The organism is Rhodopseudomonas sp. WA056 (assembly GCF_010906995.1).
Lineage (GTDB): Bacteria > Pseudomonadota > Alphaproteobacteria > Rhizobiales > Xanthobacteraceae > Rhodopseudomonas > Rhodopseudomonas palustris_G.
Map to the genome: position 1 here is coordinate 1 of NZ_QPFS01000014.1, position 57,603 is coordinate 57,603.

Consider the following 57,603-nt stretch of genomic DNA (forward strand, 5'->3'; position numbering starts at 1 on the left):
GTCGGGTCGGGGGCTATCATGCGGCGTTCGAGGCCGGCGAGGACTACGATTTCTGGCTGCGCCTCGCCGATATCGGCGAGGTGGCGATCCTGCCGGAGCCGCTGATCCGGTATCGCGAGCATGGCGGCAGCGTCACCCGGACAAGACAACTGCGCCAGATCTACTCCGCCCGGCTCGCCAAGCTCGCCGCGGCGGAGCGGCGGGCCGGGCGGCCCGACCCGTCGGCCGCACTCTCCGCCCCGCCCGATTGGCACGACCCGTCCCCCGGTCCGTTCGAGCGCGAGAGTTCGCTGCTGTTCCGAGTGCTGGAACTGGCCGATCCTGCCGTTGCAGCCAAGACCTCCGCCGCGGCGATCGATCTCGACGCCATCACCTCACAACTTGCGGGTCTGACCGCCGGTGAACGCAAATTCGCACGAGCCGCGCTGCTCAACCTGCTGCGCCGGCACCACGATGCGCCCGAGATTTCGCGCGCGAAGCTGTACTGGTTGCTGCTCAGGCTCGGCCCCTTGAAGGCGGCCAAGTTACTGATCGCGAAATAATTGGCGAACGCCTTCGGGCGCAATCGGACTACGTCGCGGCCCGACCCGGCTGCACGAAACGTCTGGCCAGCGCGTGATAGATCCCCTCCTCGGCGATCAGCCGCGAGGTCGCGTAGGCGACCAGAGCGGTGGCCATCAGCGGAATCACCATCGCGTGGTTGTCGGTCATCTCGATCACGATGACGAAGGCGGTGATCGGAGCCTGCACCACGCCGGAAAAATAGGCCACCATCCCGAGCAGCATGATCGCCGCGATCGGCGTCGCCGGAAACAATGCCGCGACGTTGCTGCCGAGCCCGGCGCCGACGGCGAGCGAGGGCGAGAAGATGCCGCCGGGCAAGCCGCTGACCGAGGAGAGCGTGGTCGCGAAGAACTTCAGCACCCCGAAATCCTCCGGCAGCGCCGTGCCGCTCTCCAGCGCCGACTTCACCTGGGTGTAGCCGGTGCCGTAGATCGTGTCGCCGGACACGAGACCGCAGATCGCGACCGCAAACCCGCAGACCAGGGCCACGATCAGCGGCCAGCGATTGAACACGGCGGATGCGCCGGCTGCGACGACGAGGCGGATGAACAGACCGCCGGCCGCCCCGCCGACGATCCCGCAGGCCGGAATCGCCAGCCAGTCGAGGCCACCGCGCAATCCCATCGCGCTGGTGCCGAAATACGTGTAGTTGCCGAGCAGCGCGATCGACGTCAGGCCGGCAGCCACCACCGCCGCAATGATCAGCGTGCTCGACCGCGTTTCGAACGAGCGGCTCATTTCCTCGATGCCGAAGATGATTCCGGCCAGCGGCGTGTTGAAAGCCGCGGCGACGCCTGCCGACGCGCCGGCCAGGATCAGGCCGGGCTGGCGGCGCGGCGAGAAGCGGCCGAGCGCGAACATGATCGAGGCGCCGATCTGCACCGTCGGCCCCTCGCGGCCGACCGAGGCGCCGACCAGCAGACCGAACAGCGTCAGCAGAAATTTGCCGATCGCGATCCGCAGTGACACCAGCCTGGCTCGCGCCGTCTGATCGGTGAGGCGGCGCGCGGCGATCGCCTGCGGAATGCCGCTGCCCTGCGCGTTCTGGAAGAAGCGATTGGTGAGGTACACCGACAGCAGAAAGCCGAGCGGCGTCACCAGCAGCGGCAGGTAGCGCGAGTGGCCGAGCAGGCCAGCGAACAGCAGTTGCGCCCAGTCGGCGAGCTGCGCCAGCGCCGCCGCCGCAGCGCCCACCACGACGCCGCCGAGCAGAAAGATCGCCCGCCGCCGCGACCGCGTCGACGCGATGATCAGGATGCGCTTGTGGCGGTGGGACAGAGCAAACTTCATCGCCGTGATCAGCAGCTCAGGCAGGCTTGAATGAGACGTCTTTCTTGACGCGCATCGCTCGAGCGAGTCCAGCGCGAACCGGCGTCACTTTGACGTGACCTGCGCGGGCACGCCCCAAATACAAAAGAGCGCGCCTGAACGGACGCGCTCTTTCGAAAATCGAACAAGCCGGCGTTCTCAGTTCACGCCGAGCTTCTTCTGCAGATTGGTCGACGAGGTCGTGTACTGGAACACGACACGCTTGTCCGGGTAGACGTACTTGACGGCCTTCTGCGCCATCAGCGCACCTTCGTGGAAGCCCGACAGGATCAGCTTCAGCTTGCCCGGATAGGTGTTGATGTCGCCGATCGCGAAGATGCCGGGGACGTTGGTTTCGAACGTGCCGGTGTCGACCGGGATCAGGTTGTTCTCGAGCTCGAGGCCCCAGTTCGCCACCGGGCCGAGCTTCATGGTGAGACCGAAGAACGGCAGCATCGCGTCGCACGTGATCTGCGACACCGAGTTGTCGTTGAGCTTCACGGTCGCACCGGTGAGCTGCCCGTTGTCGCCCTGCAGCTCGGTGATCTGGCCGATCTTGAGATCGAGCTTGCCGCTGGCGACGAGCTGGCGCATCTGCTCGACCGAATGCGGCGCGCCGCGGAATTCGTCGCGGCGGTGCACCAGCGTCATGCTCTTGGCGATCGGGTTGAGGTTCAGCGTCCAGTCGAGCGCGCTATCGCCGCCGCCGACGATCAGGATGTCCTTGCCGCGGAAGTCTTCCATCTTGCGCACTGCGTAGTGCACCGACTTGCCCTCGTAGGCTTCGACACCGGGCACCGGCGGACGCTTCGGCAGGAACGAGCCGCCGCCGGCCGCCACCACCAGCACGGTGCATTCGAACACGGTGCCGGCGTTGGTGGTGACGCGGAACCCGGGGGCGCCGATCTTCTCGACGTTCTCCACCATCTCGCTGAGATGGAAGGTCGGGTTGAACGGCTTGATCTGCTCCATCAGCGCTTCGGTGAGTCCGTGGCCGGTGATCATCGGTACGCCGGGAATGTCGTAGATCGGCTTCTCCGGATACAGCTCGGCGCACTGACCGCCGACCTTGTCGAGGATGTCGACGAGGTGAGTCTTGACGTCCAGCAGGCCCAGCTCGAACACGGCGAATAGTCCGCACGGACCCGCGCCAACAATCAGCACGTCGGTTTTGATCGTTTCGGTCATCTTGGTTTCTTTGTCGGTTGAAGATGTTCGGACGCGGGCGGTCCGGTCGCGGCCTGTCTAACCAAGCCCGGCGGGGGAGAAAAGCCATAAAAGACTATTGGTATCTTGTTCTAGCGCAAGATTTGCGTTCAATGGTTCTAAAAAGCCCGGAGAATGGCCCTTGACCGCACGATCTCGTGACCACGCGCTGCCGCAGCTCGCCGACTTCCCGTTCCGCCTCGCGGACAACGTCCGCTTCGCCGACCTCGATCCGAACAACCACGTCAACAACGCGGTTTACGCCAGTTATTTCGAGACCGGCCGGGTCACGCTGATGAAGGATCCGAACCACGGACTGATCCCGCCCGGACTATCCTGGGTGCTGGTCCGGCTCGACATTCACTTCCGCAGCGAACTGCACTGGCCGGGCAAGATCGAGCTCGGGCTCGGCCTGGTCAAACTGGGGCGCACCTCGACGCATTTCGATCAGGTGGTGTTCTCAGAAGGCGTCTGCGTCGCCTCGGCGCGCGCCGTCACCGTGCTGGTCGACGAGACCAGCCGCAAGCCGGCGCCGCTGACCGAACAGATCATCGCCAATCTGGCGCCGTGGTGGCGCCGCGGCATCGAACACGACTGATACTCGAGCGGTCCTACCTCGAATCGGATCGGGACCGCGCTTCGGCGTGCTCACAACGAAGACGCCGATCAATAAGAGAGCCGCCGCGCAGCAGTCCGCGCGACGGCTCTCTTATAGCAGATAGCTGAATTCAGGCCTGGCGTTCGGGCGTGGTGACGATCAGCCCGTCGAGCTCGTTCGAAACCTTGATCTGGCACGACAGCCGAGAATTCGGGCGGACATCGTAGCCGAAATCGAGCATGTCCTCTTCCATCGGGGACGGGCCGCCGACCTTCTCGCGCCAGGCTTCGTCGACATAGACGTGGCAGGTCGCGCAGGCGCAGGCGCCGCCGCATTCTGCCTCGACGCCGGGAATGGCGTTGCGGATCGCCGCTTCCATCACCGTCGCGCCTTCCTCGACTTCGACAGTGCGGGTTTCACCGGTGTGATCAACGAAGTGAATCTTGGCCATGATTGCTCGTCGGACGCTTTGCTCGTTTTATGAATTATGGACTGACGCGCCAGTCCTATAGCGTCTCGGCCGGCGTTCCGCCAGCCGTCGCGCCTTTCAAAAGCCGGGGCGGGACGGCTTGACGCGGTCGTCGATCGCGGCGCGGGCGTGGTCGACCGCAGCTTCCAGCACGGCGAGCGGTTCCGCGGCGTCCTCGCCGCGGCGCAGTGCATCTTCGACACCGGCGGCGGCGTCCGCCACTGCGAACGCGCCGATCGAGCGGGCCGAGCCTTTCAACGTGTGGGCGAGTGCCGCGGCATCGGCCGGCCACGACGCCAGCAGCGCCATCAGGCTGGCGGCCTGGGCGGTGAACAGCAACAGCACTTCACGCTCGAGCGCGGCGTCGCCGAGCGTCATCTTTTGGAGATGCGCGTCGTCGATCGGCTCGAAATCCGGAACCAGCGGCGGCGATGGCATCCATTCGATCCGTTCGACCTGTAGTGGCACGTCTCACCTCGGGACAGAATTGCGGTTTTCCACATCTGGGCAATCCAGGCCGGGAAGCGAACCACGAGTCTGGTTAACGCATTCTTGCCGGTGCAGGTGCACCGTTTTGGGACAACGTCGCGAATTTGCCGCTCTGATGTCGCTAAAATGCCACCGTTACCGTTCGGCCAGGTAGGATTTTTCCGTTCTCCGAAGGGCTTAGCCCCCGATGCCGTTAACGATGATTAAGAAAGTCTTAATCCGAACCATTTCATTCGCGGCATCCAGCCAATAGGATGTTTCAGGAAGTGGCGGACAAAAGCGCGGTGGGAATGGGGTTCAACTTCGCCGTGCTGGGGGAGCACCGAGGGGCCTGTCTGCGGTCTCCACTGAACCGACGTCCCCGGATGCGTAACAAGGGCGTAAATCAAGATGGCGAACAATCCCAAGAAGATCAAAGATCCGACCGAAGTCGCGCTGTCGGCGATTCAGGAAGCCCTGAATATCCCCGATGCGCCGCCGGCCGGTGACGATCAGGGCGACCGGCCCAAGGAAAGTGTGCCAGTTTCGGACACCGAGCCCAGCTTCTCCGATCTGCCCGAGCTGGCCGCCGAGCCTCGGATCGCGCCGCCGGCGCCGAGCTTCGAGCCGGCCGCCGAACGCAATTTCGCCAGCCGCCCCGCCAACGACGACCGCGAAACCATCGGCCAATTGCTGCAGTCGCTGCAGAAGGGCCGCACCACCCGCAACGTCTACACGATCGCGTCGATTTTCGCCGGCGTCTGGGTGTTCGGCGGCATCGTGCTGACCATCAGCTTCCTGCCCTCGCTGCAGGCCGTGATCGGCCAGGGCAGCGGCGGCGTGCTGGCGCTGGCCGGCCTGCTCGCGCTGTTTTTCGCCCCGGTGATGCTGTTCTATTTCCTCGCCAGCCTCGCCTGGCGCGGCCAGGAACTGCGGATGATCGCCCAGTCGATGGCGCAGGTCGCGATCCGGTTTTCCGAACCCGAAATCGCCGCCAGCGACTCGGTGGTGACCGTCGGTCAGGCGATCCGCCGCGAGGTCGCCGCGATGGGCGACGGCGTCGAGCGCGCGATCGCGCGTGCCAGCGAACTCGAAGCCCTGGTCGCCAACGAGGTGTCGGCGCTGGAGCGCGCCTATTCGGACAACGAAGTGCGCATTCGCGCGCTGCTGCAGGACATCGCCCATCAGCGCGACAATCTGGTCGGCCAGGCCGAGCAGGTCCGCAGCGCGATTTCCGGCGTGCAGATCGACCTGCGCCACGACATCGCGCTGATTTCGGACGCGATCGCCAGCCGCGTCGACGAAGTCGCCAAGAGCATCACCAGCGCGCTGGAAGAGCGCGGCGCCCACATCACCAGCGCGCTCGGCCACGCCGGCGACAATATGATTCTTGCGCTTGGCGAGCGCGGCGGCGAACTGCTCGACCGCCTCGAGGAGGCCAGCGCCGAGACCACCCGCGCGGTGCTCGACGCCAGCGAGCGGCTGACCACCAGCCTCAACTTCAAGACCGGCCACGTCCACGCCGAGTTCGTCGAACTCGCCGATCGCGTCCACGACATGATGAACGAGCGGCTCGACCGCATCACCACCGACTTCGAGCAGCGTTCGTCGACCATCATCGACGGCATCTCGGAGCGCACCGAGCAGGTGCAGGATTCTCTGAAGAACTCCGGCGACTCGCTGCTGCTCGAACTCGAGCTGCGCAGCACCGATCTGGTCAGCAAGATCGACGACGCCGGCCATCGCCTCGCCGACCAGATCCTGACCAGCGGCGACAAGGCGAGCGAAGCGCTCGACGTCACCGTCAACACCCTGGTCTCCAAGGTGGTCAGCCAGACCGAAGCCACCCACGACACGCTCAGCATCCAGATCAGCGCGTTCGACGATCTGGTGAAGCAGCAGGGCACCGAGCTCGCCGAGAAGTTCGCGCGCGACAGCGGCACGCTCGGCGCGCTGATCACCCGTCACATCTCCGAATTCGACCGCACCGTGAAGACGTTCGGCGGCGAGATCGTCGAGCGGATGGGCCAGCGCACCCAGGACATCAACGACACCCTGAAGACCTACGTCGACAATTTCGACCAGCGCGTCGCCACCGGCTCCGGCGAGATCACCGCGCGGCTGGACGATCGCCTGCACCAGTTCGAAACCCTGTTCGACACCCGCGTCGGCAGCCTCGACGGCGCGATCGACAACCGCCTCAAGGCGCTCGACGACACCGTCGGCAATCACCTCAACTCGCTCGAACGCATCCTCGACACCCGCACCGAAGCGGTCTCCGGCAACATCGACGGCCGGATCGAGAAGCTCGCCTCGACGCTGTCGACCGGCGCCGCCAATGCGGTGGAGGCGATCGACTCGCGGATCGTGCAGCTCAGCACCACATTGTCGACCGGTACGTCGAGCGCCGCCGAGATCATCGACGGCCGGATCGCGACGCTGACCACCACGCTGTCGACTGGCGCGGCCAACGCCGCCGAACTGATCGACGACCGCATCACCACGCTCACCACGACGCTGTCGACCGGTGCGGTGCAGGCGATCGAGGCGATCGACTCGCGGCTGACCCACCTCACCCACTCGCTCACCGACGGCACCGCCCAGGCGATCGACGCGATCGATCACCGCATCGGCGCGGTCACCGAGACCATCGACAGCCGCACCGCCAATCTCAGCGCCACCGTCAGCGCGCGCTTCCAGGAGATCCACGACGGCCTCGAAAACCGCGTCACCGCGGTGATCAACGACGTCGACCTCCGGGTGTCGCAGTTCGAGGATCTGCTCGGCTCGCGGATCGAAGCCGTCGCCGGCCGGTTCGAGAGCAGCGGACGCGAGGCCAGCGAGCTGTTGATGGCCCGCGCCGAAGAGCTGTCGCTCGGCATCAAGACCAACGTCGCCGACGCCGAACGCACGCTCACCAGCCTGGTGGTCAGCACCGGCGACACCATCCGCAGCAGCACCCAGTCGGCCCGCGAATCCATGCTGTCGGTGTCGACCGACGTCGGCGCCCAGTTGCAGGTCACTTCGGCGGAGATCGAGCGTGCCCTCACCTCGGTCGGTACCACCGCCGCCGCGACCGTGGTGTCGAGCGCGACCGAGGCCCAGGCCAAGCTGACCATGGTGTCGACCGAAGCCGCGATGCAGTTCCGCTCGCTGTCCGACGATATCGAACGCACCCTGTCGGCGGCCGGCACCGCGACCGCCGCGACCGTGCTGGCCGGCGCCCGCGAGGCCCAGACCACGCTGGTCGCGACCTCGACCGATGTCACCAACCAGGTGAAGTCGCTGACGTCCGACATCGAGCGCACCCTGAGCGAGGTCGGCGGCAACGCCGCGGCGTCGCTACTCGGCAGTGCCCGCGAGGCGCAGAGCACGCTTACCACCACGTCGACCGACGTCGTTGCCCAGGTGAAGTCACTCGCCTCTGAGATCGAGCGCAGCCTGACGGAGGCCGGCGGCTCCACCGCGGCATCGGTGCTGGTCAGCGCCCGCGAGGCGCAATCCGCCCTCACCACCACCTCCACCGAAGTCGCCAATCAGGTGAAGTCGCTGGCCATCGACATCGAGCGCACCCTCACCGGTGCCGGCGACACCACCTCGGCCTCGGTGCTGGCGAGCGCCCGCGAGGCCCACGCCACCCTGGTGTCGGCATCGTCCGAGGTCACCGGCCAGATCCGTTCGCTGTCGACCGACATCGAACGCACGCTTTACGCGGCCGGCAACGCCACCGCCGAAGCCGTGCTCAGCGGTGCGCGCGCCGCGCAGTCGACCCTGGTCTCGGCTTCGGAAGAGACCTCCGACAAGGTCAAGTCGCTCAGTGCGGAGGTTCAGCGCACGCTGCTCGAAGCCGGCACCACGACCGCCGATGCGATCGTCGCCGGTGCCCGCGAGGCACAGTCCACGCTGGTCGCCGCGTCGTCGGAAACCACCAGCCAGGTGACGACGCTGACCGCAGACGTCGAACGCCGGCTGTCCGCCTCCGGCGCCAGCACGATCGAGACCATCGTGGCCGGTGCGCGTGAAGCGCAGAACACCCTGGTGGCGACCTCGACCGAGGCCGCCAACCAGGTCAAGTCGCTGGCCAGCGACGTCGAGCGCACGCTCACGGCTGCCGGCAGCGCGACCGCCGGTGCCCTGCTCGCCAGTGCGCGCGAAGTCCAAACCACCTTGGTTTCGACCGCGACCGAATCCGCCGACCAGGTCCGCTCGATCGCCGCCGATGTCGAGCGCACCCTCGTCGCCACCGGCCGCAGCACCGCGGACTCCATCCTGGCCGGCGCCCGCGAGGCCCAGACCACGCTCGCGGCCGCATCGGGCGAAGCCGCCAACCACGTCAAGTCGCTGGCGGTCGACGTCGAGCGCACGCTGACCGGCGTCGGCGCCGCGACTGCATCGACCATCCTCGACAGCGCCCGCCAGGTGCAGGCCGCGCTGACCTCGAGCACGGTCGACGCCGCCGGCCAGATCAAGGCGATCTCCGCCGAGATCGAGCAAACGCTGTCGAACGTCACCAGCAACACCACCGACCACATCCAGGCCAGCGCGTCCGCCGCCCAGGCCACGCTGGTGGCGATGTCCAACGAGGTCAGCGCCAAGATCAAGTCGACCTCGGCCGACGTCGAACGGTCTGTGTTCGCCGCCAGCGGCAGCTTCGGATCGACGATTTCGGCCAAGAGCGAGGAGATCGTCGGTTACGTGCAGCAGCAGGCCGAACGGCTGTCGCAGATCATCGACGGCAAGCGCGGCGTGCTGGTCGAAGCCATCACCGGCAAGACCAGCCAGCTCACCGTCGAGATCGACCGCGTCACCGCCGATGCGCTGAACGCCATCGAGGTCCGCGGCAAGACCTTCTCGAACTCGATCCTGACCAACGGCACCGAAGTCGCCCGCTCGATCACCGGCGCCGGCGATCTGGCCACGAGCGCGATCAACAAATCGCTCAAGGATCTCGACCTCGCGTCGCGGTCGGCGATCGAACAGTCGCGCCAGGTCTCGGTCACCGCCGTCACCGAGATGCAGGAGACCAGCAAGATCCTGCGCACCGACACGGTGGCGCTGTTCGAGCGGCTGCGTGAAGGCAACATCCTGTTGCAGGAAGTGCTGACCGGTGCCCACGAGAACCTCAACTCGCTGGAACGCGCGCTGGTCACCCGGGTCGCCGACTTCGTCACCACCATGAACGAGGTCAACGCCCGCAGCGGTGCCGCGACTCAGACGCTGGAAGACCAGCTCACCGGCTTCCACGCTAAGACCGCCAAGGCGCTGGAAGATCTCGGCGCGCTGTCGGCGCAGTTCGAGGCTCACGGCCACGCTTTGGCCGAGGCGGCCGACCTGCTCGAGCACAGCAACCGTGCGGCGTCGAGCTCGGTGACCGATCGCAGGGAGGCACTGGAATCGCTGGTGACCACCCTCGATCTGCGCACCACCGATCTCGACCAGCGGCTCGGCCGGTTCACCAGCCTGCTGGATGAATCGCTCGCCGCCGCCGAGGAGCGCGCCCGCGACATCGCGCGGATCGTCGCCGAAACCGCCGGCGCCGGCTCGGCCAGCATCTCGCAGCAGTTCGAAGCGGTGCGCAACGCCGCCGAGCACGAGCGCCGCCTCACCGTCGAGGCGATGCATCAGGTGTATCAGCAGGGCACGCAGGAAGCCGACGCGCTGTTCAAGCAATCGGCCGATCGCTTCACCTCGATCGTCCAGGGCATCAAGCAGATGGCCGCCGAGATGCACCACGAGCTCGAATCCACCCGCGAGGAGCTGCGCCGCGGCGTGCTCGAAATCCCGCAGGAGGCGGCCGAGAGCACCGCGCAGATGCGCAAGGTGATCGTCGACCAGATCGAAGCGCTGGCCGAACTCAACCGCATCGTCGCCCGCCACGGCCGCGGCATGGATGTGGTGACGCCGACCCGCGCCGCCGCCACCAACCGCGAGGCGGAGCCGGTGCTGGCCGCCGCCAGCAGCGGACGCGCCGAAACGATCGCCGCCCGCCCGGCTTCACGAGGCCGCGACTCCAGCGCCGCGACGCTGCCGCCGCCGGACCTCGGCCTGCCGGCCGGGCCGCGCCGCACCGAAGCGCCGCCGGTCGCGCCCGGCAACGCCGACCAGGGCCGTGACGGCTGGCTGTCAGAGCTGCTCAACCGCGCCGACACCAGCGCCGAGCGCGAACCGCCGCGCGGCCGCGCCGCCCAGCAATCCCAGGCTGCGATGAGCGGCAATCCGCTGGAATCGCTGTCGCTCGACATCGGCCGGCTGATGGACCGCAACCTCGCGCTGGAAATGTGGGAGCGCTATCAGCGCGGTGAGGCGAAGTCCTTCACCAAGCGGCTGTACACGCCGGCCGGTCAGAAGGCGTTCGACGAGGTCGCCCGCAAGTATCGCAGCGAGCGCAGCTTCAAGCAGACCGTCGACCGCTACATCGCCGAGTTCGAGCGCCTGCTCGACGAGGTCGCCCGCGACGACAACGCCCCGCAGGCGCTGCGCGGCCACCTCGCCTCCGAGACCGGTCTGGTCTACACGCTGCTGGCTCACGCGGCGGGGCGGCTGGGATAAGACAGCGCCTGCCCGCGGCTCGGGCAGCGGGGTCAGCTATCAACGAGCAGAGCGGGGGCCGGTGGTCCCCGCTTTTCGTTTGGCGTTGTGGAAGCGGTGTAGCACCGCTATCTCACGTCGAGACGCTCCCCAGTTTCTGGCCCGCATCAAGTCTGGGACACACCATGCCTTCCGAACCCCGCTCACCTCGCCTCGCCGTTCTGATCGATGCCGACAACGCATCCGCCAAGATCGCCGACGGGCTGTTCGAAGAGATTGCGAAGATCGGTGAAGCCAGCGTTCGCCGGATCTACGGCGACTTCTCCACCCAGCGCTCGAAGGGCTGGGCCGATATTCTGGCGAAACACGCCATCATTCCGCAGCAACAGTTCGCCTACACGACGGGGAAGAACGCATCCGACATCACGCTGGTGATCGATGCGATGGACCTGCTTCACAGCGGCCGTTTCGATGGCTTCTGCCTGGTTTCGTCCGACAGCGACTTCACCCGTCTCGCCTCCCGGATTCGCGAGCAAGGCGTCGACGTGTTCGGCTTCGGCGAACAGAAAACCCCGGAGAGTTTCCGGCAGGCGTGCCGGCGCTTCGTCTACACCGAGAACTTGATCGCCGGAGCGGCCGACAGCAAGGGCACGGCGTCGGCTGCGAAACCGCTTCAGCCGCCGAGCGCAGCCACGCCGATCATCGAACGGGTGATCAAGCAGATGGAAAGCGAAGACGGCTGGGTGTCGCTCGGTGAAGTCGGCAAGCGCCTGTCCAATCTGGCGTCCGACTTCGATCCGAGAACCTTCGGCTTCCGCAAGCTGAGCGACCTGGTGCGAAAGACCAACGCGTTCGAGCTGGAGCAGCAGAACGGCCACTCGATGCGGATTCGCCTGAAACCGATCGACGCACCGGCCGCCAAGACGACGTCCCGGCGGAGGCGCTCCGCAAGACCGAACCCGCCCACGGGCGGCGCCGAGTCCTGACCGGCCGGCGGCGCATGGTTCGAGACGGCGCTACGCGCAACCTCACCGGGAGGTCGAGCCTGTTGTCAGCATTCTCGGAATGCGGAGTCCTGATCCCACCGAGAAACGAGCCTGTGTGCCCTGATGCGGGCATCGACATCAGGGACGTGCGTGCGGCCCGATCGATGATACCGGTGTCCGCTGCGCTTGCTACTGCGCCCGTCGCCGCGGCGGACGCGGTTGTTCGGCGCGGGCGTCCGGTGGGGCCTGTTGCGCGGTGTTGCTCGGACCGAACAGCACCCGGGTCGGATTGCGGTCGAAATTGTTCACCGCGCGGCTGATGTCGGCCAGCGTGCGGCGGCCGTCGAGGATCAGCGTGGCCGAGCGCTTGTCGAGGTTGTCGGCGAGTTCGCGGAACGACTTCACGGCCTGGAACAGCTCGCCGCCGTCCTTGCCCCCGGCCAGCGCGTCGATGCCCTGCATCACGCTGTCGGTCTTGGCGATCACGCTGTCGACCCGCGACACGATACTGTCGATCTTGTCGGAGCTGCGCGCCAGTCCCGACGTGAAGGTCTGCAAATTCTCCAGCGAGGTCTTCACCGATTCCTGATTGTCTGCGACCAGGCGGTTGACGTTGCGCAGCGTCGCCTTGATCGACTCGGAGATGTCCTGAAGCAGTTCGGGATCGGCGGTGAGCACCGGAGTGCCGTCGTCGTCGAGCGGCACCGGCGGGGCGGTTTCCGAGCCGCCCTTCAACGAAATCGCGGCGACGCCGGTCAGGCCCTGGAATTCCAGACCGACCTGGGTGTCCTTGCGGATCGGCGCGGTGTTCTCGACCATCGCCAGCGCCACCACCCGGCGCGGATTGTCGAGCTTCACCGACACCACCTCGCCGACCCGGACGCCGTTGAAGTTGACGCTGCCGCCGTTGCGCAGGCCCGAAGCCGCCCCCTCGAACACCACCCGCAGCGGGCTGCGCGCCTTGGTGGTGTGCAGGCTCTGAAACCACAGCACGAACCCGAGCGCCGCGGCGATCACCGCGAGGGTGAACGTCCCGATCAGGAAGTAATTCGCACGCGTTTCCATTCGCCTCTACTCCACACCAGTTCGCGGCGCCGCCGGCTCGCGGGCCGCCGCGTCGCGCAGCAGGCTTTGAGCGCAGATTGCGGAAGCAAAACGACGCACCCACGGTGCGACGATCGAAATTTCCAGGCGCAGCCCGATCATGGCGAACCGACCACCGCACGGGCACGCTTGCCGTGGAAATAAGAACGCAGCCACGGATGCTGCGAGGCCTGCATGTCGGCGATGGTCCCGGCCGCGATCACCTTGCCGTCCCCCAGCACCGCGATGCGGTCGCAGGCGGTATGCAGGCTGTCGAGGTCGTGGGTTACCATGAAAACCGTCAGGCCCAAAGTGCGCTGCAGCGTCCGCACCAGCTCGTCGAAGTCGCCGGCCCCGATCGGGTCGAGGCCCGAGGTCGGCTCGTCGAGAAATACCAGCTCCGGATCGAGCGCGAGCGCACGCGCCAGCGCCACGCGCTTGATCATGCCGCCGGACAGTTCCGACGGATAGCGGTCGATCACCTCCGGCTTCAGTCCGACCATCACCAGCTTGGCGATGGTGATTTCGTCGAGCAGCCGCTGCGACAGCTTGAGATATTCCCGCACCGGGAACTGGATATTCTGCCGCACGGTGAGCGACGAAAACAACGCGCCCTGCTGGAACAGGATGCCCCAGCGCCGCTCGACGCCGCGGCGCTCGGCCTTGCCGGCCTTGTCGAGGTCGATGCCGAACACCTCGATGCTGCCGCTGAGCTTCGGCACCAGGCCGATGATGGTGCGGGTCAGCACCGACTTGCCGGCGCCGGACGGGCCGACGAAGCCGAGGATCTCGCCGCGGCGCACGTCGAGATCGAGGCCGTTCAGCACCTTGGTGGCGCCGAACTGCACGGTGACGTCGCGCACCCGGATGATCGAATCGGCCGCTGCCGTCATCGTCAGATTCCAATTCCCGCAAAGAAGATCGCGAACACCCCGTCCATCACGATCACGAAGAAGATGCTCTTCACGACCGAGGCGGTGGTGTGGCGGCCGAGCGACTCGGCGCTGCCCTGCACCGCCAGCCCCTCGACGCAGGCGACGATGCCGATCACCGCCGCCATCACCGGCGCCTTGATCATGCCGACGGTGAAATGATCGATCGAGATCGCGTCGCGCAGCCGCAGCAGGAACGCCTCCGGATCGACGCCGCCGTACAGCCAGGCGACCAGGCCGCCGCCATACAGCGCCGCCATCGCGCCGAGGAAGGTGAGGATCGGCACCGCCAGCACCAGCGCGATCAGCCGCGGCACGATCAGCACGTCGATCGGATCGAACCCCATGGTGCGCAGCGCGTCGATCTCCTCACGCATCTTCATCGAGCCGAGTTCAGCCGTATAGGCGCTCCCCGACCGGCCGGCCACCATGATCGCCACCAGCAGCACGCCGAGTTCGCGCAGCACCAGGACGCCGAGCATGTCGACCACGAAGACATCGGCGCCGAACTTGCGGAAATGGAAGATGCCCTGCTGCGCCACGATGCAGCCGATCAGGAAGGTGATCAGCAGGATGATCGGCACCGCGTTCCAGCACACCTGTTCGAGGTGGTGGACGGTCGAGGTCAGCCGGAACGAGGTCGGCCGGATCACGATCCGGCCCAGCCCGGCCAGAACCGCTCCCATCATGCTGATCAGCGCGACGATGTCGTCGAAGAACGCATACATGGTGCGACCGAGGCGCTCGATCGGCGCGCGCAGCGCCCCGCCTCGCTTCGGCGCGGGCCCGCTTTCGCTGACCTGCCGGACTTCGTCGACCAGGCTGGCATAGTTGGCTGACAGCCCGGCAATCCGTGCCTCGGCGCCGGCCTGGCCGAGATTGCGCCGCAGCCGTTCGATCAGCCAGGCGCCGAAGGTGTCGAGCCGCGCGATGCCGGAGACGTCGATGAAGACGTCCGGCTTGCTGCCGCCGAGCTGTTCCGCTTCAGTGACCAGCCGCTCCAGTACCGGCGCGAACCGCGCCGTCCACGATCCCGAGGCGCACAGCGCCAGCCCTTCGGCACGCGCGATCCGTTCGAGCGACGGTCCGCCCTCCAACGCTATCTGCTGTGTCATTTTGAGCCAATCCGGGTTCGACCGTCACCTTGCGGGACAAGCGCTTTACCAGCCATACTTGTCAGCTCCGGGCAACCCTCGGTTTGAGCTGACAAGGCCTGCAAATGAACTCCCTGATAGCGCCCGAACTGACCGGGCGCATCGAACGCTGGCCGATCGCCGGCGCTTTCAACATCAGCCGTGGAGCCAAGACCGAAGCGATCGTCGTGGTGGCCGAACTGCGCTGCGGCGACCATGTCGGCCGCGGCGAATGCGTGCCCTATGCGCGCTATGGTGAGACGCCGGAGGGCGCGCTCGCCGCGCTGGAAGCGATGCGCGGGCCGCTCGCCGATGGCCTCGATCGCGCCGCGCTGCAGGCCGCGATGCCGCCCGGCGCCGCCCGCAATGCGCTGGATTGCGCCCTCGTCGATCTGGAAGCGAAGGCGAGCGGCCGGCGGGCCTGGGAGTTGCTCGGCAGCGCGCCGCCGCGCCCGGCGACGACGGCCTACACGATTTCGCTCGGCACGCCCGAAGCGATGGCCGAGGCCACCGTGAAGGCCGCAGCGCGGCCGCTGCTCAAGATCAAGCTCGGCGGCGACGGGGATGATGCACGGATCGCTGCGGTGCGCCGCGCCGCGCCGAATTCCGAACTGATCGTCGATGCCAACGAAGCGTGGACGCCGGACAATCTCGCCCGCAACCTCGCCGCCTGTGCGGATGCCGGCGTGACACTGGTCGAGCAGCCGCTTCCGGCCGGCCGCGACGAAGCGCTGGGCACGATCGCGCGTCCCATCGCGGTGTGCGCCGACGAGAGCGTGCACGACCGCGCTTCGCTCGCCGCGCTCTGCGGCCGCTACGATGCGGTCAACATCAAGCTCGACAAGACCGGCGGACTCACCGAGGCGCTGGCGATGGCCGAGGCGGCGCAGGCGCTCGGCCTACAGATCATGGTCGGCTGCATGGTGGCGACGTCGCTGGCGATGGCGCCGGCGATGCTGCTGACGCCGTTCGCCCGCTTCGTCGATCTCGACGGCCCGCTGCTGCTGGCGCGCGACCGCGACGACGGCCTGCGCTACGACGGCAGCACGGTCTATCCGCCCGACGCGGCGCTGTGGGGCTGAGCGGCGCCCGCCGGCGCCAGCAATCGTCGGCGCATCAGCACCAGCACCACCGCACCGGCGAGGCCCATCGCCGCCATCATGTCATAGACCGCGAGGCCGTAGCGGGCGAACACCGCGCCGGAGGCAATCGACGCGCAGCTCATCACCAGCCCGGTCGCCGCGGTGTAGTAGCCCTGCCCGCGCGCGATTACATGGCCGGGCACGTGGCGGACCAGCAGCCCCATGGTGCCGACCTGGGTGAGGCCGAAGGTCAGACCGTGAAGTAACTGTACCGCGGTGAGCAGCGCCAGCGACGGATCCTGCGCGGTGACCAGCCAGCGCAGCACCGCGCTCAGCCCGCCGCCCAGCATCAGCCACATCGGCGACCAGGTGAACCGCGGCGACAGCGCGAACACCACGATCTCGGCGACGACGCCGAGCACCCACAGCACCGCGATCGTCGCGCCGCCGAGGCCGGCGTCCTGCCAGACGATCGACGCGAAAGTGTAGTATGCGGCGTGGCTGCCCTGGATCAGCGCCGCCGCGATGATGATCGCCAGGAAGGTCGGATTGCGCAGCAGCGCCGAGCCGCGCTGCGGCGTCGCCGATTTGGCCGGCGCATCGAGCGGCCGCAGGCCGAAGCCCGCCACCGCGCCGAGCCAGGCGGCGGCGGCGATCAGCCAGATCAGATGCTCCGGCGCCACCACGTCGGCGAGCACGCCGCTGACCAGCGCACCGGCGATGAAGGCGGCGGAGCCCCACAGCCGCAGCGGCCCGTAGTTCAGCCCGTAGCGCGCCACCGCCTTCAGCGCGTAGCCGTCGGTGAGCGGGACGATTGGCGTCCAGGCGCAGGCGGTGAGCACGAACACCACGAAGATCAGCAACGGCCCACGTATGATTCCGAGGAGGGTGAAGCCGAGCGCTGTGATCAGTGCGGTGATGATCATTGCGACGCGAATCGCATTGCGCCGTTCGGCCGCCGCGGTGATGAAAGGCAGCAGCGTGAAGCGCGTCACCGCCGGCGCCGCGACGATCACGCCGATCCAGGAAGCCTCGATTCCAACGGCTTTCAGCCACACCGTGAAGAACGGCAGGTAGGTGCCGGTGACCGCGAAGGTGGTCGCGTAGAACAACGCGAGCCGGGATGCGAATCGTGTCGCGGCCGGCGATGGGGTGGGGATTTGTGATTCGAAAGACATCAATTCAATTGCGATTCGACGCGGATCGTGGTGATCGTTATCGTGACGCGCAGTGATTTGTGCAACGAGTCCATGATGGCTGACGAAGCATTCGCCCTTTCGCCGATCTCCGCCCGACCGGCGATGCCGAGTGATGCGGACTACGACGCGATCCGCGAAGCCTTCATGGAGACCTCGCGCGGCCGCTGGTTCCTCACCGAATACGCCAAGCGCAACCGCAATGCCGACACCAGCATGGTGCTCGACGCGGTGGCGCGGATCGAACAGACGCTCGCCGCACAGAAGCAGGCGCAATCCGATTCAGCGGCCGAGACGCTGGCGGCGCTGCGCGCGGTGATCGGCGAGGCGCGCGCCAACGTCGCCCGGGCGGTCGCGGCGCTGGACGATACGGCCACGCTGGCGGCGGCGCATCGCGGCAGCCGGGCGATCAGCGAGGTCGCTGCCACTTTGCGCGAATGCGGCGCCGACTCCCGGATCTGCGATCTGCTCGACCAGCAGGTCGCCGCCATCGACGGCGGTCACCGGCTGGTGGCGGCGATCGATCGCACGGCGATCGAAGCTGCGTTCGACCGGATGCTGCAGCATGTCGCAGCGATCTCGGGTGCTGCGCCCGACGCGGCGGCGCCCGAGCCGCCCCCCGCGGCGGCGACGCCCGCATCCGCGACCGACACCATGCCGGCTCCGGTGGCCGAGCTGCAGCAGCCGGCACCTCAGGCCGCTGCTGCCGAGCCCCCCGCGCAGTCCGCTGTGCCACCGCAGCCGGTCTCATCTCAGCCAGTCTCACCGCAGTCTCTCCCGACACAGTCTCTCCCGCCGCAGCCTGACGCCTTGCAGGCAGCCGCCCCCGTCGCGCCGGCGGCCGAGGCTGAGACCGGATTCACGGTGGTGACCGGCACTGCGGCTGACGAACTCGAGTTCGTCGAACCGGCGGACGAGACCACGGCGACCGACGCCCCTACGACCACCGCGGCCCCGGCGGCAGAACTGGAAGTTGCGGCTGCGGAGGTCGCAGAGCTCGAAACACCGGCTGTCACCGGCCGGATCACCCAGCAGAGCGACGCCGAGGATCTGCTCGACGAAGTGGTGGCTCTGGACGCCGAAGGCTCCGAAGACGACGCCATGCTCGACCTGGTCGCCCGCGAGATGTCGGCGCCCGACGTCTCGGCGCCGTACCGGCCCGAGGACGACGCCTACGCGGCGGCTGCGGCCAGCACCGCCGAGGAGATCGAGTCCGACATCGTCGCGCTGCAGCAGGCGCTGAACGAAGAGATCGAGCTTGCGCCGGAACCGATCGCTCGCGGCGACGCTCCGCCGTCCGTCGACGATCCGTTCGCGGCGCCCCCCGAGGCCGAGCCGGTCTTCGATCCGGTTGGCGAGATCGGTGAAGCGGCGCCCTTGGTGGCCTCGGCCGAGCCGATCGCCGTGCATGCGGCCGCTGCGCCGGTAGCGATGGCCACCGCGGCTGGCGCCGAAGAAGTCACCCCCGCGGCTCTGACCTCGCTCGGCGCCGCGGCGATTGCCAGCGGCGCGATTGCGGCCCCGCCGCCGATGCGCAGCGACGCGCTGGTGCCGATCCGGCGGATGAGCCAGGCCGAGAAGATCGCGTTTTTCTCGTAATCGCGCGTTCTTCTCGTAATCGGCCTAGGCGCGAGCGCGCCTCGACATCAGGCGATCAGCCGGGCGAACAGATCGGCGTCGACATTGCCGCCCGACAGCACGATCGCGACAGTCTTGCCGCGCACGTCCAGCTTGCCGGCCAGCAGCGCCGCCAGCGCCACCGCGCCGCCCGGCTCCACCACCAGCTTCAGTTCCCGGAACGCGAACCCGACCGCACGGCCGACCTCGGCATCCGACGCCGCGACGCCGCCGGCGAGCAGCACGCGATTGATCGCGAAAGTGACCTCGCCCGGGATCGACATCATCAGCGCGTCGCAGATCGTGCGGCCGCCGGACGGATTCGATTCGCGCCGGCCCGCCACCAGCGAGCGGGCGTGGTCGTCGAAGCCCTCCGGCTCGGCCGACATCGCCAGCGCCTGCGGGAAACGCGCCTTGACGGCGAGCGCGGTGCCGGCCACCAGCCCGCCGCCCGAAGCCGGCGCCACCACCAGGTCGGGTTCGATACCCAGCGCGGCGAGGTCTTCGGCGATTTCGCGGCCGACCGTGCCCTGCCCGGCGATCACCATCGGATCGTCGAACGGCCGCACCAGCGTCGCGCCGCTGCGCCCCGCGATGTCGCGGGCGATCGCCTCGCGGTCCTCGCGGTCCCGATCGTACAGCACCACCTCGGCGCCATAGCCGGCGGTGCGCTCGCGCTTGGAGGCCGGCGCGTCCGACGGCATCACGATGGTGGCGTGGACGCCGAGCAATTGCGCCGCCGCGGCGACGCCCTGGGCGTGGTTGCCGGAGCTGAATCCGACCACGCCGGCGCGCCGGAGCTCCGGCGTGAGCGACGCCAGCTTGTTGTAGGCGCCGCGAAACTTGAACGAGCCGGTGCGCTGCAGGACTTCCGGCTTGAGGAAGACGCGGCCGCCGGTGGCGGCATCGAGTGCCGGCGAAGTCAGCAACGGCGTCCGCACCGCGACAGGCGCGAGTACTTCGGCAGCCGCATCGATATCGGCGACGGAAACGGGCAACACAGCGGGATTGATCATGACCGCCATCTAACGCGCAGCGGCGCGCGCCGACAAGGTGCGATGATACGTTCGGCTCAGGCCACCAGACAGTGCGGCTTGGCGCCTTGCGGGTTGGCCCGGGCCGAATCCAGCATCGACACGCAGCGCACGTTGTCGATGAAGGCCTGCGCCGAGGCTTCCCAGGTGTGATCGGCCGCAAAGCCGAGACACGCCTCCCGCGAGATCTCCAGCGCGCCGAGGCACGCCGCGTGCAGATCCTCGCTGAGCACGCCGACCGGCTCGTCGCCGATCACATCGCGCGGCCCGGTCACCGGATAGGCCGCGACCGGTACGCCGCTGGCGAGCGCTTCGAGCAGCACCAGCCCATAGGTGTCGGTCTTGCTCGGAAATACGAACACGTCGGCGGCGGCATAGACCTGCGCCAGGGCGTCGCCCTGTCTGGCGCCGAGGAACACCGCATTCGGAAAGTCGCGCTCCAGCGCCGCCCGCGCCGGGCCGTCGCCGACCACCACCTTGGTGCCGGGCAGATCGAGCGACAGGAAGGCTTCGAGGTTCTTCTCGACCGCGACACGGCCGACCGACAGGAACACCGGCCGCGGCAGGCCGAGATCGGCGCCCTCGCGCGGGTGAAACAGATGCCCGTCGACGCCGCGCGGCCACAGCACGACATTGCGGAAGCCGCGGCCGCGGAGCTCGTCGGCGAGCGCCGGCGTCGCCGCCATCACCGCATGGCTGGCGCCGTGAAACCGGCGCAGCAGCGACCACACCCAGGACTCCGGGATCGGCGCCCGCGCCGAGACGTATTCGGGGAAGCGGGTGTGGAAGCTGGTGGTGAAGCGCAGGCCGCGCTTGCGGCAATAGCGCCGCGCCGCGAGCCCGATCGGCCCTTCGGTGGCGATGTGGATGCAATCGGCCTGCGCAGCGTTGATCAGACGCGCGACGCGGATCGGATTGGGGATCGCAATCCGCAGGTCTGGATAGCTCGGCAGCGCCATCGTCGGAAACGTCTCGGGCGTGAGGAACACGACCTCGACGCCGAGCGATTTCGCCGCCTCGGCCATCATCGTCAGCGTCCGCACCACGCCGTTGACCTGCGGGTGCCAGGCGTCCGTCGCGATCAGGATACGCATCAGGCGGCCCGCGCCGCGACCGTCGGCACCGGCAGATTGCGCTTCAGCAAATCGGTCCAGGTGATGATCTCGAACCGGCCGTCCTCGTGCTCGGCGAGCGCGGTGCAGCTTTCGACCCAGTCGCCGCAGTTCATGTAGTTGATGCCGTGGAAGTCGCGGATTGCAGCGGTGTGGATGTGGCCGCAGATCACCCCGTCGGTGCCGTGGCGGCGGGCCTCCTGCGCCAGCGTCTCTTCGAACGCGCCGATGTAGTTCACCGCGTTCTTGACCTTGTGCTTGGCCCATTGCGACAGCGACCAATACGGCACACCGAACCAGCGGCGGAACGCATTGACGATGCGGTTGAGCCGGATCGCGAGGTCGTAGGCCTTGTCGCCGACATGGGCGAGCCATCTGGCGTTCTGCACCACGAGGTCGAAGATGTCGCCGTGGATCACCAGATAGCGCCGGCCGTCGGCGCCGGTGTGGATCGCGTTCTCGACGACTTCGATGCCGCCGAAATGGGTGCCGTAGTAGTTGCGCAGAAACTCGTCGTGGTTGCCCGGCACGTAGATGATGCGCGCGCCCTTGCGGCCCTTGCGCAGCAGCTTCTGCACGAAGTCGTTGTGCGACTGCGGCCAGTACCAGTTCGACTTCAGTGCCCAGCCGTCGATGATGTCGCCGACCAGATAGATGGTGTCAGCATCGTGGACGCGGAGAAAATCGAGCAGCAGGTTGGTCTGCGATCCTCGTGCACCGAGATGAACATCGGAAATGAACAGGGTGCGAAAGCGCCGTTCCGGACCGTCATCGCTCATCGGTCGTGTCCCATCCAAGGCCGCCCGCGGGCGGCGACGTCTCGAGTCCGGCCTCAGGCCGCCATCGGCGTGACAGTCCGCTCGAAACACACCAGCGTGTAGATGCCGAACGGCTTCAGCTTACGCCGCTCGACCAGGATCGCGTCGGAGGTGGCCTGTGCCCAGGCCTGCAGCCGCGCGAACGGAAATTCAGGACGCAGACCCAGCGCGCGGGTCTTCTGCGCCGCCCAGCGCTCGACCGCGGCGGCCACGCCGACTTCGGAGTAGAGATGATTGACCAGGATGATGCGGCCGCCGGGCTTCACCACGCGATGACACTCCGACAGCACCTGTTCGGGATTGGCCACCAGCGTGATGACGAACTGCGCCACGACGCAATCGAACGTCGCGTCGTCGAACTCCATCGCGTGCGCATCCATCTGGCGCACGTCCTTGACCCACGGATAGCGGCCGGACGCCATCTTGGCACGCGCCTTCTCCAGCATCGGCTCGCACAGATCGATACCGGTAATTTCGGTCGAGGCGTCGTAGTCGTCGAACGACAGTCCGGTACCAACACCGACCTCGAGGATCTTACCACCGTGCGCGCGCGCTTCCGCAGCCGCCGCGCGACGTCCCTTCACCATCACCGGTCCGCACACCGCGTCGTAGATCGGAGCCCAGCGGGCGTAGGCGGTTTCAATCAGGGACTTGTCGAGATCGGGCGTCATCGGTTCCGTTCGAATCGTAAATTACTTACGAATTCGGATTATCAGCCGAGTACGACGACTGGACGACAGCGCACGGTCGCCCGGTTAGGGCCTTAGTCGAAGCCGTGGAAATGATGGATCGGGCCGTGGCCGTGCCCGACCGACAGCCGATCCGCCGCCGCGATCGCGGCGCTGACCCATTGCTTGGCATCGGCCACAGCGGCCTGCAATGACTGGCCTTTGGCGAGGTTGGCGGCGATCGCCGATGACAGCGAGCAGCCGGTGCCGTGGGTGTTGTTCGTCACGATCCGTGGCGCGGCGAGCGCCTGCACCTCGGTTCCAACAAACAGGTAATCGGTGCTGGTCGGGCCGGTTCCATGGCCGCCCTTGATCAACACCGCTTCGCAGCCGAGCGCGAGCAGCCGCCGTCCCTGCCCCTCGATCGCGGCCGGATCTGTGGCGACCGGCTCATCGAGCAGCGCGGCGGCTTCCGGCAGGTTCGGCGTGATGATGCGGGCGCGCGGGATCAGCGCCGTGCGCAGCGCCTCGACGCAGTCGTCGGCGATCAGCCGGTCACCGGAGGTCGCAACCATCACCGGATCGAGCACGACGTTGGCGGCGTGCCAGCGGTCCAGCCCATCGGCGATCACCGCGATCACGCCGCGCTGCGCCACCATCCCGATCTTGGTGGCGGCGACCGCCAGATCGCTGAACACCGCATCGATCTGCGCGGTGACGAAATCGGCCGGCACGTCGTGGATCGCGGTGACGCCGCGGGTGTTCTGCGCCGTCAGCGCGGTGATCACCGAGGCGCCATAGACCCGGTTCGCGGAAAACGACTTGAGATCGGCCTGAATGCCGGCGCCTCCTCCGGAGTCGGAGCCGGCGATGGTGAGTGCGATCGGAATGGCCATCAACATGCTCGATTGAGAAGGGTGTGGACCGGCGGCGCCGATCGCGGTCGTAGCGTGCCCGCGCCGCAGCGGCAAGAGCTTGCGCCGGCAGGGGGTTTTGGGCTTGATGGCGCAAATCAAGCTGCCGGAGAGACCCGCGATGGTGCCGTTTTTCGTCCAGATCAAATGCCAGCTCGGCCAGTCCTACGCCGTCGCCAACGCGATCGCCGAAGCCGAGATCGCCTCGGAGATCTATTCCACCGCCGGCGACTACGATCTGCTGGTGAAGTTCTATGTCGACCGCTCGACCGACATCGGCCATTTCGTCGCCGACAAGGTCCAGGTGGTCCCCGGCATCAAGGACACCCACACCATCATCACCTTCAAGGCGTTCGGCCCGAAGTGATCGCCGGTCACCCGGCCTTGGCCTTGCGCGGCGGCCGGACCGGCCCCTGCACCGGCGGCAGCGACTTGATATAGGCCGCGATCGCCTCGCGGTCGTCCTTGCCGAGCTGCGAGGTGTTGCGGATCACCTGGGCCATCGAGCCGCCGGCGCTGTCGCCTTCCGGCGTCATGCCGGTCTCGAGGAAATAGGCGATGTCGCCGGCGCTCCAGTCGGCGAGCCCCTTCTGGGTGATGTTCGGCACCCAGCCCCTGCCTTCGGGATCGGGTCCGCCGGCGAACCGCTGCGCCGCGACGATGCCGCCGAGCGCATTGCGCGGGCTGTGGCACTCGGCACAGTGGCCGAAGCTATTGACCAGATAAGCGCCGCGATTCCACTGCGCCGATTGCGCCGGATCGGGCGTGAACGGCGTGTCGTCGAAGAACAGCAGTTTCCACAGCCCGACCGCGCGGCGGATGCCGAACGGGAACGGCACCTCGTTCGGCGGCGCCCGGCCGGCCACCGCCGGCAGCGTCTTGATGTAGGCGAACAGGTCGCGGACGTCGTCGAGCCGCGCGTGCGCGTAGGACGGATATGGAAATGCCGGATAGAGATGCACGCCGCCCGGCGCCGTACCCCGCATCACCGCACTGACGAACTCCGCCTCGGTCCATTTGCCGATGCCGTCGTTCGGATTTGGCGAGATGTTCGGCACGTAGAAGGTGCCGAACTCCGACTTCAGCCCCAGCCCGCCGCCGAGCTTCGTGCGATCGTCCTGCTTCGGCGTGGCGTGGCATTCGGCGCAACCACCGGCGTAGAACGCGGTGCGGCCGTTCTCAAGGTTGGCGGTGCGCGCCGGCAGACGGTCGGCCGGCACCGTGGCCGGCATGGTGAGCAGCCAGAACGCAGCGACCGCGATGATCGCCGCAATCAGAATGACAGCTCCGATTGTCCTGGCCACAGCCGATCTCCGCCGCCGACGGCGCTCGCCGCGTTAGCCTTCCTTCTGGCGGAAGTTCTCGTGGCAGCTTCCGCACGCTTTGCCGATCGGCTGCATCGCCGCCTTCAAGGTGTCGACGTCCTTGACCTTGCCCTTGGCGCCGTCGACCGCCTTGGCGAAGTCGGCGATCTCGGTGTCGAATTTTGCGCGCTCGGTCCAGATTTTCGGCGAGGCGCTGTACTTGCTGTCGAACGCCCTCAGGCCTTTGACGCTGTCCGGAAACAGCTTGGGCAGATCCTTGGCGGTCTCGTCGAACTGCTTGAGCGCCGCATCCACTGCGGCCTGATCGTAAGGTTTCTCGCCCTTGGCGATGGCGCCGAGCACCATCATGTTCCGCCCGTTGTCCTTCATCAGTTTCTGGGTCTTGTCGACCAGATCCTGCTGCGCCATCACGGCGCTCGCCGTCAGCACCAGGGCTCCGGCAACGATCACAGTTCGTAACATCCAGACGTCCTCCCGCTTGGTTGTTTTCAACTCGGTCATGCGCCGCCGGTTCGGCAGCCTTTCATCGGTGGCTTGACGCCACTCTTGTCGACCCGCTCCGACAGCCGCCGCATCACAGACGATGCAGGCGCTCGTGCTCGCGGATCGCCATCCACACCCGCTCCGGCGTCGCCGGCATGTCGATGTGCTCGATCCGGTATTCCCGCCACAGCGCGTCGATGATCGCATTCATCACCGCCGGGCACGAGCCGATCGCGCCGGCTTCGCCCGCGCCCTTCACCCCCATCGGATTGGTCGCGCAGGGCACGTTGTGGGTCTCGAAGGTGATCGGCGCGCCATCGGCCGCGCGCGGCAGCGCGTAGTCCATGAACGAGCCGGTGACGAGCTGGCCGTCCTCGGCGTTGTACACCGCCTGCTCCATCAGCGCCTGGCCGATGCCCTGGATGGTGCCGCCATGGACCTGCCCGGCGAGCAGCAGCGGGTTCAATGTCACGCCGAAATCGTCGACGATCACGTAGTTGACGATCCTGATCCTGCCGGTCGCCGGATCGAGTTCGATCTCGACCAGATGCGTGCCGTTCGGATAGGTGCCGTCGGCACTGGAGAAGGTTGCGCTGGCGTCGAGTTTGGCCGGATCGACGCCGGGCCGCTTGGCGAGATCGGCGAAGCTGATCGAGCGGTCGGTGCCGGCGATCCGGATCGTGCCGTCACTGATTTCGAGATCGGCGGCGCTGGTCTCCAGCGCGTCGGCCGCGATCTCGCGAAGCTGCTCGCCGAGCTGATGGGTGGCGCGCTGCACGCTGACGCCGCCGGACGGGATCGAGGCCGAACCGCCGGTGCCGAGCCCGGTCGCGATCCGGTCGGTGTCGCCCTGCACCACCCGCACCCGCTCCTGCGGTACGCCGAACTGCTCGGCGACGATCTGCGCATAGGCGGTCTGGTGGCCCTGACCGCTCGACTGCGTGCCGATCAGCACGGTGATGTCGCCGTCCGGATCGAGTACCACCTTGGCGGTTTCCTCGCCCATGGTGCCGCAGACCTCGACGTAAGAGGCGAGCCCGATGCCTCGGACCAGCCCCTGCTTCCTGGCAGCCTTGGCGCGCTTGCCAAAATCCTTCCAGTCGCCGATCTCCATCGCACGCTTCAGATGCGCGGCGAAGTCGCCGGAGTCGTACACCTTGCCGGTCGCGGTCTTGTAGGGGAGCTTGCGCGGCGGGATGAAGTTCTTGCGCCGGATCGCATCCGGCGACATCGACAATTTGCGCGCGCAGGCATCGACCAGACGCTCGACCACATAGGCCGCTTCGGGACGGCCCGCACCGCGATAGGCATCGACCGGCACGGTGTGGGTGAACACGGTGCGGATCCGGCAGTGGAACGCCTGGATGTCGTACAGCCCCGGCAGCATGCCGGCTCCGCCGTAGGGAATGTAGGGTCCAAAGGTCGACAGATAGGCGCCGACGTCGCCGATCAGGTCGACATCCATCCCGAGAAACCTGCCGTCTTCGGCGAGCGCCATCCGCGCCGTGGTGACGTTGTCGCGCCCCTGCGAGTCGCCGACGAAATGATCGCCGCGATCGGCGGTCCACTTCACCGTCTTGCGCAGCTTTCTGGCGGCAACCGCGAGCAGCGCGTATTCGCGATACGGAAACAGCTTGGTGCCGAAACCGCCGCCGACATCCGGACAGACCACCCGCATCTTCTCGACCGGGATCTTCAACACGGTCTGGCACAGGATATCGCGCAGCCGGTGACTACCCTGGCTGCCGACCGTCAGCGTGAAGTGATCGCCCTTGGCATCATACTCACAGACGGCCGCGCGGGTTTCCATGTAGTTGGTGACGATGCGCGGATTGACGATGCGGATTTCGGCGATCGCATGGGCCTTGGCAAACGCCTGTTCGGTCGCGGTCTTGTCGCCGATGTTGGCATCGAACAGCACGTTGCCGGCATGATCCGGCCATACCTGCGGGGCACCGGGCTTGACCGCATTGGCGGCGCCGACCACTGCGGGAAGCGGCGTCCACTCGACCGCGATCGCCTCCAGTGCATCGCGGGCATGGGCCAGCGTGTCTGCGACCACGAACGCGATCGCGTCGCCGACGTGGCGAACCTCGTCGCGCGCCAGGATCGGATAGTCCGGTCCCTTGAACGGCTTGTCCGGCAGATTGAACAGGCACGGCAGGCCGCCGAGATCGGCGACGTCGTCCGCCGTCAGGATCGCCAGCACGCCGGGCAGCGCGCGGGCTGCGCTCGCATCGAGCTTGAAGGTGGCATGGGCATGGGGCGAGCGCAGCATCAGCGCGTGGGCGGACGACACCGGAGCCACGTCGTCGGTGTAGCGGCCCTTGCCGCGGATCAGGGGATCGTCCTCTTTGCGCAGCACGCTCTGGCCGACGCCGAACTTGGTGGGAGCCAACTTGGTGGGAGCCATGGGACCGTCACCTCCGATGCGAGTTGGCACCATCTTGCAGCGGATCGGTCACCGGAGCAAACGCGCAGACCGAACCAAGGACCGCGAACACCTAATTATGACGCGGGCGAAAACTGCGGCGACCAGACCACCGAGGCGGCAGCGATCACGATGTGACGTCACGCTGCGGTTCACTGGAAGCAATAGTGAACGGCCAAACAGAAAGGCGCATCGGTCGCCCGATACGCCTTTCAATGCGAGCCGTCTCGAAGAGGCCGGGCGTCGCCGCCCGCCGCAACGATCTCAGTAACAGATCACCCGGCCGTACACCGGGTTGAACACGCAGCCGCCGTAATAGCCACGACCGCGCCCACGGTAGTAGCCACGGCCACGACCGCGGCCACGATAGTAGCCGCGACCACGACCGCGGCCCCGGCCGCGCCCACGCTGAGCTTCGGCCTTGCTGGTGCTGGCGGTCAGGAACAGCGCCGAGGTACCGACGAGGCTGAAGCCATAGATCACGGTCAACGTCACGGCCGCGAGAACGCGCGTCGTCAATCCCTTACGTGGCTTGGAGGCAGTTTGAGCCATTGAGTTTCTCCCAGTCGTTGGGCACGTTACCGTCATACCCGGTTGTTGGTGCACGACATCATGATGACGGTTCAAATGCGCGGGGCGGATTGAGCCCATGAGCGAATTTCACCGGCAAGCTTATGATCAAGCAGCGGTTTCGGTCAAGCCGCGGCTGCATCAGACGCGAATCGACGGGGCCAACCATTAACGGCGAAAGTTGTTCCCCAGGTGGCCGAACGGTGCACTCTCGGCGAGTGTGCAGTGCGAAAACGGCCGCGTTTGAAGACAAGGTGGAATATGCCGTGCAACGCCTCGGCAATGTCCAACTTCCACGCACAAGCTATCCATGCAATCGATGTGAACCGCACGCCGCCGTGGGTCGACTGTCAGAAGTGACGTCCCGCGCCTCGTCCGCGGCCCCGCCGCGCCTTTAGAAAAGCAGCCCATGTCCCGTCAGCACACCTACGTCCTCGGCCTCAACACCTACGATCACGACGTCAGCGCCTGCCTGCTCCGCGACGGCGAAATCGCCTTCGGCATCGCCAAGGAGCGCATCACCCGCGAGAAGCACGCATCAGGCTTCTACAGGGAAGTGATCGACTATTGCCTGAACGCCGAAGGCATCACCATGGCGGACGTCGATCTGGTGGTGCGCAATTGCTACATCCTGCCGGTGCCGGAGATGGAGGACCGGCTGGTGTTTCAGGACATGCCGGGCTTTCTGCCGGAATACGAGCGCGGCGAGGCCACCAGGCATCCGCTGTTCCGCAACCACACCAACAAGGTCGCGACGATCTCGCACCACCTCGCGCACGCCTACAGCGCGTTCGCGCCGTGCCCGTTCGAGGAAGGCGTGGTGATGATCGTCGACGGCGTCGGCAGCTACCGGGCCGATGTCGACGAACCCTTTCCCGGCGACGATGCCTCGCCGCTCGCCCGCGAATCCGAGAGCTACTACAAATTCAGCGGCACCAAACTGGAATGCCTGAAGAAGGTCTGGATGGAGCCGGAGCGCGGCTTCCTCAGCGACGAGTTCTACAACATGCCGGGCCTTGGGGCGTATTACAGCCGCGCCTCGACTTACGTGTTCGGCGACTGGAACAAATGCGGCGAGCTGATGGGACTGGCGCCTTACGGCCGCCCCGGCGCGATGCCGCCGATGCTGCAGTTCGAGGGTGGCAAGCTCACCGTGCCGCGCTGGACGCCCGAGTTGAACCAGCCCTACATCATGGACAGCGCCGGCAAGTGGGAAGACAACCCGTCGATGCGGCACTGGGAAGACCTCGCCTGGCGGGTGCAGGACGACACCGAGCGCGTGCTGCTGGAACGGGCGCGCTGGCTGCGCGAGACCACCGGCGCCAAGAACCTGTGCATCGCCGGCGGCGTTGCTCTGAACTGCGTCGCCAACGGCCGGATCGCCCGCGAGGCGGGCTTCGAGAATGTCTGGATCCAGCCCGCGGCCGGCGACGACGGCATCGCGATCGGCTGCGCTTACTACGGTCATCTGGTGATCCAGCAGAAGCAGCGCGGCTTCGAGATGAAGCACGCCTATATCGGCCGGCCGTATTCGGACGCCGAGGTCGAGGAAGCGACGCAGCGGTTCTTCGTCAAGCCGCAGATCAACATCGTTCGCTCCAGCGAGGTCTACAAGGAAACGGCACGGCTGCTCGCCGACCAGAAGGTCATCGGCTGGTTCCAGGGCCGCTCGGAATTCGGCCCCCGCGCGCTCGGCCATCGCAGCCTGCTCGCCGATCCGCGCAAGGCCGAAATGAAGGACATTCTCAACAGCCGGGTGAAGCATCGCCAGCCGTTCCGCCCGTTCGCGCCGATCGTCCTCAAGGAGCGCGCCGATGAGATCTTCGAGGGCAGAGGCGACTCGCCGTTCATGCTGATGGCCAAACCGGTGGCGCCGGAATGGCGCGACAGGATTCCGGCGGTGGTCCACGTCGACGGCTCGGCCCGGGTGCAGACGGTGGACGAAGAGACCGCGCCCGACCTCTATTACATCCTGAAGGAGTTCGAAGCGCTGACCGGCGTCCCGGTGCTGGTCAACACCTCGTTCAACATCAAGGGCGAGCCGATCGTCGAGACGCCGCGCGACGCGATGGCCTGCTTCCTGACCACCGGCATCGACCATCTGGTGATGCACGACACCATCGTGTCGAAGAACAAGGCGCACCGCTTCATCAATCCGGTGCTGCAGGTGTATTCCGACGTCACCAATCTGGTGCGATCGACCACCGCGGCATGATCAGCCGCGCAGCAGCCGCTTGATCGCGCGCGGCCCGAACAGGATCAGCAGCGCGGCGCCGTAGGTCACGGCGCCGACGCCGATCAGCAGCGCCAGCGCCACCTCGCTGCGCAGCGCCGGGAGCTGCGCCAGATACGGCGCAGACAGCCACGCGGTCAGCCACAGCCCGGCCGCGAGCACGACGCCGGTGACGGCGAATTTCACGACCGCGCGCACCAGTTCGCGGTCGAACGCGAAATAGCCGGCGCGGACCGAGAAGCCGAGCACCAGCAGCAGATTGATCCAGGTGCCGGCGGCAGTGGCGAGCGCGAGGCCGACCTGCGCCAGCGGGCCCATCAGCAGGAACTTCAGCACCACATTGACGCCGATGCCGATCAGCGCCGCCTTCACCGGCGTCGCGGTGTCCTTGCGGGCATAGAACGGCGCCACCGCGCTGCGGATCATCACCGCGGGCACCAGCGCCGCCGCATAGGCCGCCAGCGTTGCCCCGGCCGCCAGCGCATCGGCGCTGGAGAACGCGCCGCGGGCGAACAGCGCCCGCATGATCACGTCCGGCACGGTCAGGAACGCCGCGACGAACGGCACCGAGAACAGCAGCGCGAACTCGAAGGCGCGGCGCTGCGACGCCCTTGCGCCGGAATCGTCTCCGGCGGTGAGCTGGCGCGACATCTCCGGCAGCAGCACGGTGCCGATCGCGATGCCGATGACGCCGATCGGCAACTGGTACAGCCGGTCGGCGTAGTACAGCGCCGACAGCGCTCCGACCGGCAGGAAGGTGGCGATGATCGTGTCGGCGAACATCGCGATCTGGGTGCCCATCGAGCCGATCGTCGCCGGCCCGAGCGCGCGGAAGAATCCGCGAACATCCTCATCGAGCTTCGGCCTGGCGAACCGCGGCAGGCCGCCGTGCAGCGACAGATCGCCGGCGAGCAGGAGATACTGCAGCACGCCGGAGATCAGCACGCCCCAGGCGGCCGCATGGCCGGCGCTCGGGAAGAACGCCGCGAGCGCCAGCGTCGCCATCATCGAGATGTTGAGAAAGATCGAGGCGGCGGCCGCCGAGGCGAAGCGCTGCATCACGTTGAGGATGCCGCCATACAGCGTCACCAACGTAATCAGCAGCAAATAGGGGAAAGTGATCCGCGTCAGCTCGATCGCGAGCCCCCGCTGCTCCGGCTCGTCGGTGAAGCCCGGCGCCAGGATGCTCATCATCTGCGGCATGAAGGCGAGCGCGACCGCCAGCAGCACGAGCTGCGAGACGAACAGCAGCGTGAAGATGCGGTTCGCGAACAGCCTGGCGGACTGTTCGCCCTTCTCGCCGTGGACATGCGCATAGGCCGGCACGAAGGCGGCGTTGAACGCGCCCTCGGCGAAGATCGCCCGGAAATGGTTGGGCAGCCGCAGCGCGACGAAGAACGCATCCGCCACCGGACCGGCGCCGAGGATCGCCGCCAGGATGATGTCGCGGGCGAAACCTGTCAGGCGCGACAGCAAAGTGAAGCCGCCGACGGTGAAGATGCGCTTGAGCATGGTGCGCTTCTACAGGAAGTCGCGACACCGCAAAACAGGAATGGGAGCCGGCGCCCGCCCCATCATCCGCACGTCATTCCGGGGCGCGCCCGTGAGGGCGCGAACCCGGAATCCCGAGGTGGTGGGAACACCCTATCGGCAACCGCGAGATTCCGGGTTCGCGAACTTCGTTCGCGCCCCGGAATGACGGTGGTTAGCGTCCAACCGCGCCGCGCACCGCCTGGATCACGCGGTCCTGGGTCGGCGCATCGAGATAGGCGTGCATCGGCAGGGCGATGACGTCGCGCGACAACCGCTCGCACACCGGCAGGCCGCCGTCGGCGACCGGGAAGCCGCGATACGCGGTCTGCTGATGCATCGACTTCGGATAGTAGATCGCGGTCGGAATGCCCTGCGCCTTCAGCGCTGCGGCAAAGCCATCGCGATCGACGCCGTGCGGCAGGCGAATAGTGTACTGCGCCCACACCGAGGTGCAGTCCTCCGCGAGCCGCGGAACGGTGACGACATCCGCCAGCGCCTTGGAATAGCGCTCGGCCACCACGTTGCGCGCGGCGATCTCGTCCTCGAAGATCGACAGCTTCTGCAGCAGGATCGCCGCCTGGATGGTGTCGAGCCGGCCGGTCAGGCCGAGCCGGACGTTGTCGTATTTATCGCTGCCCTGGCCGTGGACGCGGACGCTCTTCAATGCCTCGGCGAGTTCGGCGTCGTCGGTGAAGATCGCACCGCCGTCGCCGAAGCAGCCGAGCGGCTTGGCCGGGAAGAAGCTGGTGGCGGTGGCGAGGCCGAAGGTGCCGAGCCGTTTGCCGCGATAGCTCGCACCGAAGCCCTGCGCCGCATCGTCGAGGACGAACAGCCCCTCGTCGGCGGCGACCGCCGCGACGGCGGCGTGATCGGCCGGCTGGCCGAACAGATCGACCGGAATGATCGCGCGGGCCTTGAGGCCGAGCTTCCTGGCGGAGCCGATGCCGCGCTTCAGCGAGGCGATGTCGATGTTGAAAGTGACTTCGTCGACATCGACGAACAGCGGGGTCGCGCCGGTCAGCGCCACCGCTTCGCCGGTCGCGCAGAACGTGAACGACGGACACAGCACCGCGTCGCCCGGGCCGATGCCCTTGGCCATCAACACCATCAGCAGCGCGTCGGTGCCGCTGGAGCAGGTCACCACATGGCGGGCGCCGCTGAACTTCGCCAGCACCGCTTCGAGTTCGATGACTTCAGGGCCGTTGAGGAACTGATAGTGGTTGAGAACGCGCGCGACCGCCTCGTCGATTCCGGCACCCAGCCTGCGGCGCTGCGCGCCGACGTCGATGAAAGGCACCGGATCGTTGCGGAGATGCTGGTTCATGAGACCTTGCCGGGTTCGGATGAAAGGGCGCTCGGGAGTGTCGTGACGTCTTCGGCCTAGCCGGCAGCGCGCAGCGGCGCGGCGGACGCCGTCGCGGCGGGCCGGGCCGGCTGTTCGAGGCACTGGATCGCGATTTCGAGGCTAGCGACGCCCTCCTGGCCCGTGACGGCGGGGGTGCCGTTGCTGCGCACCGCGTTGACGAACGCGATCAGTTCGGCGCGCAGCGGCTCGTCGTGGCCGACCGGCAGATGCCGCATCGAATAGCTGCCGTCGGCCTTGAAGCCGAAGCACTCGGTGACCTGCCGGGTCAGCAGGTCGCCCATCACGTATTTGCCGCGGGTCGCGACCGTGACGGTGCGCGCCTTGAACGGCGTCAGCCAGTTGGTATTGATGTGGGCGAGCACGCCGGAGGCGGTGCGGAACTGCAGCAGCGCGATGTCTTCGCGCTCGGCGACCGCGCTGGAGAGCTGCGGCTGCACCTCAGTGATTTCCGAATCTGTGAACCAGCGGATCAGGTCGATGTCGTGGACCGCAAGGTCGATCACCACGCCGACATTCGACATCCGCGGCGGGAACGGGCCGACCCGGGTGATGCCGATCGACAGGATGTCCTCGTCGCGAAGCGCCTGCTTGATCGCCGCGACCGCAGGATTGAAGCGCTCGACATGGCCGACCATCAGGGTCACGCCGGCCTTTTCGGCGGCTGCGACGATCTCGCGTCCTTCCGCCACGGTCGAGGCGATCGGCTTCTCGACCAACACGTGGATACCGCGACCGATACAGGTCAGCGCCACTTCGTGGTGCAGATGGGTGGGCGCCGCGATGGTCACGGCGTCGACCCCGGCCAGCAGCAATTCATCGAGCGTTGCGAACGTCTTGCAGCCGATCAGCTCGACCGCGCGGTCGCGGTGCTCCGGCAGCGGATCGACGATCCCGACCAGCGAAACGCCCGGTAGCCCAGCAAGCACACGCCCATGGTTGGTGCCCATCACCCCAGCGCCAATCACGCCGATTCGGAGCGAGGGAGTCTTGGCCGATGCAGTGCTGGAAGTCATGGCGGCGCGCCTTGGAAATTGAAGGTGCGGCTTCCTAGCACGCGGCCACAGATGTGGCGAACGTTCGGGAAACTTTCCCAAACACGTTTTGATTCAGTTAATTACACCAAACAGCCAAGACGCGCATTAGACGCAAGAAGCTACACCTGATGATAGCGGCGGAACCAGGCGACGAAGGCCCCGATCCCGTCCTCGATCGGGGTCGACGGCCGGAAGCCGACATCCCGCACCAGCGCCTCGACATCCGCAAAGGTTGCCGGCACGTCGCCGGGCTGCATCGGCAGCATCTCCCTGACCGCCGGGCGCCCGAGTGCGCGCTCGAGCAGCGCCACGACATGCATCAGCTCTTCCGGGCTGTGATTGCCGACATTGTACACCCTGGCGGGGGCATGGCCGTCGCGGCCGGTCGGAACCAGATCGATCAGCCGGGTCACGACCCGGGTCACGTCGTCCACATAGGTGAAGTCGCGCCGCATCTGGCCGTGATTGAACAGCTTGATCGGACGGCCCTCGGTGATCGCCTTGGCGAACAGATACAGCGCCATATCTGGCCGGTACCAGGGCCCATAGATGGTGAAGAACCGCAGCCCGGTGGTCGGCAGCCGGTACAGATGGCTGTAGCAGTGCGCCATCAGCTCGTTGGCCTTCTTGGTCGCGGCGTACAGGCTGATCGGGTGGTCGGTCGGATCATCCACCGAGAACGGCAGCTTGGTGTTGGCGCCATAGACCGACGACGACGACGCGTAGATCAGGTGCTCGCAGCCATGGTGCCGGCACCCTTCCAGCACGTTGAGGAACCCCTCGAGGTTGGAGTCGGCGTAGTCGTGCGGATGGCTCAGAGAATGCCGCACCCCGGCCTGAGCGGCGAGATGAATCACGACCGGAAAACGGCGTGTTGCGAACAACTCCGCCGTCGCCGAACGGTCGGCGAGGTCGCCGCGGACAAAACTGAAACCGGGATAAGGCGTCAGCAGATCGAGCCGGGCCTGCTTCAACGCGGGATCGTAATAGTGGTTGAGGCTGTCGAGACCAACGACCGAGCGTCCCGCCTCCAGCAGTTCGCGCGCCACATGAAAGCCGATGAAGCCGGCCGCTCCGGTGACCAGGACCGCTTGCTCTGTCATCTCGTTCCTGCCCGCCATTCGCGACCCGCTGCGCGAGCCTGTTTAGCCAGCAGCCGACACCAGCGGCAAGCGGAACCGCCGCGCTCTTGCCAGATCGGGAGCAAGTCCCTACCAAGGCGGCGGCTTTCGCGATGGTCGGGCGCGCCGCTCGTTCTTGACGATCTGTTAACCTCTGTTCTGCGACCCCCCATGCGCCGGATTGTATTCTCAGCCGCGAAGATTCTGGTTTCGGCGGCGCTGCTGTATTTCGCGCTCCGCAAAGCCGACTTCGCCGCGCTCCCCGCGCGGATCGACGCCGCAAGCATCGGGTGGCTGGCGCTGGCGCTGGCGGTTGCCCTGTTTCAGGTTTTCGTCGGCACGTTGCGTTGGCGGACGATCAGTGTGGGCAGCGGCGCACCGCTCGGTCTGCCGCAGGCGTTCCGCTACAATATGATCGGCGCGTTCTTCAACCAGACGCTGCCATCGGCCATCGGCGGCGATGCGATGCGGTTGTGGCTGGTGGCTCGCGCCGGAGCCGGATGGCGGACCGCCGCCTATTCGGTCTTCGTCGACCGCGCGATCGGTCTCATCGCGCTGGCAGTGCTGATCATGTGCACCCTTCCTTGGTCGTTGGCGCTGATCGGCAATCCCGAGGGACGGCTCGGGCTGGTGCTGCTCGATGCCGTCGCGCTCGGCGCCGGCGTGGTATTTCTGGCGCTGCATCTGCTGCCGTTCGACCTGCTGACCCGGATCTGGGCGACCCGCCATTTCCACACGTGCTCGCAGATTGCCAGCGACTTGCTGTTTCGCAGCCGGAGCGGTCCATGGCTGGCGCTGATCTCGCTGTCGATTCACGTCCTGGCAGTCGTGGTCGCCTGGTGCGTCGCGCGCGCGATCGCGTCGCCGACCGATTTCACGCAGTTGCTGTTTCTCGTTCCCCCGACCATGCTGATCACGATGATCCCGATCTCGATCGCGGGCTGGGGCGTTCGGGAGGCCAGCATGGGGTTGGCGTTCGGCTATGCCGGCCTCGATGCCGGTGACGGCGTCGCCGTCTCGTTGCTGTTCGGAGCAGTGTACTTCCTTTTGGGCGGGTTCGGCGGCCTGGTCTGGATCTTCAGCGCAGAGAAGGCGGCCAAGGGAGACGCAGAGATCAAGGTGCCGGAGTAACCTGATGAATTCAGCCATGGTCGATGTCGCGACCGTCCGGTCGGGCTGGCGCGGATGAATCCGGCCATCGGCTTCGCATCGATGATCGCGGCGCTGAGCGCCGTCATTCTCTGTGCCGTTCTCACCTGGGCGCTGATGCCGCTGCTGAGGCGATATGCGCTGGCGCGCCCCAATGCGCGCTCGTCGCACAAGGTTCCGACCCCGCAGGGCGCCGGCATCGCCGTCATCGCCGCGACGTTGATCGTCACCACATTCGCGCTCGGCCCGACCGCTCCGGCGCTGCTGGCACTGCTCCCGTTGTTCGCCGCCGCGGTCGTGATCGGGATCGTGGGAGCGGTCGACGATATCCGGCCGATTCCGGTCCTGCCGCGCCTCGCCCTTCAGGCACTCTGCGTCGGCGCGGTCGTTCTCACGCTGCCCGCAGACCAGCAGATCGTCCCTGCCCTGCCATTGTGGCTGGAGCGCGCCGCGTTGCTGATCGGCGGCCTGTGGTTCGTCAACCTCGTCAACTTCATGGACGGGCTCGACTGGATGACGGTCGCCGAAGGCGTGCCGGTAACGGCCGCCCTGGTGGTGTTCGGTCTGGCCGGTGCGTTGTCGCAATCCCCGATGCTGCTGGCAGCGGCACTGGGCGGCGCGATCCTCGGCTTCGCGCCGTTCAACCGCCCGGGTGCGGCGAAGGTCTTTCTCGGCGACGTCGGCAGCCTGCCGATCGGGCTCCTGCTCGGCTGGTGTCTGCTGCAACTCGCGCTCCAGGGCCACGCCGCCGCGGCACTGCTGCTGCCGCTGTACTATCTGGCCGACAGCACCCTGACGCTGCTGCGGCGAATGATCCGCCGCGAGAGGTTCTGGCTCGCCCATCGCACGCACTTCTATCAGCGGGCGACTGACAACGGATTCCCGGTCCGCGCGGTGGTCGGCCAAGTGTGTCTTCTGAATCTCGCCCTGGCCGGGCTGGCAGGCGCCTCGATCGCCCTGCGATCGGCGGCGACCGATCTCCTGCTGCTCGGCATCGGCGCCATGCTGGTCGCCGCAGTGCTGAGGCGTTTCACCCGCCCCCGCGCCTGAGCGGTTATTGCAGACGACGCTGCGCAGCCGGCGCCGCAGCTTCGATCCGGAATTCCGGAACGGCGCTCTTCAGGATGGCCACCACCTCGTCATGACGCCCCGCTGCGATCGCGGCTTCGAGTGCGGCGAGGCCCTGCTGCAGCGTCGGCAGCGGCAGTTCGTGCGGACGTGCCGCCACAATCCCGGGAATGCCGATCTCGGTCGAAGGTTCGTGCTCGGCGAACAGGATCTCGTGCAGCCGCTCGCCCGGACGAACACCGGTGAACACGATCTCGATGTCGTAGCCGGGCTGCAGTCCGGACAGCCGGATCATCCGCTCGGCGAGATCGACGATGCGTACCGGCTGGCCCATGCTGAGTACGAACACCGACGCGTCGGCATGCTGCGAGCCCAACGCATGAGTCGCGGCGGTGATGACGAGGTCGCAGGCTTCACGGATGGTCATGAAGTATCGCACCATATCCGGATGCGTCACCGTCACCGGTCCGCCGGCTTCGATCTGGGCCTTGAATTTCGGCACCACCGAGCCGTTCGACGCCAGCACGTTGCCGAACCGCACCGAGATCAACCGCATCGGTGGCTTGTCACCGGAGGTGCCGGCAAGTTCGCGATCGAGCGCCTGACAATACAGTTCGGCGAACCGCTTGGTGAGGCCGAGCATCGATACCGGCTCGATCGCCTTGTCGGTGGAGATCATCACCATCGCGCCGGCACCGGCCGCGCGCGCGGCGTCGGCGACGTTGACCGAGCCGAAGATGTTGGTCTTGACGCCCTCGCCCCAATCGCGCTCGAGGATCGGCACGTGTTTCAGCGCAGCAGCGTGGAACACCAGGTCCGGCTTGAACCCGCCGATCAGATCGAAGATCCGCTCGCGATCGCGAATGTCGGCGATGTGGCCGACGATCGTCGTCCTGGAGTCCTTGGCGTTCAGCTTCTCCATCGCGGCGTAGAGGGCCGGTTCGGAATTCTCGATCACCAACAGACGCGCCGCACCGAACGTGGTGACGCGGTCGCACATCTCGTATCCGATCGATCCGCCACCGCCGGTGACGACGATCGACTTGCCCTTCAGCAGCCCCTCGAGCCTGTCGTAATCGATCTTGACGCTCGGACGCAGCAACAAGTCTTCGACGGCGACCGGTGCCAGCCTGGGCGTGTCGCGGCTTTCTTCGAGCGACGGCAGCCGGCTCACCGTCAGCCCGAGCTTGCGGGCACGCATCAGCACCGCTTCCGGCTGGGCATCGGCCTCGAACGCGGACGGCGTCATCACCGCCCGCTCGATCGGCCTGTTGCGGTGCGCGAAGTCGGCGATCACGTTGTGCAGATCGTCGGTGCCGCCCAGCACCGGAATGCCGCGAATGGTCTGGCCGCGATCCGAGAACGCGGGCGACAGAATGCCCACCGGCCACAGCCGCTGCACCGCGCCGCTTTCAACTCCGCGCAGGAACACCTCCGCGTCGGCGGCGCGACCGATCAGCAACGTCGGAGCCGCATCCATCCGGCGCGCCTTGTTGCGCGTGCGGGTGTAGCGGAAATAGCGGTAGGCGAGGCGCGAACCGGCCAGGAAGAACACCTCCAGAAACCAGTACAGCACGATCGTCGTCTTCCCGAGGAAGAACGTCCCGTACATGTTCGGTGCCAGAAAGACGTAATCGAGCGCCAGCAGCGCGATCGTCAGCACGCTCGCCGCCCGGAGGATGTTCAGCAGATCCGGGATCGAAATGAACCGCCACTTGGTGGTGGTGAGCTGGAACAGGTAGCAGACGAAGAAGCTGAAGACGACGAAGTAAGGCAGAACCTTCAGCAGCAGCGGCAGACGGTCCAGCAGATTCTCGCCGTCGAACCGCAGATAGAAGCTGAGCAGCACGGCGGCCGCGGTCGCGAGCAGATCGTGGAGGGCGATCAGCCAGTTGCGGGGCGTGAACGACGTGATCGGCGTCAACATTGCACCTGCCAGCGGTGGTCGCCAATCCCGCGCATGATCAGGACTGCCCCTCGCGCGCGCGCGCCACCAGCGAGGTGGTACTGAATCCGGGCAGCACGTCGACCAGCATCACCTCGCCGCCTTTGGCCGCGACGATCTCGTGCCCGACCACCTGCTCACGGGTGTAGTCGCCGCCCTTGACCAGCACGCTCGGCTCGATCCGGGTGATCAGCCGGATCGGCGTATCCTCTTCGAAGATCGCCACCAGATCGACCGCCTCCAGCGCCGCCAGCACTTCGGCGCGGGCGCGTTCGTGCTGCACCGGCCGGCTCTCGCCCTTCAGCCGCCGCACCGACGCATCGCTGTTGAGTCCCACGATCAGCCGGTCGCAGGCACCGCGCGCCGCAGTCAGCACCTTGACGTGGCCGGGGTGCAGGATGTCGAAGCAGCCATTGGTGAAGCCGACCCGCAGACCCTCGCGGCGCCATTCCTTCAGCCGCGCGTCGAGGTCGGCGTCGCTGGCCATGATCTTGTCTTCGGCGGCGAGTTCAGCGTGTGGCAGGACGCGCCGGCGCAGTTCGCTCGGCGTCACCACCGCGGTACCGTTCTTGCTGACCGCCACGGCTGCGGCGGCGCTGGCCGCCCGCATCGCCGTGCCCCAGTCCGCCCCCGACGCTAGTACCACCGCCAGCACCGCCGCCACGGTATCACCGGCGCCCGAGACGTCGCGCACCTTCACCGGTTGCGCCGGCACGTGGATCGGCTCGCCTCCGCGCGGCACCAGCGTCATTCCGTGCTCGCTCTTGGTCACCAGCATCGCCTCGCACTCGGCCAGCGTCATCGCATCCTGGGCCGCCGCGGCGATCTCGTCATCGGTCTCGGCAGCGCTCCGTGTCGCCGCGGCGAATTCCTTGCGGTTCGGCGTCAGCAGCGTGGCGCCGCGATAGATCGCGAAGTTGGCGCTTTTCGGATCGACGATGACGCGTTTGCCGAGTTTGTTGGCGGTATCGATCGTCTCGCGAATGACTCGCGCCGTCAGCACGCCTTTGGCGTAGTCCGACAGCAGCACGATATCGGCGCGCGCGAGCTGCAGCAGGATCGCATCGAGCAGCCGCTGTTCGACCTCGCCGGTCGCCGGCGCTGCGATCTCCCAATCGGCGCGCAGCATGTGAGTGGAGAAATGCTCGGACACGAACCGCACCTTGCGGGTCGTCGGACGCGAGGGATCGCGCACCAGCACCGGCTCGATCTTCGGCTCGCTGCCGAGTTCGGCGGCGAGCATTCTCCCGGTGGCATCGTCACCGACCAGGCCGACGAAAATGCAGCGCGCGCCGATCGCCGCAATGTTGCGGGCAACGTTGCCGGCGCCGCCGATATTGGTCTCGCTGCGCTGGACCGCGATCACCGGCGCCGGAGCCTCCGGGGAAATCCGCGACACCTCCCCATAGACGAACTCGTCGAGCATCAAGTCGCCGACGCACAGGACGGTCTGACGGGCGATCGCTTGCAGCAGGGCGTCGAAGCTCAACATCCAAATCCAAATTGTTGCGCGCGATCAGCGGAAGCGATCGCTGCGGTCGAGGTAACCTGTGACGTAAGACGCGACCGCTTCTTCCAGCGGCGTGAAGCCGCCATTATAGCCCGCCGCGCGCAGCCGGTCGCCTTCGCTCTGGGTGAAGTACTGATAACTGCCGCGAATCTGCTCCGGCATATCGATGTACTCGATCTGCGGCGGCGTGCCGAGCGCGGCATAGGCCGCCAGGATCAGGTCGCGGAAGCTGCGGGCATGGCTGGTGCCGACATTGAAAATGCCGCTGACGCTGGGCGAAGCGAACAGCCACATCATCACCCGCACCACGTCGTCGACATAGATGAAGTCGCGGCGCTGGTCGCCGTCGGCGATGCCTTCGCGATGCGACTTGAACAATTGGACCACCCGGCCCGACTTGATGTCGTCGAACCGCCGCGCCAGCACGCTGGCCATGGTGTCCTTGTGATATTCGTTCGGGCCGAACACGTTGAAGAACTTCAGCCCGGCCCATTGCGGCGGCAGCCTATCGCCCTTGGCGAGGCGCTCGGCGACCACGAGGTCGAACAGGTGTTTGCTCCAGCCGTACAGGTTCATCGGCCGCAGTTGCTTCAGCGCGGGCAGCGAGAAGTCGTCGTCGAAGCCGTGTTCGCCGTCGCCATAGGTCGCCGCCGACGAGGCGTAAATCAGCGGTGTGCCGGTCTCGGTGCACCAGTCGAGCAGCCGCAGCGACAACCGGAAATTGTTCTCCATCACCAGATCGCCGTCGGTGGCGGTGGTGGCGGAGATCGCGCCCATGTGGAACACAGCGTCGAGCTTGCGTCCCTTGAGCCAGCCGGCGAGTTCCGCCGGCGGCACGAAATCGGCAAGCTGCCGCTTGGCGAGGTTCTTCCACTTGCCGTCATGGCCGAGAAAATCGGACACTGCCACATCGGCCCGCCCGGCGTCGTTCAGCGCCGCGACCAGATTCGATCCAATAAACCCGGCGCCCCCGGTGACCAGCAGCATGACTTCTCCGCCTCGATTTGCGCGGCCAGCTTTGCCCCACTCCGCCCAAGCAGGCAACTTTCTACCCTGACTTGCTGTGCATGGAGCACGTCTGGCGCGCGAAATGCCGGCTGGACGCCGGCCGCAGCAGACGCTAACCGGCTGGGCCGACCAGTCCCTGCCAGGCAGGGCACGCAGAACAAGCGATGAATTACGAATCACTCAAAGCCAGCCTGGCGACAGCGCCCGACCGTAGCGAAACCAGCCCGGTACTGCTGGTCCCGTATATGTGGATCGGCGATTTCGTGCGCTGCCACACCGTGGTGCGGGTGCTGAAGGATCGCTGGCCGAACCGGCCGGTCGACGTCCTCACCACCACACTGTGCGCGCCCTTGGTCGACTATATGCCCGGCGTGCGCCAGGGGATCGTCTGGGATCTGCCGCGCAGCAAGATCTCGCTGCCTCAGGAGCGGGCGCTGGCAGCCAGGCTGCGACAGGAAGGCTACGGCGCCTCGGTGGTGATGCCGCGCACCTTCAAATCCACCATCGCGCCCTGGCTTGCCGGTATCCCGAAACGCACCGGCTTCATCGGCGAGGTCCGGTTCGGCCTGCTCAATGACTGGCGGCGCGGCGAGAAGGCATTGCCGCGGATGATCGACCGCTGCGCCGCGCTGGCGCTGCCGCCGCTGCCCGAATTGCCGCTGGACTGGCCCGAACCGCAGCTTCAGGTGCCGCAGGCCGAGATCGCGGCATGGCGGCAGGCCAATGGGCTGCACGGCCGGACCGTGGTGGCGCTGGCACCCGGCGCCGTCGGGCCGGCGAAGCGCTGGACCTATTATGTCGAGGCCGGCAAGGCACTCGCCGAGCGCGGCTTCGAGGTCTGGGTGGTGGGCGGCCCGGGCGAAACCGCCAAGGCCCATGAAATCGTCGCGGCCGGCGGCCCGCGGGTCCGCGATCTCACCGGCACCGACCTGCGCAACGGCATCCTGGCGCTGGCGGCAGCCGACCTGGTGATCTCCAACGATTCCGGCCTGCTCCACGTCTCGGCGGCGATCGGCAGCCGGACCATCGGCATCTTCGGACCGACCAGCCCCTGGCATTATGCCCCGCTCAATCCGATCGAGACGGTGATCCAGGCGCCGGGCGAGATTCCGTGCCGGCCCTGCCACAAGCCGATCTGCCGGATGGAGCACCACCGCTGCATGCGCGACATCGCCGTCGAGGACGTGACCGCCGCGGCGCTGCGCGCGCTGCAGGCCGCCGGCATCGCGCCCGCGGTGTGAGCCCTTCGGCTTGCGCCGGACCCGGCCCTGCGCTTTACCAGGGCTTCGAGTTTCAGCCTTCAGGTGTGACGTGAGCCAGGACAAGATCGCCGCCCATTTCCAGCTTTCGCTTGCCGCGATGACGGCCGCGGCCAGCGACACAGCGCTGCTGGAAACATCGCGTGCGATCGCCGCAGCGTCGATCGCGGCGCTGCGCCAGGGCCGCAAGATTCTGATCGCCGGCAATGGCGGCAGCGCCGCCGACGCCCAGCACATCGCCGCCGAGATCATCGGCCGCTACAAGCGCGAGCGCGGCGCCTGGCCGGCGGTGGCGCTCACCACGGACACCTCGGCGCTCACCGCGATCGCCAACGACTATGGCTTCGAGCGGGTATTCGCCCGGCAGGTCGAAGGTCTCGGCCAGCAAGGCGACGTCTTCATCGGCATCACCACATCGGGCCGCTCGCCGAACATCCTGGCGGCGCTCGAGGTCGCGCGGCGGCGCGGCCTGGTCACCGTCGGCATGACCGGCCCGAGCCGCGGATCGATGGGCGCGCTGTGCGATCACCTTCTGATTGCACCGGGCCCCGAGACCGCGCTGGTTCAACAGATCCATCTGATGGCCGCGCATGCGATCTGCGACGAGATCGAAGCCGTGCTCGGTGCGCCGTCGCCATGACCGCGGCCGCACCGCGCCGGCCCGCGGCGTTCCTCGATCGCGACGGCGTCATCAACTACAACGACCACTATGTCGGCACCCGCGAGCGCCTGCGCTGGATGCCGGGCATCGCGGCGGCGATCCGGCAACTTAACGCGGCCGGCTATTACGTCTTCATCATCACCAACCAGTCCGGCGTCGCCCGCGGCATGTTCGGCGAGGACGACGTCCGCGCTCTGCATCGCTGGATGCTGAATGAGCTGAATGCGCAGGGTGCGCGGATCGACGATGTGCGGTTCTGCCCGCATCATGTCGAAGGAACGATCGATGCCTATCGGGTGGCCTGCGAGCATCGCAAGCCGGGCCCCGGCATGATCCTGGATCTGGCCAAAGCCTGGCCGGTGGACATGACCCGCAGCTTCGTGATCGGCGACAGCGCAAGCGATATCGAAGCCGCGCGGGCTGCCGGCATTCTCGGTTTTCGCTTCGAAGGCGAAGACATCGACGGCTTCGTCAACCAGGTGCTCGCCGAGATGCAACGGGCCGTGGCATCCAACTAACCGAGTAGCTGCTCCGCTGCGGCGATCGCCTGCCGCGCCGAGGGGCCGCCGCTCTTGCCGCCGAGCACCCGCAGCGGACCGCTGCCGACCGGGCCGGTCAGTCCCGGATCGGTCGCCACATAAATCCCGACCAGCGGCACCCGATAGGCGGCGGCCAGATGCAAAAGGCCGGTGTCGACGCCGATCACCACCGCGGCGCCGGCGATCACGCCCGCGGTGAGATCGAGCGACTGACGCGGCAGCACGCGGCTGCCGGGAATCGCAGCCGACAGCCGTTCGGCAGTCTGTCGCTCGGTCTCGGTGCCCCATGGCAGAACCGGTTGCAGCCCGCAGCCCTGCAGCCAGCGGCCGGTCTCGATCCAGTCTTCGGCGCGCCATTCCTTCGACGCCCGCGAGGTGCCGTGCAGCAGCAGCGCGTAAGGCGCATCAGCGCCGCGCGCCGGCTTGATCAGCCCGTAGTCGATCTGGTCCGGCGGCTGATAGCCGAGCGACAGGCCGGTGAGCGCGCGATTGCGCGCCACCGCGTGGAGCGAGCGGCTGACGCTGTGGCGGACATCGTAGAACCGCGACGCCAAGGGCTCGCGGATGCTGTGCGCGTCGTAGCCATGGCGCTCGCCTTGCGCGAGCCGGGCAATGATCGCGGAGCGGATCAGGCCCTGGGTGTCGATCACCTTGTCGAACTCGGGCTCACGCAAACGGGTGTTGAAATCGCCGATCTCGCGCCAAGTGGCGCGGCTCGCCAAATGCGACCGCCAGCGCCGGGTCGCCACCGGGATCACTTCGGTCACGGCAGGATGCAACCGTGCCAGCGGCGCGAACGCCTCCTCCACCACCCAGCTCATGCGCAGGCCGGGTTGGGCGCGCGCAGCGTCGGTGATCGCGGGCATCTGGTGCACCACATCGCCGAGCGAGGACGTCTTGATGATGAGGATGTCCGACATTGACGCAAAAGGCCCGCGATTGCGCGGTCCTCGTTACAGGATTGACAACCATAGAGTCGAATCCCCGGCAAAAACGCTGGCAATTCGCCCCTGAAGCGGCCTCGCTATACCCCAATTCCATTGTTTGTCGACAGGCTGGCGCAAATGTGCGGAACCGACCAGCAGCTCGGATGGAAACCACGATGACCGTACTCGTCACCGGCGGCGCCGGTTACATCGGAAGCCACACGGTTCTGGCGCTGGTCGAGGCCGGCGAAAGCGTGGTGGTGATCGACAATCTCTCCACCGGCTTTTCGCAGTTCGTGCCCGAAGGCGTGCCGCTGTTCATCGGCGACGCCGGCGATGAAAACCTGATCGACGGCGTGATCGCCTCGCACCGCGTCGACGCCATCATCCATTTCGCCGGTTCGGTGATCGTGTCGGACTCGATGCGCGACCCGCTCGGCTACTATCGCAACAACACCTCGACCTCGCGCAGTCTGCTGAGTGCCGCAGTGCGGCGCGGCGTGAAGAAATTCATCTTCTCCTCGACCGCGGCGGTGTACGGCAATCCGGACCGCGTTCCGGTCGGCGAGGACGCGCCGACACGGCCGCTGTCTCCTTACGGTCGCTCCAAGCTGATGACCGAGATCATGCTGCACGACGCGGCGGAAGCCTACGGCGTCAACTACGTGGCGCTGCGCTACTTCAACGTCGCCGGCGCCGATCCGCTGGGCCGGCTCGGGCTCGCGACCGTCGGCGCAACCCATCTGCTCAAGATCGCGGTAGAAGCGGCGACCGGGCAGCGCAGCCGGATCGACGTCTACGGCACCGACTATCCGACGCCGGACGGCAGTTGCATCCGCGATTTCATTCACGTCACCGACCTCGCTGAGGCGCACGGCGCCGCGCTCGGTTACTTGCGCGCCGGCGGCGGGCCGGTGACGCTGAACTGCGGCTACGGCCACGGCTATTCGGTGTTCGAAACCATCGACGCGGTGAAACGCGTCGCGGGTCGCAATTTCGCGGTCGCCTCGGCGCCGCGTCGGCCGGGCGACATCATGACGATGGTCGCCGACACCAGCCGAATCCGCCGCACGCTGGATTGGACCCCACGATACGACAATCTCGACAGCATCGCGGCGCACGCTCTGGCGTGGGAGGAAAAGCTGCTGCGCGAGCGCCAAGCGGTTGAATTGCAAGCCATTCCAGCCTGACCGCGGCGCTGGTTCCATCGTTTTGGCTTGAAAATCCGGTCCAGCGGGGGCAAGGACTCCGCCAAGACGCACGCCTTCCTCGCGCGCGACCCTGGTTCGACGCCGTCGATGGAACGCGGGAATGACCGAAGCCCCACGCAAGATCACTGACGACCCGTATGGCGCGTGGCAGCTCATCCGCCGCCTGGTGATGGAACAGGCGTCAGCCTACTGGCGACGCTATGCGCTGGCCTTCGGCCTGATGGCGATCGCCGCCGCGGCGACCTCCGGCTCGGCGTTCCTGCTGGGCAAGGTGATCAACCAGGCCTATGTCGATCGCGACCTGCAGGGCATCATGTTCTGGTCGATCGTCACCCTGGTGGTGTTCAGCCTGAAGGGCGCGGCGACCTATGGCCAGTCGGTGATCCTGACCCAGATCAAGAATGCGATCCTGGCGAATAATCAGCGGCGGATGTTCCACAAGCTGATGAACGAGAGCATCGGCTTCTTCGCCAAGCGGCACTCCTCCGAATTCCTCGCCCGCCTCACCGCCGGCGCCAATTCGGTCACCGAAGTGCTCAACCTGCTGATCAACGCGATCGGCCGCGATCTGTTGTCGCTGATCGGTCTGGTCACCGTGATGGTGATCCAGGATCCGTTCATGGCGCTGTTCGGGCTTCTGATCGCGCCGCCGGCGGCGTTCGTGGTGCGCAAGCTGGTGAAGCGGGTGAAGGGGCTGGCGCTGACGCAGTTCACCGGCAACGCCCAGATCCTGGAGACGATGCAGGAATCGCTGCAGGGCATCCGCACCGTGAAGGCGTTCTCGCTCGAAAAGACCATGAGCGACCGCATCGACGCCAACATCTCCGCGGTGCAGGCCAATGCCGACAAGATGGCGCGGGTGTCGAACCGCGCCAGCCCGCTGATGGAGACGCTCGGCGGCTTCGCGGTGGCGGCGTCGCTGATGTACGGCGGCTATCGTGTGGTCGCGACCGGCGCCACACCCGGCGAGTTCTTCTCGTTCCTGACCGCGTTCCTGCTCGCATACGAGCCGGCCAAGCGGCTGGCGCGGCTGAATATCGAGCTCAACAGCGGTCTGGTCGGCGCGCGGATGCTGCTCGAAGTGATCGACAGTCCTCCGAGCGAGCCCGCCGACGGCCACAAGCCGGCGCTGCAGCTCAGCGAGGCGCGGGTCGAGTTCGACGACGTCTCGTTCGCCTATCGGCCCGACGAACCGGTGCTCAACGGCATGAGCTTCGTCGCCGAGCCCGGCAAGATGACCGCGCTGGTCGGCCCGTCCGGAGGCGGCAAGTCGACGGTGCTGGCGCTGCTGCTGCGGTTGTACGAAGTCCAGTCCGGCGAAATCCGGATCGACGGACAGTCGACCGCGAACGTATCGCGCGAGTCGCTGCGGCAGCAGACCGCCTATGTCGGCCAGGACGTCTATCTGTTCCGCGACACCGTCCGCGCCAACATCGCGTTCGGCAAGCTCGGCGCCACCGACGACGAGATCGTCGCCGCCGCCAAGGCGGCCTGCGCGCACGACTTCATCATGAGCTTTCCGCTCGGCTATGACACTCCGGTCGGCGAGCACGGCGCGCAACTGTCCGGCGGTCAGCGCCAGCGCATCGCGGTCGCGCGCGCGCTGCTGCGCAACGCGCCGATCGTGCTGCTCGACGAAGCCACCGCGGCGCTGGATTCGGAGTCGGAGAAACTGGTGCAGGAGGCGATCGATCATCTCGCCCGTGGCCGCACCACCATCGTGATCGCGCACCGGCTGCACACCATCATGCACGCCGACTCCATCCTGGTGGTCGAGGCCGGCGAGATCGTCGAGCAGGGCCGGCACGACGACCTGCTGCGCCGCGGTGGCCGCTACGCCTCGTTCTTCCGGCTGCAGCAGCGCCACGCCGCACCGCTGGCGCCGGCCGCTGCCACTGCCTAGCCTGATCGGACCTGATACCGCCCCTCCGCCCTGCCTCCTTAGCTTGCGAAAGACACTCATGAGCAACGCTGGTTTCGTGATCGCCCTGCCGCCGCAGCCCAGTCTCGCCGTTGCCGGGACGAGCGACCGCTTTCCGGTGCGCCGGATCTGGTGCGTCGGCCGCAACTATCTCGAGCACGTCCGCGAGATGGGCAATGACGAGCGCCAGCCGCCATTCTTCTTCGCCAAGCACGCCGACATGGTCGCGCCCGATGGTGCAACCATCGCGTATCCGCCGCTGACCAAGGACCTGCACCACGAGGTCGAGCTGGTGGTGGCGCTGAAGAGCGGCGGGCTGAACATTCCAGTCGAGAAGGCACTCGATCACGTCTGTGGCTATGCGGTCGGCATCGACCTCACCCGCCGCGACCTGCAGATCGCCTCGCGCAAGAAGGAGCAGCCCTGGGAGATCGGCAAGTCGTTCGACGCCTCGGCGCCGTGCGGAGCGCTGCGCCCGGCCTCCGAGATCGGCCATCCGGCCACCGGCAAGATCTGGCTGTCGGTCAACGGCACCGAGCGACAGACCGGCGATCTGTCCGAGATGATCTGGAACGTGCCGGAAATCATCGCCAAGCTGTCGGCGCAGGTCGAACTCGCCGCCGGCGACATCATCATGACCGGCACACCGGCCGGCGTCGCGGCGCTGTCGCCGGGCGATGCCATCGCCTGCGGCGTAGACGGCATCGGCACGCTCGACGTCACCATCGGCCAGCCGGCCTGACCGGCTCGTCGGATCGGCGTTAGCCGGCTATTAACCATAAATCGGGAATATCAGGCGGAGCTGATCGGGAGCTGCCGCCATGATGTCCGACCTTGGAAGATATCTTTTGGTGTGGATCGCGATGGTGGTGTTTCTGGCCACCGCACAGAATGCCGGCGGCCTGAGCTGGCGCGGCCAGCCACCGATCGCAATCGCCGCAAACGCCGCCAATCAGTAGTTCAGGATCGAAACCGCGGACGGAACGGACGGGGCCGGAAGCCGAGGTCAGCGGCAGCCGGGCCGGCGTCGAAGGTCATGTCCTTGGCCATCCGGGTCGCCATCGTGGCCGACAGCCCGGGCAGCACCTTGACCGCAACCGGCAGGATCATCCGCCATACCCAATCCGGCACTGGCACGATGATGCGCGGCAGCCCGAGCCCGTCGAAGATCCGGCCGACCATCTCGCGATAGCTCAGGGTCTCGCCGCCCGGCAGATTGTAGATCTTGCCGATCGCTTGCGGCCGCTCGGCGGCGGCGACCGCGGCGGCGGCAAGATCGTCGGCATGCACCGGCTGTCGCAGCCCTTCGCCGCCCGCCATCAGCGGGAAGAACCGGAAGCGCCGGATCAGCCCGGCGATACGGCTGACATTGCGGTCGCGGCCTTCGAGATAGATCAGCGTCGGCCGCAGCACCGTGCAACCCACACCATGGGCCGCGCAGGCCGCGATCACGCGCGCTTCGCCGGCGCCCCAATCGCGAATGAAGGCGCGCTCGTCGGGATCGGGCGTATCCCATTTGGTTTCGATGCTGGTCGAGGTGAACACCACCAGCCGGCTCATCCCGGCTGCCGCCAGCGCCGGCACCGCATCTGCCACCCGCCCGACCGGCGCGGTCGCGAACACCACATCGATCGGCGGCAGCGCGACGCCGCCGAGATCGGCAAGATCCCCCGCAACCCAGCGCACGCCATCCCCCGGCTGCCGCTCCTGACGCGACAGCCCCACCGGCTGCGCGCCCTCCGCGATCAACCGCCGAAGAATCGCACCGCCGACCATCCCGGTGGCGCCGATCACGAAAGGCTGCGGTCGGGTCATTACGGCTCCAACAATCCGCCCGCCGAGGGCGCCGGTTACGATTCGCTGCTGTCCATGACGGCTGCATAGCAGCAATGGCCCGCCAGGTGTGGCGGCTGATCACGTGACGAGGCCGGAGCGGTCGATGCTTCTTCAGTCGGTCGTGGTGATCGCGACAGCAGCCAGCGGCACGCCACGGCCGCTGTTCGGGACTGGATCGGCCGGCAAATGCTCTGGAAAATCCGCCGATCGGGGCACAGCAAATAGACTTGCTCTTCAATCTCTGCTTGTGATCGGACTTTGGTGCCGCAATGATTGCACTAAAGAGCGGTGTTTTGTGATGACGTCTGAAGGTGACTTGGCCGATCCAGCGGCTGAAAATGTGTGTTCGCGAGCGCAAGCCGCAGCGATCGAGATCGTGGCCAATCTGGCGGAGAAATTCACGTTCGCCTCGCATCAGAACTCGATCCCGGTGATCCGGGCGATATCGATCGCCAATGCGAGCCCGGACCCGATCGAGAATCTTCGTCTGGAGCTGACCTCGAGTCCCGCGTTCCTCCGGGCGAAGACCTGGACGATCGACCGGGTCTTCGCGGGCGACAACCACGCGCTCGGCGACAGGCGCGTGGATCTGGACCCGTCTTATCTGGCGGGGCTCGATGAAGCCGAAGCCGGCGACATCAGATTGCGACTCCTGCAAGCCGACGCCGTGGTCGCCGAGACCATCGTGCCGGTGCGGCTGCTGGCTCGTGACGAATGGGGCGGCGTGTCCGACATGGCACAGCTACTTCCGGCGTTCGTCATGCCGAACGATCCGGCCATCCACAGGGTGCTGCGATCGGCCGCCGAGCGCCTTGCCTCGCACGGCCACTCCTCGGCCCTGGACGGGTACCAAAGCAACGATCCGAAGCGCGCCTACATGCTGGCGGCAGCAGTTTATTCGGCAATCGCGGCACTCGGAATTCACTACGCCGAGCCGCCCGCCAGTTTCGAAAGACGGGGGCAGAAGATCCGTGGGCCCAGCAAGCTGATCCAGGATCAGCTCGGGACCTGCCTGGACTTCACACTTCTGTTCGCCGCGGCGCTGGAAGCGGTCGGGCTGAATGCGGTGACCGTATTGCTCGACGGACATGCGTTTGCCGGCGTGTGGCTGGTCAAGCGAACTCTGCCGAACACGATCGAAGGCGACGTTAGCGAGCTTCGCAAAGCCATCGCCGCGCATGAGCTCGTCGTATTCGAAACGACAGGAGTCACGCACCGACCTGCCATGACGTTCGAGCAGGCCAGGAAAGTAGGCGAGGACAAACTCAAGGAAGATTCGCCCCAAGCCTTCGCCGCGGCAGTCGACGTCGCGCGATCGCGCTCTTCCGGCATCCTGCCATTGGCCTCGCACGCGCCGCGCATGGAAACAGCGGCCGACGAGACGGATACGCCCGCTGAACTCCCTCTACCGGCCGAGCCCGACATTCTCATGCCGACCGATCTGGCCGACGAGAAGCCGACCACGCCCGAGGGACGCATCGAGCGGTGGCGATCACGGCTACTCGATCTGTCGCTGCGCAACCGACTGTTGAACTTCTCGGAAGGCAAACGAGCCATCCCCTTCCTTTGCCCCGACGTCGCCGACCTTGAAGATCGACTCGCCGAAGGGACCGCGATCAAGATCATCTCGCTTCCGCAGCAAAATCCGCTAGGCGATCGAGACCCTTCGCTGCATCGCGATCGGCGCGGCGACGACCTGCACCGGACCTTCGCGGCCGAAGCACTGAAGCGAGACGAACTCTCGTCGAAGCTCGAAGCCAAGGAGCTCTCCGCCCGCCTGACTGATCTGTATCGCCAAGCCAGGAACGATCTCACCGAAGGTGGCACCAATACGCTGTATCTCGCGGTCGGAATCCTGAAATGGAAGAAGACGCCGACCGACGAGAGGGTCTATCGCGCCCCGCTGCTGTTGCTGCCGGTGAAGCTCGAGCGGTCGGGAGCATCCGACCGCTTCCGCCTGAAATTCCACGAAGACGAGCCCCAACTGAACGCCACCTTGCTGCAGTTTCTGAAGCGGGATTTCGACCTTTCGCTTCCGGATTTTCGCGGCGGACTCCCGCAGGACGACAAGGGCATCGACGTCTCCAAGGTACTCGACAGCATCCGCCGCGCGGTCCGCGACGTTCCGGGCTTCGAAGTCGTCGATGATATCGCGCTGTCGACCTTCTCGTTCGCCAAGTACCTGATGTGGAAGGATCTCACCGACCGCGTCGCGGCGCTGCGGCAGAATCGTGTTGTCAAACACCTGATCGACAATCCCGATCGGATTCTCGACGGCGCTGACCAGCCATTTCCGGATGCAGCCGATATCGACCGGCAATTCGCCTCGGCCGATTTGGTGCTGCCGCTTCCGGCGGACTCGTCTCAAATCGCCGCATGCCTCGCTGCCGCACAGGGGCGGGACTTCGTCATCATCGGACCGCCCGGCACCGGCAAGAGCCAAACGATCGCCAATATGATCGCGATGTGCCTGGCGGCCGGCAAGACCGTGCTGTTCGTCGCCGAGAAGACAGCGGCTCTCGACGTCGTGTATCGACGGCTGCGCGAACATCGGCTCGGCGACCACTGCCTCGAGCTGCATTCCAGCAAGGCGGACCGCAAGCACTTCTTCGGCCAACTGAAGAACTCGTGGGAAAAGCGAGCGGCCAAACGCGAAACCGAATGGGTGACGCTCAATCATCGTCTGCAAATCCGTCGCGACGAGTTGAACGCCTATGTCGACGCGCTGCATCGCCAGTCGCCGAATGGACTGACGCCCTACGCCGCAATCGGCATCGCGACTCTCGGACAAGACGACTACGCGCCGAAGTTCGAGTGGCCAAGCAAGAACGCTCACGACGCTCAGGGCTACCGCGAGCTGGAAGATCTGGCCACCGAACTCGGGCGGACCTATTCAGCCGTGAAGGTCCGGCCCGTCCTGCGCCTGCTGCATGTCGAGGAGTGGACCAATGCCTGGCAGGAAAAACTGCTCGGGGCAGCACGAGCCCTCGCGACGGCGGCGGCAGCGGCACACGCTGCACTGACGGCAATCAGTCCCCGCCTCGGGCTCGACAATCTCAAGGACTGCCGCGCGGACGGCTTGAAGTACTTCGCTGAACTCGCGAAGGATCTGATCGCGACGTCAGGCGAAGATCACACGATCATTCTGCATCGCGACTTCTCCGCGCTGGCACGCGCGCTGGCCGAGCTCGAAACGGCGATCTCGGCCTACCGCCACAGTGAAACCAAGCTGTCGGCCCGCTACGCACCAGACACCGTGGCCCGCATTCCGATCGCCGATATCGAGCGCGATTGGCACGAAGCGAAGGCCGCCATGTGGCCGAAATCCTGGCTCGGAACGCGACGCGTGAAGCGGCTGCTCGGATCCTACGCCGGCACCAAGACGGCGGACCCAGGCACCGACATCGGGCTGCTCCGCGATCTACAAGCAAGGCTCCAATCGATCCGCGGCAATGCCGTCGCCGAGACTCCGCTGGCCTTCAACGGCCTCGACACCGACTGCAAGGCGCTGACGAACCATCTGGAGAAAGCGGAGCGCCTGCGCACTTCGCTGGTTCAGCTCGGGGAGTTCGCAGGCGACGTGCAGAGGGTTGCGGCCAGCATCGCCGCCAATCTGAAGGGACAAGTCAACCAGCCGCAACTTTCGGCCGCCAAGGATTATCTGGCCCGCTACCACGAGCTTCAGGAATGCATCGTCGGCTTCGAGGCGATTGCCGGCGTTCCGCTCGAACGCGAGCACGAGGACTGTCTCGGCACCATCGTTCGGCAGATGGATGAAATTCAGCAGGCCCGCTCGCTGTTTCGCGACTGGTCTTCGTGGTGTTCGGTTCGCAAGCGCGCCATCGCGCGCGGGCTGCTTCCCTTGGTGGAAGACATCGAGAACGGCGCGGTGCCGACCGACCGCAGCGTATCAGCCTTCCGGCTCGGCTACGCCCGCTGGTGGCTTCCGCTGGCGATCGACGATAGCAAGGAATTGCGGAGTTTCCGCCGCTTCGCCCACGAGAATGCGGTCGAAGACTTCAGAGCCGTCGACGATCTGGTCCGCGCGCACGCCAGCGACAAGATCGTCAGCACACTGGCGCACGGCCTTCCGGCGTCGGAGGCAGTGCCGCGGCAGTCGGAGCTTGGGCAATTGCGCCACCAGATGGGCCTGAAGCGCCCCAGTCGCTCGATCCGGGAGATGATCGCCGCGATGCCGGAGAGCTTCAGCAGGCTCGCGCCGTGCGTGCTGATGTCACCGCTTTCGATCGCGCAGTATCTGCCACCCGATCAGGCGCTGTTCGACATCGTGATCTTCGACGAGGCGTCGCAGATCGCCACCTGGGACGCGGTCGGAGCGATTGCCCGCGGCCGGCAGACCATCATCGTCGGCGATCCCAAGCAACTGCCGCCAACGAACTTCTTTGGCCGCGCCGACGATCAGGACGACAGCGTGCCCGAATTCGATCGGGACCTCGAGAGCATTCTCGACGAGACACGCGCCTCAGGGCTTCCTGTCCGTCACCTGCGATGGCACTATCGAAGCCGTCACGAGTCCTTGATCGCGTTCTCCAACTGGCACTACTACGACAATCATCTCGTCACCTTCCCGAGTCCGGTGACGGAGGATCGCGCAGTCTCGCTGAACTTGGTTCCGACCGGAATCTATGATCGGGGCAAGAGCCGGACCAATCGCGAAGAGGCTCGCGCGATCGCCGCCGACATCCGCATCAAGCTGAAGAGCTGGCTCGCCTTGCCGGAGGCCGAGCGCCCGACCATAGGAGTGATTACGTTCAATGCCCAACAACAGGCGCTGATTCAGGATCTGCTCGACGAAGTTTGCCGCGCGGAGCCCGACCTCGAATGGTTCTTCTCTGATGACCGGATTGAGCCGGTGATCGTCAAGAACCTCGAGAACATCCAAGGCGACGAGCGCGACGTGATCTACTTCTCGATCACCTTCTGCCGCGATGCGGCCGGAAAGCTGCCGATGAATTTCGGTGCGATCAACAACGACGGCGGCGAGCGGCGGCTGAACGTCGCGGTCACACGCGCGCGAACCGAACTGAGAGTATTCTCCGGCATCCGTGCCGACGACATCGATCTCGATCGCAGCAAGGCGGTCGGTGTACGTCACCTCAAGGCGTTTCTAGACTACGCGTCGCGCGGTGCGATCGCCCTGCCCGCTCAGGATGAGGGATCGCTCGGCGGCGTCGAGTCTCCGTTCGAGCAAGCGGTGGCAACCGCGCTTCAAGCGCGCGGCTGGCAGGTGGCGACGCAGGTCGGCGTCTCCGGATTCCGTATCGACCTCGGCATCCGCCATCCCGATCACGCCGGGCTGTATCTCGCCGGCATCGAATGCGACGGCGCCACCTATCATAGTTCAGCCACCGCCCGCGATCGCGACAAGGTGCGCGAGCAGGTGCTGCGCGGTTTGGGCTGGAATATCCTGCGGATCTGGTCGACCGACTGGTGGTTCAGCGCTGCCGATGCGATCGAGCGTATCCATGCGGCCTTGAACGATCTTTTGGCGGCAAGCCGTTCCGATGGCGCAGCGACCGCAAACTCCGACAATTCGGAGAGCGAGACGGAGACCGATTTCCCGGAAGGTATCGACCTTGTTGCGAGCACCCCGGCCCCGCAGCAAGCTGGCAGTCCGGCGGACGGTGACAACGAGGCCTCCGGCGGAACCGAGAGCCCTGTGCCTCGACCGCCGGCGGGGTCAGCGGGCGAGGTACGGATTGCCTCGCTTGCCCCCTTCCCCGAGGTGCGCGCGACGTTTCGTATCGTCGACCTGTCAGGCTTCAAGGCAGAGGCGGAACGGTTTTTCGAATTCTCGTACCGACCGACGATCGAGGCGATGATCGACGCGGTGATGGCCGCCGAAGCTCCGGTGCGGGAGGACGTGCTGGCGCAGCGAATCGCAAGGGCGCACGGCTGGTCGCGGACGGGCGCACGAATTCGCGATCAGGTGTCACGTCACCTTGAGAACTACCATCGGACGGACGAAACGCCCGGTTCGTTTTTGTGGCTGCCCGGCACGGTGGCCGAGCGTCTCGCGTTTCGAAGACCTCACGGGCCGGATCACCGCCGACCTCTGGCCGAAATCGCGCTGGCGGAGCTGGTCGATTTTATCCTGACGCACGCGCACGCCCTCGATGAAGACGACCCGCCGCTGGTCTATGCCCGGCTTCTCGACATCGAGCGGCTGGCGGCTCCATCGCGGGAGCGCCTTCAGGAGGCTATCGAGAACGCGCGAGCCTCGAGCTTGTGACAGTGTCATTGTCCCCGGTCGCCGACGCCCGGCAATGAACCGGCAGGTCCGGCACCAGGCTCGGGGCGGCGTCGTGCGCGGCGCGGCAGATGACGCGGTTGCGGCCGGCATGTTTGGCGTCGTACAGCGCCTGGTCGGCGGCCTTCATCAGCTCGGAGACGTCGTCCATCCCCGGCAGCGCGGTGGCGACGCCGATGCTGACGGTGGCCGGAATGCTGCGCGACGCCACCACCAACACGTTGGCGGCGACCTCGCGGCGCAGGCGCTCGGCCACAACCTGGGCCTGCGCCAGATCGGTCTCCGGCAGCAGCAGCGCGAACTCTTCGCCGCCGAGCCGCGCCAGCACGTCGCAATCCCGCTTGCAGTCGCGCGCCAGCCTGGCGAGGTGAACGATCATTTCGTCGCCGACCTGATGGCCGAAGCCGTCGTTGATCGCCTTGAAGTAATCGATGTCGATCATCAGAAACGACATCGGCCGCTGGTAGCGGCGGGCGCGCGCCCATTC

General features: G+C 66.7%; 45 protein-coding genes and 1 pseudogene. 18 read left to right on the forward strand and 28 right to left on the reverse strand.

Features of this window, described 5'->3' with window-relative positions; translation table 11 throughout:
* Nucleotides 1-542, forward strand: a pseudogene (locus tag DU475_RS04945) (glycosyl transferase); the annotation flags it as partial.
* A gap of 28 nt (nucleotides 543-570) precedes the next feature.
* Here the strand turns inward: DU475_RS04945 and DU475_RS04950 are convergent.
* Together DU475_RS04950 and DU475_RS04955 are read right to left on the reverse strand one after the other, a co-directional pair.
* Nucleotides 571-1,854 carry a chloride channel protein gene (locus tag DU475_RS04950; RefSeq protein ID WP_164630991.1) on the reverse strand — a complete coding sequence of 428 codons (1,284 nt, stop codon included), beginning with the start codon at nucleotides 1,852-1,854 and terminating at the stop codon, nucleotides 571-573.
* A gap of 177 nt (nucleotides 1,855-2,031) precedes the next feature.
* Nucleotides 2,032-3,060, reverse strand: a complete 1,029-nt coding sequence (locus DU475_RS04955) for an NAD(P)/FAD-dependent oxidoreductase (RefSeq protein ID WP_164630992.1) — start codon at nucleotides 3,058-3,060, stop codon at nucleotides 2,032-2,034.
* 160 nt (nucleotides 3,061-3,220) lie between these two features.
* On the opposite strand from DU475_RS04955, the gene DU475_RS04960 reads away from it, so the two are divergent.
* Nucleotides 3,221-3,676 carry an acyl-CoA thioesterase gene (locus DU475_RS04960; protein ID WP_047308622.1) on the forward strand — a complete coding sequence of 152 codons (456 nt, stop codon included), beginning with the start codon at nucleotides 3,221-3,223 and terminating at the stop codon, nucleotides 3,674-3,676.
* A 130-nt stretch (nucleotides 3,677-3,806) separates the two neighbouring features.
* Here DU475_RS04960 and DU475_RS04965 read toward each other — a convergent pair whose 3' ends face one another.
* Nucleotides 3,807-4,127 (reverse strand): 2Fe-2S iron-sulfur cluster-binding protein, encoded by a 321-nt coding sequence (locus DU475_RS04965; RefSeq protein ID WP_013501171.1) that lies wholly within the window; start codon nucleotides 4,125-4,127, stop codon nucleotides 3,807-3,809.
* A 96-nt stretch (nucleotides 4,128-4,223) separates the two neighbouring features.
* Nucleotides 4,224-4,583 (reverse strand): Hpt domain-containing protein, encoded by a 360-nt coding sequence (locus DU475_RS04970; RefSeq protein ID WP_142883304.1) that lies wholly within the window; start codon nucleotides 4,581-4,583, stop codon nucleotides 4,224-4,226.
* A 441-nt stretch (nucleotides 4,584-5,024) separates the two neighbouring features.
* Here DU475_RS04970 and DU475_RS04975 point away from each other — a divergent pair, with 441 nt between their 5' ends.
* The gene (locus DU475_RS04975; RefSeq protein ID WP_164631001.1) at nucleotides 5,025-11,162 is read left to right on the forward strand and encodes an apolipoprotein A-IV repeat region-like domain-containing protein; all 6,138 of its coding nucleotides are present in this window, start codon (nucleotides 5,025-5,027) and stop codon (nucleotides 11,160-11,162) included.
* A gap of 164 nt (nucleotides 11,163-11,326) precedes the next feature.
* Entirely contained in the window at nucleotides 11,327-12,127 is an 801-nt protein-coding gene (locus DU475_RS04980; RefSeq protein ID WP_013503876.1) for an NYN domain-containing protein, read from the forward strand.
* 189 nt (nucleotides 12,128-12,316) lie between these two features.
* Here DU475_RS04980 and DU475_RS04985 read toward each other — a convergent pair whose 3' ends face one another.
* From DU475_RS04985 to DU475_RS04995, 4 genes are read right to left on the reverse strand one after another with little or no spacing between them, the layout of a single operon-like run.
* Complete coding sequence (locus DU475_RS04985) at nucleotides 12,317-13,192, reverse strand: MlaD family protein (RefSeq protein ID WP_013503877.1); 876 nt, start codon at nucleotides 13,190-13,192, stop codon at nucleotides 12,317-12,319.
* A gap of 6 nt (nucleotides 13,193-13,198) precedes the next feature.
* On the reverse strand, nucleotides 13,199-13,333 hold the full coding sequence (locus DU475_RS24455; RefSeq protein WP_283805246.1) for a hypothetical protein: 135 nt from the start codon (nucleotides 13,331-13,333) through the stop codon (nucleotides 13,199-13,201).
* The gene (locus DU475_RS04990; protein ID WP_164631003.1) at nucleotides 13,330-14,103 is read right to left on the reverse strand and encodes an ABC transporter ATP-binding protein; all 774 of its coding nucleotides are present in this window, start codon (nucleotides 14,101-14,103) and stop codon (nucleotides 13,330-13,332) included. Before DU475_RS04990 ends, DU475_RS24455 begins: the two co-directional genes overlap by 4 nt.
* 2 nt (nucleotides 14,104-14,105) lie before the next feature.
* The gene (locus DU475_RS04995; protein WP_047308619.1) at nucleotides 14,106-15,257 is read right to left on the reverse strand and encodes an ABC transporter permease; all 1,152 of its coding nucleotides are present in this window, start codon (nucleotides 15,255-15,257) and stop codon (nucleotides 14,106-14,108) included.
* Between the two features lie 104 nt (nucleotides 15,258-15,361).
* Between DU475_RS04995 and dgcA the strand changes: the two genes are divergently transcribed.
* The gene (gene dgcA, locus DU475_RS05000) at nucleotides 15,362-16,357 is read left to right on the forward strand and encodes an N-acetyl-D-Glu racemase DgcA (RefSeq protein ID WP_164631005.1); all 996 of its coding nucleotides are present in this window, start codon (nucleotides 15,362-15,364) and stop codon (nucleotides 16,355-16,357) included.
* Here the strand turns inward: dgcA and DU475_RS05005 are convergent.
* On the reverse strand, nucleotides 16,327-17,535 hold the full coding sequence (locus tag DU475_RS05005) for an MFS transporter (protein WP_164631007.1): 1,209 nt from the start codon (nucleotides 17,533-17,535) through the stop codon (nucleotides 16,327-16,329). The two genes, dgcA and DU475_RS05005, sit on opposite strands and share 31 nt — an antisense overlap.
* Nucleotides 17,536-17,610: 75 nt before the next feature.
* Here DU475_RS05005 and DU475_RS05010 point away from each other — a divergent pair, with 75 nt between their 5' ends.
* Nucleotides 17,611-19,152: a hypothetical protein gene (locus tag DU475_RS05010; protein ID WP_164631009.1), complete on the forward strand. Its 1,542-nt coding sequence runs from the start codon at nucleotides 17,611-17,613 to the stop codon at nucleotides 19,150-19,152.
* 47 nt (nucleotides 19,153-19,199) lie between these two features.
* Here the strand turns inward: DU475_RS05010 and DU475_RS05015 are convergent, their stop codons facing one another.
* The 5 genes from DU475_RS05015 to thiD form a co-directional block, all read right to left on the reverse strand.
* A complete protein-coding gene (locus DU475_RS05015; protein ID WP_164631011.1) occupies nucleotides 19,200-20,195 on the reverse strand; it encodes a threonine/serine dehydratase family protein in 996 nt (331 codons plus the stop codon).
* A gap of 47 nt (nucleotides 20,196-20,242) precedes the next feature.
* On the reverse strand, nucleotides 20,243-21,298 hold the full coding sequence (locus DU475_RS05020) for a glycosyltransferase family 4 protein (RefSeq protein WP_164631013.1): 1,056 nt from the start codon (nucleotides 21,296-21,298) through the stop codon (nucleotides 20,243-20,245).
* Nucleotides 21,298-22,095 carry a UDP-2,3-diacylglucosamine diphosphatase gene (locus tag DU475_RS05025; RefSeq protein ID WP_013503885.1) on the reverse strand — a complete coding sequence of 266 codons (798 nt, stop codon included), beginning with the start codon at nucleotides 22,093-22,095 and terminating at the stop codon, nucleotides 21,298-21,300. The genes DU475_RS05020 and DU475_RS05025 overlap by 1 nt, the downstream gene beginning before the upstream one ends.
* A gap of 53 nt (nucleotides 22,096-22,148) precedes the next feature.
* Nucleotides 22,149-22,805: a class I SAM-dependent methyltransferase gene (locus tag DU475_RS05030; RefSeq protein ID WP_013503886.1), complete on the reverse strand. Its 657-nt coding sequence runs from the start codon at nucleotides 22,803-22,805 to the stop codon at nucleotides 22,149-22,151.
* 92 nt (nucleotides 22,806-22,897) lie between these two features.
* Nucleotides 22,898-23,698: a bifunctional hydroxymethylpyrimidine kinase/phosphomethylpyrimidine kinase gene (gene thiD / locus DU475_RS05035; RefSeq protein WP_013503887.1), complete on the reverse strand. Its 801-nt coding sequence runs from the start codon at nucleotides 23,696-23,698 to the stop codon at nucleotides 22,898-22,900.
* Nucleotides 23,699-23,837: 139 nt separating this feature from the next.
* Between thiD and DU475_RS05040 the strand changes: the two genes are divergently transcribed.
* Complete coding sequence (locus tag DU475_RS05040) at nucleotides 23,838-24,083, forward strand: Lrp/AsnC ligand binding domain-containing protein (RefSeq protein ID WP_013503888.1); 246 nt, start codon at nucleotides 23,838-23,840, stop codon at nucleotides 24,081-24,083.
* A 7-nt stretch (nucleotides 24,084-24,090) separates the two neighbouring features.
* Here the strand turns inward: DU475_RS05040 and DU475_RS05045 are convergent, their stop codons facing one another.
* From DU475_RS05045 to DU475_RS05060, 4 genes are all read right to left on the reverse strand, one after another.
* Nucleotides 24,091-25,020 carry a c-type cytochrome gene (locus DU475_RS05045; RefSeq protein ID WP_164631016.1) on the reverse strand — a complete coding sequence of 310 codons (930 nt, stop codon included), beginning with the start codon at nucleotides 25,018-25,020 and terminating at the stop codon, nucleotides 24,091-24,093.
* Nucleotides 25,021-25,053: 33 nt separating this feature from the next.
* A complete protein-coding gene (locus DU475_RS05050) occupies nucleotides 25,054-25,503 on the reverse strand; it encodes a c-type cytochrome (protein ID WP_013503890.1) in 450 nt (149 codons plus the stop codon).
* 112 nt (nucleotides 25,504-25,615) lie between these two features.
* Complete coding sequence (locus DU475_RS05055; protein WP_164631018.1) at nucleotides 25,616-27,937, reverse strand: xanthine dehydrogenase family protein molybdopterin-binding subunit; 2,322 nt, start codon at nucleotides 27,935-27,937, stop codon at nucleotides 25,616-25,618.
* A 282-nt stretch (nucleotides 27,938-28,219) separates the two neighbouring features.
* Nucleotides 28,220-28,507, reverse strand: coding sequence for a hypothetical protein (locus DU475_RS05060; RefSeq protein WP_013503892.1), 288 nt, complete (start codon nucleotides 28,505-28,507; stop codon nucleotides 28,220-28,222).
* Between the two features lie 427 nt (nucleotides 28,508-28,934).
* On the opposite strand from DU475_RS05060, the gene DU475_RS05065 reads away from it, so the two are divergent.
* Complete coding sequence (locus DU475_RS05065; protein WP_164631020.1) at nucleotides 28,935-30,740, forward strand: carbamoyltransferase family protein; 1,806 nt, start codon at nucleotides 28,935-28,937, stop codon at nucleotides 30,738-30,740.
* Here DU475_RS05065 and murJ read toward each other — a convergent pair whose 3' ends face one another.
* The 4 genes from murJ to DU475_RS05085 all read right to left on the reverse strand — a co-directional run bounded on the left by murJ (nucleotide 30,741) and on the right by DU475_RS05085 (nucleotide 35,794).
* Nucleotides 30,741-32,270, reverse strand: coding sequence for a murein biosynthesis integral membrane protein MurJ (murJ, locus tag DU475_RS05070; RefSeq protein ID WP_164631022.1), 1,530 nt, complete (start codon nucleotides 32,268-32,270; stop codon nucleotides 30,741-30,743).
* A gap of 193 nt (nucleotides 32,271-32,463) precedes the next feature.
* Complete coding sequence (locus DU475_RS05075) at nucleotides 32,464-33,615, reverse strand: DegT/DnrJ/EryC1/StrS family aminotransferase (RefSeq protein WP_164631024.1); 1,152 nt, start codon at nucleotides 33,613-33,615, stop codon at nucleotides 32,464-32,466.
* Between the two features lie 56 nt (nucleotides 33,616-33,671).
* Nucleotides 33,672-34,670, reverse strand: coding sequence for a Gfo/Idh/MocA family protein (locus DU475_RS05080; RefSeq protein ID WP_164631026.1), 999 nt, complete (start codon nucleotides 34,668-34,670; stop codon nucleotides 33,672-33,674).
* A 140-nt stretch (nucleotides 34,671-34,810) separates the two neighbouring features.
* Nucleotides 34,811-35,794, reverse strand: coding sequence for an NAD-dependent epimerase (locus DU475_RS05085; RefSeq protein ID WP_164631028.1), 984 nt, complete (start codon nucleotides 35,792-35,794; stop codon nucleotides 34,811-34,813).
* Between the two features lie 189 nt (nucleotides 35,795-35,983).
* Here DU475_RS05085 and DU475_RS05090 point away from each other — a divergent pair, with 189 nt between their 5' ends.
* A complete protein-coding gene (locus tag DU475_RS05090; RefSeq protein ID WP_164631051.1) occupies nucleotides 35,984-36,943 on the forward strand; it encodes a lysylphosphatidylglycerol synthase transmembrane domain-containing protein in 960 nt (319 codons plus the stop codon).
* A 54-nt stretch (nucleotides 36,944-36,997) separates the two neighbouring features.
* On the forward strand, nucleotides 36,998-38,011 hold the full coding sequence (locus DU475_RS05095) for an MraY family glycosyltransferase (protein WP_164631030.1): 1,014 nt from the start codon (nucleotides 36,998-37,000) through the stop codon (nucleotides 38,009-38,011).
* Between the two features lie 4 nt (nucleotides 38,012-38,015).
* Here DU475_RS05095 and DU475_RS05100 read toward each other — a convergent pair whose 3' ends face one another.
* Genes DU475_RS05100 through rfaD form a run of 3 tightly spaced genes read right to left on the reverse strand, consistent with a single transcriptional unit; the run spans nucleotide 38,016 to nucleotide 42,471 of the window.
* Nucleotides 38,016-39,956 carry a polysaccharide biosynthesis protein gene (locus DU475_RS05100; RefSeq protein WP_142883321.1) on the reverse strand — a complete coding sequence of 647 codons (1,941 nt, stop codon included), beginning with the start codon at nucleotides 39,954-39,956 and terminating at the stop codon, nucleotides 38,016-38,018.
* A 37-nt stretch (nucleotides 39,957-39,993) separates the two neighbouring features.
* Complete coding sequence (gene rfaE1, locus DU475_RS05105) at nucleotides 39,994-41,466, reverse strand: D-glycero-beta-D-manno-heptose-7-phosphate kinase (RefSeq protein WP_164631032.1); 1,473 nt, start codon at nucleotides 41,464-41,466, stop codon at nucleotides 39,994-39,996.
* Nucleotides 41,467-41,490: 24 nt separating this feature from the next.
* Nucleotides 41,491-42,471: an ADP-glyceromanno-heptose 6-epimerase gene (rfaD, locus tag DU475_RS05110; RefSeq protein WP_164631035.1), complete on the reverse strand. Its 981-nt coding sequence runs from the start codon at nucleotides 42,469-42,471 to the stop codon at nucleotides 41,491-41,493.
* A 185-nt stretch (nucleotides 42,472-42,656) separates the two neighbouring features.
* Here rfaD and waaF point away from each other — a divergent pair, with 185 nt between their 5' ends.
* The 3 genes from waaF (at nucleotide 42,657) to DU475_RS05125 (ending at nucleotide 44,930) form a co-directional block, all read left to right on the forward strand.
* Nucleotides 42,657-43,733 carry a lipopolysaccharide heptosyltransferase II gene (gene waaF, locus DU475_RS05115; protein ID WP_164631037.1) on the forward strand — a complete coding sequence of 359 codons (1,077 nt, stop codon included), beginning with the start codon at nucleotides 42,657-42,659 and terminating at the stop codon, nucleotides 43,731-43,733.
* Between the two features lie 70 nt (nucleotides 43,734-43,803).
* Nucleotides 43,804-44,391, forward strand: coding sequence for a D-sedoheptulose 7-phosphate isomerase (locus tag DU475_RS05120; protein WP_164631039.1), 588 nt, complete (start codon nucleotides 43,804-43,806; stop codon nucleotides 44,389-44,391).
* On the forward strand, nucleotides 44,388-44,930 hold the full coding sequence (locus DU475_RS05125; RefSeq protein WP_164631041.1) for an HAD family hydrolase: 543 nt from the start codon (nucleotides 44,388-44,390) through the stop codon (nucleotides 44,928-44,930). Before DU475_RS05120 ends, DU475_RS05125 begins: the two co-directional genes overlap by 4 nt.
* On the opposite strand, the gene waaC is transcribed toward DU475_RS05125, so the two are convergent.
* Nucleotides 44,927-45,871, reverse strand: a complete 945-nt coding sequence (gene waaC, locus DU475_RS05130) for a lipopolysaccharide heptosyltransferase I (RefSeq protein ID WP_164631043.1) — start codon at nucleotides 45,869-45,871, stop codon at nucleotides 44,927-44,929. The two genes, DU475_RS05125 and waaC, sit on opposite strands and share 4 nt — an antisense overlap.
* Before the next feature lie 182 nt (nucleotides 45,872-46,053).
* Here waaC and galE point away from each other — a divergent pair, with 182 nt between their 5' ends.
* The 4 genes from galE (at nucleotide 46,054) to DU475_RS05150 (ending at nucleotide 49,968) form a co-directional block, all read left to right on the forward strand.
* Nucleotides 46,054-47,067, forward strand: coding sequence for a UDP-glucose 4-epimerase GalE (galE, locus tag DU475_RS05135; protein ID WP_164631045.1), 1,014 nt, complete (start codon nucleotides 46,054-46,056; stop codon nucleotides 47,065-47,067).
* 121 nt (nucleotides 47,068-47,188) lie between these two features.
* Nucleotides 47,189-48,991, forward strand: coding sequence for an ABC transporter ATP-binding protein (locus DU475_RS05140; protein ID WP_164631047.1), 1,803 nt, complete (start codon nucleotides 47,189-47,191; stop codon nucleotides 48,989-48,991).
* Nucleotides 48,992-49,049: 58 nt separating this feature from the next.
* The gene (locus tag DU475_RS05145; protein ID WP_013503909.1) at nucleotides 49,050-49,751 is read left to right on the forward strand and encodes a fumarylacetoacetate hydrolase family protein; all 702 of its coding nucleotides are present in this window, start codon (nucleotides 49,050-49,052) and stop codon (nucleotides 49,749-49,751) included.
* A gap of 79 nt (nucleotides 49,752-49,830) precedes the next feature.
* Nucleotides 49,831-49,968, forward strand: a complete 138-nt coding sequence (locus DU475_RS05150) for a hypothetical protein (protein WP_013503910.1) — start codon at nucleotides 49,831-49,833, stop codon at nucleotides 49,966-49,968.
* A gap of 1 nt (nucleotide 49,969) precedes the next feature.
* On the opposite strand, the gene DU475_RS05155 is transcribed toward DU475_RS05150, so the two are convergent.
* The gene (locus tag DU475_RS05155) at nucleotides 49,970-50,824 is read right to left on the reverse strand and encodes an NAD-dependent epimerase/dehydratase family protein (protein ID WP_013503911.1); all 855 of its coding nucleotides are present in this window, start codon (nucleotides 50,822-50,824) and stop codon (nucleotides 49,970-49,972) included.
* A gap of 319 nt (nucleotides 50,825-51,143) precedes the next feature.
* Here DU475_RS05155 and proA point away from each other — a divergent pair, with 319 nt between their 5' ends.
* Nucleotides 51,144-57,098 (forward strand): anti-phage protein ProA, encoded by a 5,955-nt coding sequence (gene proA / locus DU475_RS05160; protein ID WP_013503912.1) that lies wholly within the window; start codon nucleotides 51,144-51,146, stop codon nucleotides 57,096-57,098.
* On the opposite strand, the gene DU475_RS05165 is transcribed toward proA, so the two are convergent.
* Nucleotides 57,067-57,603 (reverse strand): GGDEF domain-containing protein (locus tag DU475_RS05165; protein ID WP_164631049.1); only part of this gene is annotated, 537 nt, incomplete at its 5' end. The genes proA and DU475_RS05165 overlap by 32 nt on opposite strands.

Bases quoted from the DNA above. Each gene is read 5' to 3' on its own strand.
- DU475_RS04950 (WP_164630991.1), bottom strand. From the start codon at position 1,854: ATGAAGTTTGCTCTGTCCCACCGCCACAAGCGCATCCTGATCATCGCG.
- DU475_RS04955 (WP_164630992.1), bottom strand. From the start codon at position 3,060: ATGACCGAAACGATCAAAACCGACGTGCTGATTGTTGGCGCGGGTCCG.
- DU475_RS04965 (WP_013501171.1), bottom strand. From the start codon at position 4,127: ATGGCCAAGATTCACTTCGTTGATCACACCGGTGAAACCCGCACTGTC.
- DU475_RS04970 (WP_142883304.1), bottom strand. From the start codon at position 4,583: ATGCCATCGCCGCCGCTGGTTCCGGATTTCGAGCCGATCGACGACGCG.
- DU475_RS04975 (WP_164631001.1), top strand. From the start codon at position 5,025: ATGGCGAACAATCCCAAGAAGATCAAAGATCCGACCGAAGTCGCGCTG.
- DU475_RS04980 (WP_013503876.1), top strand. From the start codon at position 11,327: ATGCCTTCCGAACCCCGCTCACCTCGCCTCGCCGTTCTGATCGATGCC.
- DU475_RS04985 (WP_013503877.1), bottom strand. From the start codon at position 13,192: ATGGAAACGCGTGCGAATTACTTCCTGATCGGGACGTTCACCCTCGCG.
- DU475_RS24455 (WP_283805246.1), bottom strand. From the start codon at position 13,333: ATGATCGGGCTGCGCCTGGAAATTTCGATCGTCGCACCGTGGGTGCGT.
- DU475_RS04990 (WP_164631003.1), bottom strand. From the start codon at position 14,103: ATGACGGCAGCGGCCGATTCGATCATCCGGGTGCGCGACGTCACCGTG.
- DU475_RS04995 (WP_047308619.1), bottom strand. From the start codon at position 15,257: ATGACACAGCAGATAGCGTTGGAGGGCGGACCGTCGCTCGAACGGATC.
- dgcA (WP_164631005.1), top strand. From the start codon at position 15,362: ATGAACTCCCTGATAGCGCCCGAACTGACCGGGCGCATCGAACGCTGG.
- DU475_RS05005 (WP_164631007.1), bottom strand. From the start codon at position 17,535: ATGTCTTTCGAATCACAAATCCCCACCCCATCGCCGGCCGCGACACGA.
- DU475_RS05010 (WP_164631009.1), top strand. From the start codon at position 17,611: ATGGCTGACGAAGCATTCGCCCTTTCGCCGATCTCCGCCCGACCGGCG.
- DU475_RS05015 (WP_164631011.1), bottom strand. From the start codon at position 20,195: ATGGCGGTCATGATCAATCCCGCTGTGTTGCCCGTTTCCGTCGCCGAT.
- DU475_RS05020 (WP_164631013.1), bottom strand. From the start codon at position 21,298: ATGCGTATCCTGATCGCGACGGACGCCTGGCACCCGCAGGTCAACGGC.
- DU475_RS05025 (WP_013503885.1), bottom strand. From the start codon at position 22,095: ATGAGCGATGACGGTCCGGAACGGCGCTTTCGCACCCTGTTCATTTCC.
- DU475_RS05030 (WP_013503886.1), bottom strand. From the start codon at position 22,805: ATGACGCCCGATCTCGACAAGTCCCTGATTGAAACCGCCTACGCCCGC.
- thiD (WP_013503887.1), bottom strand. From the start codon at position 23,698: ATGGCCATTCCGATCGCACTCACCATCGCCGGCTCCGACTCCGGAGGA.
- DU475_RS05040 (WP_013503888.1), top strand. From the start codon at position 23,838: ATGGTGCCGTTTTTCGTCCAGATCAAATGCCAGCTCGGCCAGTCCTAC.
- DU475_RS05050 (WP_013503890.1), bottom strand. From the start codon at position 25,503: ATGTTACGAACTGTGATCGTTGCCGGAGCCCTGGTGCTGACGGCGAGC.
- DU475_RS05055 (WP_164631018.1), bottom strand. From the start codon at position 27,937: ATGGCTCCCACCAAGTTGGCTCCCACCAAGTTCGGCGTCGGCCAGAGC.
- DU475_RS05060 (WP_013503892.1), bottom strand. From the start codon at position 28,507: ATGGCTCAAACTGCCTCCAAGCCACGTAAGGGATTGACGACGCGCGTT.
- DU475_RS05065 (WP_164631020.1), top strand. From the start codon at position 28,935: ATGTCCCGTCAGCACACCTACGTCCTCGGCCTCAACACCTACGATCAC.
- murJ (WP_164631022.1), bottom strand. From the start codon at position 32,270: ATGCTCAAGCGCATCTTCACCGTCGGCGGCTTCACTTTGCTGTCGCGC.
- DU475_RS05075 (WP_164631024.1), bottom strand. From the start codon at position 33,615: ATGAACCAGCATCTCCGCAACGATCCGGTGCCTTTCATCGACGTCGGC.
- DU475_RS05080 (WP_164631026.1), bottom strand. From the start codon at position 34,670: ATGACTTCCAGCACTGCATCGGCCAAGACTCCCTCGCTCCGAATCGGC.
- DU475_RS05085 (WP_164631028.1), bottom strand. From the start codon at position 35,794: ATGACAGAGCAAGCGGTCCTGGTCACCGGAGCGGCCGGCTTCATCGGC.
- DU475_RS05090 (WP_164631051.1), top strand. From the start codon at position 35,984: ATGCGCCGGATTGTATTCTCAGCCGCGAAGATTCTGGTTTCGGCGGCG.
- DU475_RS05095 (WP_164631030.1), top strand. From the start codon at position 36,998: ATGAATCCGGCCATCGGCTTCGCATCGATGATCGCGGCGCTGAGCGCC.
- DU475_RS05100 (WP_142883321.1), bottom strand. From the start codon at position 39,956: ATGTTGACGCCGATCACGTCGTTCACGCCCCGCAACTGGCTGATCGCC.
- rfaE1 (WP_164631032.1), bottom strand. From the start codon at position 41,466: ATGTTGAGCTTCGACGCCCTGCTGCAAGCGATCGCCCGTCAGACCGTC.
- rfaD (WP_164631035.1), bottom strand. From the start codon at position 42,471: ATGCTGCTGGTCACCGGGGGCGCCGGGTTTATTGGATCGAATCTGGTC.
- waaF (WP_164631037.1), top strand. From the start codon at position 42,657: ATGAATTACGAATCACTCAAAGCCAGCCTGGCGACAGCGCCCGACCGT.
- DU475_RS05125 (WP_164631041.1), top strand. From the start codon at position 44,388: ATGACCGCGGCCGCACCGCGCCGGCCCGCGGCGTTCCTCGATCGCGAC.
- waaC (WP_164631043.1), bottom strand. From the start codon at position 45,871: ATGTCGGACATCCTCATCATCAAGACGTCCTCGCTCGGCGATGTGGTG.
- galE (WP_164631045.1), top strand. From the start codon at position 46,054: ATGACCGTACTCGTCACCGGCGGCGCCGGTTACATCGGAAGCCACACG.
- DU475_RS05140 (WP_164631047.1), top strand. From the start codon at position 47,189: ATGACCGAAGCCCCACGCAAGATCACTGACGACCCGTATGGCGCGTGG.
- DU475_RS05145 (WP_013503909.1), top strand. From the start codon at position 49,050: ATGAGCAACGCTGGTTTCGTGATCGCCCTGCCGCCGCAGCCCAGTCTC.
- DU475_RS05150 (WP_013503910.1), top strand. From the start codon at position 49,831: ATGATGTCCGACCTTGGAAGATATCTTTTGGTGTGGATCGCGATGGTG.
- DU475_RS05155 (WP_013503911.1), bottom strand. From the start codon at position 50,824: ATGACCCGACCGCAGCCTTTCGTGATCGGCGCCACCGGGATGGTCGGC.
- proA (WP_013503912.1), top strand. From the start codon at position 51,144: ATGACGTCTGAAGGTGACTTGGCCGATCCAGCGGCTGAAAATGTGTGT.